Source organism: Dyadobacter sp. CY343 (assembly GCF_021390335.1).
Lineage (GTDB): Bacteria > Bacteroidota > Bacteroidia > Cytophagales > Spirosomataceae > Dyadobacter.
In genome coordinates this window covers 57,672-115,342 of the sequence record NZ_JAJUXK010000003.1, presented here as the reverse complement: position 1 = coordinate 115,342, position 57,671 = coordinate 57,672, and the positions used below count along the sequence as shown (strand labels likewise).

51 protein-coding genes and 1 tRNA gene (2 of these 52 cut by a window edge) are annotated in these 57,671 nt (G+C 46.1%); 26 read left to right on the top strand and 26 right to left on the bottom strand.

The window, feature by feature from the left end; translation table 11 throughout:
* The 9 genes from LZG94_RS08835 to LZG94_RS08795 all read right to left on the bottom strand — a co-directional run.
* Positions 1–387, bottom strand: the beginning of a protein-coding gene (locus LZG94_RS08835; RefSeq protein ID WP_233791549.1) for a sugar phosphate isomerase/epimerase. Its footprint begins 507 nt before the window's first position; the window shows 387 of its 894 coding nt (coding positions 1–387); the start codon lies at positions 385–387; the stop codon falls past the left edge of the window.
* Positions 388–389: 2 nt separating this feature from the next.
* The gene (locus LZG94_RS08830; RefSeq protein WP_233791548.1) at positions 390–1,475 is read right to left on the bottom strand and encodes an exo-alpha-sialidase; all 1,086 of its coding nucleotides are present in this window, start codon (positions 1,473–1,475) and stop codon (positions 390–392) included.
* Between the two features lie 5 nt (positions 1,476–1,480).
* The gene (locus tag LZG94_RS08825) at positions 1,481–3,049 is read right to left on the bottom strand and encodes an MGH1-like glycoside hydrolase domain-containing protein (RefSeq protein WP_233791547.1); all 1,569 of its coding nucleotides are present in this window, start codon (positions 3,047–3,049) and stop codon (positions 1,481–1,483) included.
* Between the two features lie 10 nt (positions 3,050–3,059).
* The gene (locus LZG94_RS08820; protein WP_233791546.1) at positions 3,060–6,080 is read right to left on the bottom strand and encodes a DUF6298 domain-containing protein; all 3,021 of its coding nucleotides are present in this window, start codon (positions 6,078–6,080) and stop codon (positions 3,060–3,062) included.
* 174 nt (positions 6,081–6,254) lie between these two features.
* Positions 6,255–7,967, bottom strand: a complete 1,713-nt coding sequence (locus LZG94_RS08815) for a polysaccharide lyase family 1 protein (RefSeq protein WP_233791545.1) — start codon at positions 7,965–7,967, stop codon at positions 6,255–6,257.
* Between the two features lie 241 nt (positions 7,968–8,208).
* Positions 8,209–9,957 (bottom strand): RagB/SusD family nutrient uptake outer membrane protein, encoded by a 1,749-nt coding sequence (locus LZG94_RS08810; protein WP_233791544.1) that lies wholly within the window; start codon positions 9,955–9,957, stop codon positions 8,209–8,211.
* 16 nt (positions 9,958–9,973) lie between these two features.
* Entirely contained in the window at positions 9,974–13,102 is a 3,129-nt protein-coding gene (locus tag LZG94_RS08805; protein ID WP_233791543.1) for a TonB-dependent receptor, read from the bottom strand.
* Between the two features lie 284 nt (positions 13,103–13,386).
* Positions 13,387–14,604: an RNA polymerase sigma factor gene (locus tag LZG94_RS08800; protein WP_233791542.1), complete on the bottom strand. Its 1,218-nt coding sequence runs from the start codon at positions 14,602–14,604 to the stop codon at positions 13,387–13,389.
* Positions 14,594–14,953, bottom strand: coding sequence for a YciI family protein (locus tag LZG94_RS08795; protein ID WP_233791541.1), 360 nt, complete (start codon positions 14,951–14,953; stop codon positions 14,594–14,596). Before LZG94_RS08795 ends, LZG94_RS08800 begins: the two co-directional genes overlap by 11 nt.
* Positions 14,954–15,175: 222 nt before the next feature.
* Between LZG94_RS08795 and LZG94_RS08790 the strand changes: the two genes are divergently transcribed.
* The 3 genes from LZG94_RS08790 (at position 15,176) to LZG94_RS08780 (ending at position 17,272) form a co-directional block, all read left to right on the top strand.
* Positions 15,176–16,477 (top strand): amidohydrolase/deacetylase family metallohydrolase, encoded by a 1,302-nt coding sequence (locus LZG94_RS08790; RefSeq protein WP_233791540.1) that lies wholly within the window; start codon positions 15,176–15,178, stop codon positions 16,475–16,477.
* Between the two features lie 72 nt (positions 16,478–16,549).
* Positions 16,550–16,633, top strand: a tRNA-Leu gene (locus LZG94_RS08785).
* Positions 16,634–16,789: 156 nt separating this feature from the next.
* Entirely contained in the window at positions 16,790–17,272 is a 483-nt protein-coding gene (locus LZG94_RS08780) for a hypothetical protein (protein WP_233791539.1), read from the top strand.
* A gap of 2 nt (positions 17,273–17,274) precedes the next feature.
* Here the strand turns inward: LZG94_RS08780 and LZG94_RS08775 are convergent, their stop codons facing one another.
* Complete coding sequence (locus LZG94_RS08775) at positions 17,275–17,889, bottom strand: deoxynucleoside kinase (protein WP_233791538.1); 615 nt, start codon at positions 17,887–17,889, stop codon at positions 17,275–17,277.
* Between the two features lie 153 nt (positions 17,890–18,042).
* Here LZG94_RS08775 and LZG94_RS08770 point away from each other — a divergent pair, with 153 nt between their 5' ends.
* Positions 18,043–19,029 carry a rhodanese-related sulfurtransferase gene (locus tag LZG94_RS08770; RefSeq protein ID WP_233791537.1) on the top strand — a complete coding sequence of 329 codons (987 nt, stop codon included), beginning with the start codon at positions 18,043–18,045 and terminating at the stop codon, positions 19,027–19,029.
* Here the strand turns inward: LZG94_RS08770 and LZG94_RS08765 are convergent.
* A complete protein-coding gene (locus LZG94_RS08765) occupies positions 19,026–19,517 on the bottom strand; it encodes a GNAT family N-acetyltransferase (RefSeq protein ID WP_215233058.1) in 492 nt (163 codons plus the stop codon). The two genes, LZG94_RS08770 and LZG94_RS08765, sit on opposite strands and share 4 nt — an antisense overlap.
* Positions 19,518–19,633: 116 nt before the next feature.
* Here LZG94_RS08765 and surE point away from each other — a divergent pair, with 116 nt between their 5' ends.
* Complete coding sequence (surE, locus tag LZG94_RS08760) at positions 19,634–20,401, top strand: 5'/3'-nucleotidase SurE (protein ID WP_215233057.1); 768 nt, start codon at positions 19,634–19,636, stop codon at positions 20,399–20,401.
* Between the two features lie 13 nt (positions 20,402–20,414).
* On the top strand, positions 20,415–21,980 hold the full coding sequence (locus LZG94_RS08755) for a GH3 auxin-responsive promoter family protein (protein ID WP_233791536.1): 1,566 nt from the start codon (positions 20,415–20,417) through the stop codon (positions 21,978–21,980).
* Here the strand turns inward: LZG94_RS08755 and LZG94_RS08750 are convergent, their stop codons facing one another.
* The gene (locus LZG94_RS08750) at positions 21,981–22,595 is read right to left on the bottom strand and encodes a LysE family translocator (protein ID WP_233791535.1); all 615 of its coding nucleotides are present in this window, start codon (positions 22,593–22,595) and stop codon (positions 21,981–21,983) included.
* A 1-nt stretch (position 22,596) separates the two neighbouring features.
* Entirely contained in the window at positions 22,597–23,142 is a 546-nt protein-coding gene (locus LZG94_RS08745) for an NUDIX hydrolase (protein WP_233791534.1), read from the bottom strand.
* Between the two features lie 47 nt (positions 23,143–23,189).
* Between LZG94_RS08745 and LZG94_RS08740 the strand changes: the two genes are divergently transcribed.
* Both LZG94_RS08740 and LZG94_RS08735 read left to right on the top strand, forming a co-directional pair.
* Positions 23,190–24,203, top strand: coding sequence for a cation diffusion facilitator family transporter (locus tag LZG94_RS08740; RefSeq protein WP_215233053.1), 1,014 nt, complete (start codon positions 23,190–23,192; stop codon positions 24,201–24,203).
* A 25-nt stretch (positions 24,204–24,228) separates the two neighbouring features.
* Positions 24,229–25,152: a sugar phosphate isomerase/epimerase gene (locus LZG94_RS08735; RefSeq protein ID WP_215233052.1), complete on the top strand. Its 924-nt coding sequence runs from the start codon at positions 24,229–24,231 to the stop codon at positions 25,150–25,152.
* A gap of 304 nt (positions 25,153–25,456) precedes the next feature.
* On the opposite strand, the gene folE is transcribed toward LZG94_RS08735, so the two are convergent.
* Both folE and LZG94_RS08725 read right to left on the bottom strand, forming a co-directional pair.
* Positions 25,457–26,146: a GTP cyclohydrolase I FolE gene (gene folE / locus LZG94_RS08730; RefSeq protein WP_233791533.1), complete on the bottom strand. Its 690-nt coding sequence runs from the start codon at positions 26,144–26,146 to the stop codon at positions 25,457–25,459.
* Complete coding sequence (locus LZG94_RS08725; protein ID WP_233791532.1) at positions 26,106–26,522, bottom strand: 6-carboxytetrahydropterin synthase; 417 nt, start codon at positions 26,520–26,522, stop codon at positions 26,106–26,108. The genes folE and LZG94_RS08725 overlap by 41 nt, the downstream gene beginning before the upstream one ends.
* 344 nt (positions 26,523–26,866) lie before the next feature.
* On the opposite strand from LZG94_RS08725, the gene LZG94_RS08720 reads away from it, so the two are divergent.
* The 5 genes from LZG94_RS08720 to LZG94_RS08700 all read left to right on the top strand — a co-directional run bounded on the left by LZG94_RS08720 (position 26,867) and on the right by LZG94_RS08700 (position 31,824).
* Positions 26,867–28,093, top strand: a complete 1,227-nt coding sequence (locus LZG94_RS08720; protein WP_215233049.1) for a sugar MFS transporter — start codon at positions 26,867–26,869, stop codon at positions 28,091–28,093.
* Between the two features lie 3 nt (positions 28,094–28,096).
* Positions 28,097–29,188, top strand: a complete 1,092-nt coding sequence (locus LZG94_RS08715; protein WP_233791531.1) for a galactokinase family protein — start codon at positions 28,097–28,099, stop codon at positions 29,186–29,188.
* Between the two features lie 74 nt (positions 29,189–29,262).
* Complete coding sequence (ispG, locus tag LZG94_RS08710; protein WP_233791530.1) at positions 29,263–31,269, top strand: (E)-4-hydroxy-3-methylbut-2-enyl-diphosphate synthase; 2,007 nt, start codon at positions 29,263–29,265, stop codon at positions 31,267–31,269.
* 25 nt (positions 31,270–31,294) lie between these two features.
* Positions 31,295–31,474, top strand: coding sequence for a DUF6728 family protein (locus tag LZG94_RS08705; protein WP_215233046.1), 180 nt, complete (start codon positions 31,295–31,297; stop codon positions 31,472–31,474).
* Entirely contained in the window at positions 31,471–31,824 is a 354-nt protein-coding gene (locus LZG94_RS08700; RefSeq protein WP_215233045.1) for an MmcQ/YjbR family DNA-binding protein, read from the top strand. Before LZG94_RS08705 ends, LZG94_RS08700 begins: the two co-directional genes overlap by 4 nt.
* Here LZG94_RS08700 and gldC read toward each other — a convergent pair whose 3' ends face one another.
* Both gldC and LZG94_RS08690 read right to left on the bottom strand, forming a co-directional pair.
* Entirely contained in the window at positions 31,825–32,166 is a 342-nt protein-coding gene (gene gldC / locus LZG94_RS08695) for a gliding motility protein GldC (RefSeq protein ID WP_215233044.1), read from the bottom strand. It abuts the gene before it with no gap.
* A gap of 57 nt (positions 32,167–32,223) precedes the next feature.
* Positions 32,224–32,949 carry a DUF4197 domain-containing protein gene (locus LZG94_RS08690; RefSeq protein WP_233791529.1) on the bottom strand — a complete coding sequence of 242 codons (726 nt, stop codon included), beginning with the start codon at positions 32,947–32,949 and terminating at the stop codon, positions 32,224–32,226.
* Positions 32,950–33,055: 106 nt separating this feature from the next.
* On the opposite strand from LZG94_RS08690, the gene LZG94_RS08685 reads away from it, so the two are divergent.
* Genes LZG94_RS08685 through LZG94_RS08665 form a run of 5 tightly spaced genes read left to right on the top strand, consistent with a single transcriptional unit; the run spans position 33,056 to position 38,250 of the window.
* Entirely contained in the window at positions 33,056–34,327 is a 1,272-nt protein-coding gene (locus tag LZG94_RS08685; protein ID WP_233791528.1) for a competence/damage-inducible protein A, read from the top strand.
* 43 nt (positions 34,328–34,370) lie between these two features.
* A complete protein-coding gene (locus tag LZG94_RS08680; protein ID WP_233791527.1) occupies positions 34,371–35,663 on the top strand; it encodes a dihydrolipoamide acetyltransferase family protein in 1,293 nt (430 codons plus the stop codon).
* Entirely contained in the window at positions 35,663–36,196 is a 534-nt protein-coding gene (locus LZG94_RS08675) for a 5' nucleotidase, NT5C type (RefSeq protein ID WP_233791526.1), read from the top strand. Before LZG94_RS08680 ends, LZG94_RS08675 begins: the two co-directional genes overlap by 1 nt.
* On the top strand, positions 36,193–36,870 hold the full coding sequence (locus tag LZG94_RS08670; protein WP_233791525.1) for a response regulator transcription factor: 678 nt from the start codon (positions 36,193–36,195) through the stop codon (positions 36,868–36,870). Before LZG94_RS08675 ends, LZG94_RS08670 begins: the two co-directional genes overlap by 4 nt.
* Before the next feature lie 3 nt (positions 36,871–36,873).
* The gene (locus LZG94_RS08665) at positions 36,874–38,250 is read left to right on the top strand and encodes a HAMP domain-containing sensor histidine kinase (RefSeq protein ID WP_233791524.1); all 1,377 of its coding nucleotides are present in this window, start codon (positions 36,874–36,876) and stop codon (positions 38,248–38,250) included.
* Positions 38,251–38,426: 176 nt separating this feature from the next.
* Here LZG94_RS08665 and LZG94_RS08660 read toward each other — a convergent pair whose 3' ends face one another.
* From LZG94_RS08660 to LZG94_RS08650, 3 genes are all read right to left on the bottom strand, one after another.
* Positions 38,427–39,173, bottom strand: coding sequence for an acyl-CoA desaturase (locus LZG94_RS08660; RefSeq protein WP_215233037.1), 747 nt, complete (start codon positions 39,171–39,173; stop codon positions 38,427–38,429).
* Positions 39,174–39,311: 138 nt separating this feature from the next.
* Positions 39,312–39,983 (bottom strand): DUF4159 domain-containing protein, encoded by a 672-nt coding sequence (locus tag LZG94_RS08655; RefSeq protein ID WP_233791523.1) that lies wholly within the window; start codon positions 39,981–39,983, stop codon positions 39,312–39,314.
* 22 nt (positions 39,984–40,005) lie between these two features.
* The gene (locus LZG94_RS08650; protein ID WP_233791522.1) at positions 40,006–40,713 is read right to left on the bottom strand and encodes a 16S rRNA (uracil(1498)-N(3))-methyltransferase; all 708 of its coding nucleotides are present in this window, start codon (positions 40,711–40,713) and stop codon (positions 40,006–40,008) included.
* Between the two features lie 389 nt (positions 40,714–41,102).
* Here LZG94_RS08650 and LZG94_RS08645 point away from each other — a divergent pair, with 389 nt between their 5' ends.
* Complete coding sequence (locus LZG94_RS08645; protein ID WP_215233034.1) at positions 41,103–42,113, top strand: glutamine synthetase beta-grasp domain-containing protein; 1,011 nt, start codon at positions 41,103–41,105, stop codon at positions 42,111–42,113.
* A gap of 74 nt (positions 42,114–42,187) precedes the next feature.
* Here LZG94_RS08645 and LZG94_RS08640 read toward each other — a convergent pair whose 3' ends face one another.
* Both LZG94_RS08640 and LZG94_RS08635 read right to left on the bottom strand, forming a co-directional pair.
* Positions 42,188–42,739 (bottom strand): hypothetical protein, encoded by a 552-nt coding sequence (locus tag LZG94_RS08640; protein ID WP_233791521.1) that lies wholly within the window; start codon positions 42,737–42,739, stop codon positions 42,188–42,190.
* Between the two features lie 32 nt (positions 42,740–42,771).
* Positions 42,772–44,958: a glutamine synthetase III gene (locus LZG94_RS08635; RefSeq protein ID WP_215233032.1), complete on the bottom strand. Its 2,187-nt coding sequence runs from the start codon at positions 44,956–44,958 to the stop codon at positions 42,772–42,774.
* A gap of 153 nt (positions 44,959–45,111) precedes the next feature.
* Between LZG94_RS08635 and LZG94_RS08630 the strand changes: the two genes are divergently transcribed.
* Both LZG94_RS08630 and mtaB read left to right on the top strand, forming a co-directional pair.
* Positions 45,112–46,947 carry an LTA synthase family protein gene (locus LZG94_RS08630; RefSeq protein WP_233791520.1) on the top strand — a complete coding sequence of 612 codons (1,836 nt, stop codon included), beginning with the start codon at positions 45,112–45,114 and terminating at the stop codon, positions 46,945–46,947.
* Between the two features lie 37 nt (positions 46,948–46,984).
* Positions 46,985–48,313 carry a tRNA (N(6)-L-threonylcarbamoyladenosine(37)-C(2))-methylthiotransferase MtaB gene (gene mtaB, locus LZG94_RS08625; RefSeq protein WP_233791519.1) on the top strand — a complete coding sequence of 443 codons (1,329 nt, stop codon included), beginning with the start codon at positions 46,985–46,987 and terminating at the stop codon, positions 48,311–48,313.
* Between the two features lie 194 nt (positions 48,314–48,507).
* On the opposite strand, the gene LZG94_RS08620 is transcribed toward mtaB, so the two are convergent.
* The 3 genes from LZG94_RS08620 to LZG94_RS08610 all read right to left on the bottom strand — a co-directional run bounded on the left by LZG94_RS08620 (position 48,508) and on the right by LZG94_RS08610 (position 51,765).
* A complete protein-coding gene (locus tag LZG94_RS08620; protein ID WP_233791518.1) occupies positions 48,508–49,827 on the bottom strand; it encodes an ammonium transporter in 1,320 nt (439 codons plus the stop codon).
* Positions 49,828–49,874: 47 nt separating this feature from the next.
* Positions 49,875–51,074 carry a porin gene (locus LZG94_RS08615; protein ID WP_233791517.1) on the bottom strand — a complete coding sequence of 400 codons (1,200 nt, stop codon included), beginning with the start codon at positions 51,072–51,074 and terminating at the stop codon, positions 49,875–49,877.
* A 343-nt stretch (positions 51,075–51,417) separates the two neighbouring features.
* Complete coding sequence (locus tag LZG94_RS08610) at positions 51,418–51,765, bottom strand: 4Fe-4S binding protein (protein ID WP_215233028.1); 348 nt, start codon at positions 51,763–51,765, stop codon at positions 51,418–51,420.
* A gap of 129 nt (positions 51,766–51,894) precedes the next feature.
* Between LZG94_RS08610 and LZG94_RS08605 the strand changes: the two genes are divergently transcribed.
* Positions 51,895–52,911, top strand: coding sequence for an acyl-CoA reductase (locus LZG94_RS08605; RefSeq protein WP_233791516.1), 1,017 nt, complete (start codon positions 51,895–51,897; stop codon positions 52,909–52,911).
* A 3-nt stretch (positions 52,912–52,914) separates the two neighbouring features.
* On the opposite strand, the gene LZG94_RS08600 is transcribed toward LZG94_RS08605, so the two are convergent.
* Positions 52,915–53,712, bottom strand: a complete 798-nt coding sequence (locus LZG94_RS08600) for an esterase family protein (protein WP_233791515.1) — start codon at positions 53,710–53,712, stop codon at positions 52,915–52,917.
* 104 nt (positions 53,713–53,816) lie between these two features.
* Between LZG94_RS08600 and LZG94_RS08595 the strand changes: the two genes are divergently transcribed.
* The 4 genes from LZG94_RS08595 to LZG94_RS08580 form a co-directional block, all read left to right on the top strand.
* A complete protein-coding gene (locus LZG94_RS08595; RefSeq protein WP_233791514.1) occupies positions 53,817–54,524 on the top strand; it encodes an esterase family protein in 708 nt (235 codons plus the stop codon).
* Between the two features lie 35 nt (positions 54,525–54,559).
* Positions 54,560–55,720 (top strand): glutathione synthase, encoded by a 1,161-nt coding sequence (locus tag LZG94_RS08590; RefSeq protein WP_233791513.1) that lies wholly within the window; start codon positions 54,560–54,562, stop codon positions 55,718–55,720.
* 21 nt (positions 55,721–55,741) lie between these two features.
* Positions 55,742–56,842, top strand: a complete 1,101-nt coding sequence (locus tag LZG94_RS08585; RefSeq protein ID WP_233791512.1) for a carboxylate-amine ligase — start codon at positions 55,742–55,744, stop codon at positions 56,840–56,842.
* 138 nt (positions 56,843–56,980) lie between these two features.
* Positions 56,981–57,671 carry the 5' portion of a type 1 glutamine amidotransferase gene (locus tag LZG94_RS08580; RefSeq protein WP_233791511.1) on the top strand. Its footprint extends 152 nt past the window's final position, so 691 of the gene's 843 nt are visible here — the first part of the coding sequence; its start codon is at positions 56,981–56,983; its stop codon lies off the right edge, out of view.

Sequence of the window (57,671 nt, the reverse complement as noted above, 5' to 3'; positions counted from 1 at the left end):
TTGAATACAGTCGCCAACCATCTTTTCGACACCTTCGCGTTTCGCAAAGGACTGCGCATAAAAGCCCGTCATCGCCAGCGAGCAAAAAGTCAGGTTTAGTTCTTTCGCTTTATCGAGATATTGCTGCCTGACCTGCGGGTCTGCAAGTTTGTTATCGAACGTTTCCCGATTTCCCAGGCCGCCCATATCAATCTCCAAACCATCGGCGCCGATCTCCCGGGCAAGCGGCAATGCACTGATTTTCTGCCTTTTGAGGATCATTAGGTCAATTACTGCGATTTGATATCGATGAGTTTTTAGAGGCAGGGCAAATGCGTTGCCCAGCTTTACATAAGCCGCCGAGACAGTCCCGGCGGCCATGATGCTGATGAAATGTCTTCTTTTCATGATCAAATTCCAGCCGGCCAATTACCGTTTTCGATTGACTTACCCTTCAATTTCGAAGGATCAATTTTTACATATTTAATCTTTTCCCGCCGCCACGTGTACACAATATGCACCATGCCGTCCGCAGACTGGATCACAGAAGGATACGAGTATTGACTGATCGGCGAATCTTCCAAAACGAGCACCGCATCCCAGTTTTTACCGTCTTTCGAAACCGAAACATTTAAAGGTGTCCGAGGCCCCTTCACCTCAGTGCCCGGAGGCAGCACGTGGTTATAAACCAGCAGTTGCCGACCATCCTGTAAAGTCACTGCATCTGTCCCGGAATTATTATTCGGTAAGTTGGAAGCCTTCATTTCAGACCAGGTTTTGCCATTGTCCTTTGACCAGGATTCCATGATCGCGCGGTTTTTACTGCGGGCCAGAATCTGCAAATCGCCATTTGGGTGCGTCAGAATGCTGGGCTGTATTGCATTGATCGTTTTGCCGTCGTTGATCGGACCCACTTTCCGCCAGGTTTTTCCGAGATCGGGCGTTACCTCGAAATGCACACGCCAACCATTTTTGCCTTCGGTACTTGTCGGGCACCATAGTTCCCCGTTTTTTAGCATTACCGGCTTGTTCTTAACCGGCCCGAGATAATCCTCTTTCAGCGCCTGCGGCTTCGACCAGCTTTTTCCATTGTCTTTCGAAGTGATCAGATACCCTTTCCACGCAGCCACATTCGGCCCGACTTTGTAAAAAAGCATCAGCTCGCCATTTGGTACCTGGTATAAAACCGGGTTCCAGCAAGCATACCGCAGTTTTTCATCCTGAATTCCATTCGCTACGGAAACCGGCGCACTCCATTTGTCCTTTTCAAGGCGCGTCACCCAGATTTCCACATCCGGATTTCGTTCTTTTGTGCCGCCAAAGAATGCTGCAACCAATCCGTCGGGTGTTTCTGCAATCGTGGAAGCGTGGCATTCGGGAAAAGGCGCTTTTTCGTAGATGAACTCATCGACGACAATCCCGTCTTTCCAGCTTTGCGCATTGGCTGCCGAAAGCACAGTAAGTGTCAGAAATGCAGTTCCGAGCCAGTTTTTCATATTTTTCATAGTTTATTCTCCGGGTTATGATTGGAATTTTGAATGAGTAATCTTTCTAAATTTGGAGAAGAACCGATCTTCTTTCCATTTGAGAAAAGGGTCAGACCTTTTCCTTTCTTATAATGTTCGCCGGTTTTGTCCCAGATGATCGTCAGAATATTTCCGTGATACAGCACATTATCGAGGCAAAACCAGTCCCATTTCTCTTGGGGGATCAGCGGATTCACTTCAATTATATTATCTGTCCGGGGCCGCAAACCGACCAGGCCGGTGATGATCAGGTCGTTGAAAGTCGAGTGATTGTAGTACCGGCTTCGCTCCTGGTCTCCTTTCAGCCAGTAGCCCGTCGTTTCGTCCAGGTACTCGCCAATATAGGGCTTGCCCCGGTAATATTGCGACTCCACATACAGCTCCATCAACCTGAAATAGGTGGTATCCGCCAGGTTTTCGTGGTCAGGCTGGTTCATTCGGTTGGCCATTCCGGTGAGCGTTTGTGAAGTTGCAAAAGGCCACACCGCGCCGTCCCATTCACATTTGCAGCAGCCGTGGGTACGAAATTCAGGATGCCGCCGCTCGGCTGTCGTGAGGCCGAACGGCGCCAGAAAACCTTTTGGATCGGATACCTGTTTCCAGGCTTCATCGTATTTTTTTTCGGGTAAATTGAAGTACCAGGGAATGTAGCCAATCGCCTCTCTTACTCCCGCGAAATCTCCTGTCCCTTGCTTTTTAACTGTTTCAAAAAACTGCCTTTCCGCGTTCCAGAGCTTATTTTCAATCAATCCTTTTAATGTATCTGCCTTCCCTCTATAAAGATTTGCAACTTCCGGCTTTCCATCAAGCGTAGCGATTTCGGCGAGGGCTTTTGCATTGCCATACATATAGCTATTGATCGTCGGCCGCGCATTTTGCTCGCGCCTGCCCCCGCTGAGCGACTCTTCCATTCCATCTTTCACGTCTGTCTGCCAGAATAGCCCGCTCGGTGTGCGGCGGTCTTTTTCCCACGTTTTGTATTCGTCCTGCAAATCGGGCAGCAGGTTTGTCAGGTATTTTTGGTCGAGATTTACCTTGTACCGGTTCAATAATGCATCGGCCGTCCAGCTGCTGAACGTGAGCAGTTTCTTCATTCTTCCACCCTCATTTCCCCGAAACCAAACGTGTACATAATCGTTGAGATACTGAGGATTATGCAGCCAGCGGCCTTCGTAAATATGGTGTCCGAGCGCGCAACTGATCATATTATACTTATCGGCGTAATTGCGGTCGACCAGGAATTCGGTGATAATATAGCCTTGCGGCGTTTGGTGTAAATGCTTGCGAAATGTCCACCAGCGATAATAGTAGATCTCCTGAAAATTGTACTGCGGACATTCGAAAAGGGGAATATTCGCCTTCATCCAGTCCCACGACTGCGCGTTGGAGATCGCATTCACCTTATTTTCATCCTCCATCGAATTAAAGCGCTCGACGTGGTGCCTGAAATTTTCCGCATTCAAAACAGCATTTGACTGCGTCCGTTTTGAGCAGGAAGTGGTAAATGCGATAAAAATCAGCAGTAAAACAAAAGTATACTTCATGCCTGAAAATCTATTTTTTTGAAATCCACAAAACTACCGACGCGTTGCCTGATAATGCAACCGTAACAATCTTTCCACCTTTGATAACTTCCTCCTTCCCAACATATTGACAGGAAACAGGATCGATTTTCCTTAGTTTGAAATTGCCTTTGAAGTCGGACAGATCAATTTGCAACGGCGTAGGTTTTTCAGTGTAAATGACCTTACTATCTCCTTTTATTTCCAGTTCAAATATCATTTCTCCCGAATGCTCGACGGGTTGCATATCAGCTATTTTAGAAAGTATGTTCCCGTCAGTCATCTTAGGTAATGCACTAATTGAACCTCCGGCCAGCATTACCGCCCAGCCAAAACGATCCGCTCCGTCCGCATTGTAGAGCACAGGTTTTTCCGGGAATTTTTTCCGGTATTCCAAAACGCTTTTATAAACTGATTCAAACGAAACTTTACCTACTTTCTGAATTCTTGCGTGCTGCCTCGGAGCCAGATTTTTGCCGCCCTCCGGAGCATAAAAAGTGCCGTCTTCCCGCATTTGCCAATAGCGGATATCAATGATATCGACGATATCCCGGTATTTGTTTTGGGCTAAAATTGCATCCTGCACATCTTTGGTAGCACTCAAAGCAACCAATGCATTCCGCCCTTTTTCGCGCTCCCACTCAGCGATCACGTCCAGCCAAAATTTTACAAAATCCAGAGGACCAGTATATTCCGCGCTCACAAACTGAATTACACTGTTGTTTTCGGAGAAGTTATCCAGGCATTTTCGGATGTACGCGCGGTGTAATTCCCGGCGCGCCGGATCGGAAATATCGTAGAATTGATCAGCCATAAAAATACGCTTATCTCCGGCATAAGGCGGCGGCTCGGGGAAACCGGTATTGTTGATATTATTGGCAGACCGCCATGGAAAATCGGCATAGTGTGCGCCAGCTTCGAGGATATTGTGCTGGAAATAATTCTGGTGAAACAGTATCAAACCTTTCTGATCGGCAAGGGTTGCAAATTGTTGCAGGCGGTCCCAATACCAGGCATTGTACTTCGTCAGGTCATATTTGCTCAAATTATCCCACGCACTTCCCTGTCCACTTCTTGCAAAAGGTTGCTCATAAAAAGGGGCCCAAACTTCGGCGTCCATGCGCCGCGTCCGCTCGTGATCATCGCGCCTCCGATCGTACCAGAGTCCATAATTGTGGTCTAGTACCGTCGCATTCTTTGCCACCAGCGAGTTCGTCATTTCATCCAGAATATCAGTTAACCCGGCCCCATATCGGCCCGGTACAAATCTGGTAATGTGAGGTTTTGCTGATTTAACATCATACGCACGCGTACTTCCGCGCCACCACGGTACTTCCTGCCGAGCACCAGTAACCAGCGTCCCGCCCCGAACGAGAAGGCCGTGTTTTATTGTGAGGGGGGAAGTAAGGGGAGGAAAGGGAGTAAGGGGACGAAGGGGACCATTTTTCCTCCCTTTCCTCCCTTCCTCCCTTTCCTCCCTTTCCTCCTTCCTCCCTTCCTCCCTTTTTCCCAAGAAATCAATCCAATTTTTCAGCTGCAATGCGGGTTTAAATGATTTCGCGGCCAGTTTTGCTGCCTGTTCGATTGTCGGGCTGCTCGATGCTTCTGATTCTTTTGGGATTAAAAATGCGCGTGTAAGTACTTCTTTGCCAATTCGTTCCGATAATTGTGCATAGTATAAACTGCGCGGCTGAATGTGCTCATTGTTGTTCTCCCAATATCCGTCGCCGGCAAATTGCGACCAAATTCCGAAAGCGTAGTTAACAGCTCCCGGCGGACTGAAATTCTCCACCCGGGATGCGCTGCATTGCCACAAAACGCTGTTCGCTGCTGTCCAGCCTGCCCCCTGTCCGTCTTGGCCGCGGTTGCTGAAACGCAATGCATTTCCGTCGATATTGACATTATCAAACAATACCCCGGAGGCCCAGCTGTCGATTGCACCGCTGAAACTGTGCGGCAAATGCGACTCGCATTGTACGAATGCATTGGGCCCAGGCGAAACAAAACCTACGGAAAAATCGTGATAACCAAATTCTGCATAACACCGCTGGAAAAGTGTTTGCTGCCCCTGGGTAAAAAAGGTGTAGCGCCGCTGCCCGCCGATTTCCGAAACCGGTTCGGTAGACTGGCAATCCTCAACGGTGATTTTTGATGTTGTTTCGAACAATGCAACTGCCGAACCTGCCAGGTGCATGAAATTCACCTGCCTTACCCATGCATTTTCAGCATTTTCAAAAGTAATCCCCATCCAGCGATGGTCCTCACCCTTAGGGTTTTGCGAGTCAAATTCTGAGTCAATCGTCAGGTTTTCAATGCCTATTTGACTGATCCTCCCATTCCATTTGTAAGTTTCTACGCTCGCAATCCCAAGTTTTGCATCCAGCGCAGTTGTTATTGGCGCGTCGATTGTAATTTCATTTCCGGAAACCGATTTCACGATCCTGTCCCAGACAATATCCCGCTGCCCCGGCTTCCAACCCAGCCAGCCGGTTTCACCTCCAAACTCCTCCATTTTCAGCAACTTAATCCACTCTTTTGTAGACGGTCGCCGAATTCGAATCCTGTCTCCCGTCTTTATTCCGCTTGCATTTTTAATACGAAAAACGGTCGCATTGACAGGCACATATTCGTCGGCCACTTCACTTTTCACACCCGGCTGCGCATCGTTTTTACCAAAAACGCGGATCACTGTTTCGCGCGTGGTGCCCGTTCCCAGCAGAACAGTGCCTTCTTTTCCAGCACCGCTCCCACGCAAAACCACACCAGACTGACGTATCGTCAAACTTCCATTTATCTGATATACACCCTTTTCCAGCAAAACAGCTCCCCGAAAACCTTCCTTATCCACAGGCAGATTACCCACAAAATCGATCGCTTCCTGAATGCGCAGCGTCGCGTCGCCGGGTTCATTTTTTACAAAAACCTTGGCACCAACCTCTGGAATAGCCGAGTTGCCGCCCTGATAACCGCAATGCGAGAAATCGACGATCCGGTTTCCGAGCGAGTCGGGCATGTAAATGAGGCGGTTATCCTGCCCTAGACTGAGCGGGGATATAGGTTTTTCCTTTTTTTGACCCAAACAACAGGTTGCCAAAAGGAAATACAACCCCGTTATAAACAGGGCTGTATTCAATCCAATCACCTTTGATATGTAAGTTTGCTGATTCAAGTTGCGCGTTTGAGTTACCTATCGGCCTTGCTTGCTTTCTTTTTTAGAAGAATTTGCGGGTGCAGCAGCCAAGGTATCATGGTTATTTTTTGGGTCAGACCAGTCTACTTTTTTCTTTGGGTCAATCCCATTGATGAATTTTTCAATGTTTGAATAGCCGTCGCCGCACATATCTTTCTGTGCATCAGCGGGATCTTTCGGATTCAGGCTGTATCTCAACTCCCATTCGTCCGGCATTCCGTCCTTGTCCGAATCCTTGTAGGGCGTTCCTTTGTATTCCGGGTAGCCTCCCACCTGGGATATGTCCGTAATGATACCGTTTTTATAAGAATCGATCGGCAACCGGCGGTGCTCAAATTGCGTTTCAGGCAGCTTCACATTGGGCAGCGGATTGATTTTCCCCGTGCGTACCTGCGTGGTTACGCGCGTATCAACCGGGTCACGGCGGGGTAATGTGGCTCCGGCATTGGCCAGCACATAATCGAAAGATTCCCTGGCCGACATGATCGGAAATTCGGGCATTGGAAGCGGCTTGTTCCACTTCATTGCATCCGTGTACTTGTCTGTATCGGGCCGATCTTCTACCTGTACGCCACCTGCCCAGTTGTTTTTTGTCACTTTTTCATTGCCTTCCATGATATTTCCCTCTACATAGGCACGACCGAAAACGAGATGGTCGAGCTTGCTCCTGCCCGCTTCCGGTTTCAGGATCCGGTGGCCGATCGGCGAGTTTTTGGGCGTTTCTGGGCCGGGCTTAAAATAGTTGTTGATGATGTTGTACATCGCCCGGTAATCGCCGCCGTCGATCGAGCGGTGAACCCAGTTGAATACGACGTTATTGGCAAAATTGAATATACCGAACCAGCCGATCGAAGGATTCCGACCTGCATTATTAGCCCATAAATTGCGCATAAAAGTACAATTCTCACCACCCAGCGTACTGCCGAAAGAGTGGTTCCAGGTATCAAGTGTTTCTGAAAAAATGGAATTCTGGATCGTGATATTGACGGTCGGCAGTTTCTGCTCCTGCGCGCCGGTGCTGTCGTTATACATGTGCCGGTACATCGACATATTTTCATCCAGTCCCCAACTCGCCGACACGTGGTCGATCATGATATTTCCGATCGGGTTACCGCCAATCGAATCGTCGCGGCGGCCGACAAATGTTTCGCCCCGGCGGAAACGCATGTGACGGATCACGACATCGTGCGTATTGATCCAAACCGTCTCGCCCGCTACACAAACACCGTCGCCCGGAGCAGTCTGACCTGCGATGGTAATATAAGGCGCCCGGATAATAAGCGGCGTTTTGATGCGGATAATGCCGGCCACATTAAAAACAATAATACGCGCCCCGCCCTGCTCGCAGGCATCGCGCAAAGTCCCGGGGCCGCTGTCTTCCAGACTGGTAACAACGTAAACTTTGCCTCCACGACCACCGAAACTAAATGCCCCACCGCCCTGCGCGCCAGGAAATGCAGGAATATCGGACTGCGGCAAATCCACCGGCCGGGCAGCCCAGGGAATATAAGGTTTCCCAGCTTTCGCCTCCGCCTCAATGATCGGCAATGCTTTCTGCCACGCAATTTCCGACCTCCTGCCCGCCTCCGCCAGCAAAGAATCGCTGGTTTGCTGCGCCGCCGCCGGGATTTTAGGATACTGCGCAAAACCCGGTGAAGCGATTCCTGCAAGTAGTACGATGAGTGGAATATGTTTTTTGCTGAATATCATGTTTGAGCGATGTTAATGAGTTAGTAATTATTTCTAGTTTGCCTTTATCGTTCTAAATTTGTCCTCCTGTCATTTGCGCCCTTTCTCTTTGTCATCCTGAGCGCAGTCGAAGGACATGCACGATGCTCCTTACCGCCTGCGTTGTGCCCGCACTTCGACTACGCTCAGTGTGACAAAGGCAACATCAGTGTAGCCTTTCCTCCTTCCTCCTTCCTCCCTTCCTCCCTTTCCTCCCTTCCTCCTACCTCAAAGGATCAAACGTTCCCGAGGGCCAGCCGGCTGTTTGTTCCAGTTTCGGATTATTAGCCAGTGCTGCGGGCGGTATTGGGAAATAGTAGTATTCGGGCAGCCAGTTGATTTTGTATTTGGTGTCTAAAACTCTTGGTACGATCTCGAAATAGCGCAGATAGGCTGAATCCAGGGGCATTGCGTCGCGGCGGGTGGCGAAGTCGGGGGCTGTAATGGCGTTGGTTTTTAGTTTTATATCAATGCCCGTTCTTGTTTTGCCATTTAAAACAGTTTCGAATTTCTTCCATCTTCTCAAATCCCAGAAACGTTTTCCTTCGAATGCAAATTCTATTTGTCTTTCGTACAAAATCGCGTCGAACATTTCCTGGCGGGTCATTTTCGGTTTCAGACCGTACATTCCGTCTGCCCCTGCGTCAATACCTGCCCTTTTCCTGACTGCAATCAGCTGATCGTAAGCTTCCTGCAACTTATTGATCCCGCATGCAGCTTCTGCGAAATTGAGCAACACTTCTGCGTATCTCAGTTCAATCCAGTCGCCGCCGCTATTTACTACTGCTCCGGTTGCCAGGTTTGGGTCAATAGCCTTTCTGGCGTAAAATCCGGTGTTAGTCGCTTTTTGTTCAACCGTTTTATTATCAACCAGATAAGTCCACAAACGGTAGTTTGCATTTCCGTTAATATGCCAGGTCGCGCCGTTGAATGCGATGGTCTGGTCGAATCTTGGATCGCGGTTCTTGTAAAAAAGCTGTGGATTGTAACCGGAGCCTGCTTCCGTAATCTTCTTTCCGTTTTTCATCGGAAAAGCCTGCACGATCTCCCAGGTCGGCTGATTGGAACCACCCGCCGTGCCGAGGTAAGAGGGTCGGGTACTGTTATCGTAACCCTGATTTTTGCTCACCTGATCGCCGACCAGATTGTTATAGCTGGTAACCCACACTGCTTCCGGGTTATTCGCCTCTTCAAACCACAACTTTTGGAAATTATCATGCAACCTGAACCCATTTGCGGAAAGCAGGTCAATCGCCTGTTTGTTAGCATCATAAGCGGCCTGCCAGCGTTCCGGCAGATCTTGCGGATTAAACTGCGGACTTGCCCAGTTAAGCAATATCCTCCCTTTGTAAGCAGCCGCCGCACCACTTGTAATGCGGCCCCAGTCGTTTGAATTGGCCCACCTCCCGGGCAGACCGGCAATACTGAAATCGAGGTCTTTCACAATCTGAGCAACGCTTTCGGAGGTCGAACTTCTGGGGATAGCGGCTTCATCTTTTGCTTCCTGACCTACCCCTTCCAGCGGTTCCAGTATCAGCGGAACGCCTCCATACAGTCTCACCAATTCATAATAACGATGCGCGCGGAAGAACGTCACCTGCGCCATGAGCTCATTTTTATAAGCCTGACTCAATGTGCCTTCGGGCGTTTTCAGCAAAAACTGGTTGATAGAACGGATCTTGCCATAATTGTTGGTCGCGTTCACCGCAGTACCAAAATCGGCAACTGTGTTTAACTGAACAGTACCTTCAAAAAAGCGCGTTTCCCCGGCAATTTCATCCGAGCATTTCAGGAAATCACCGGTCGGCCAAACGGGCAGATTCTGGTCGTACACATAGTCGACGTAAGCCCGGGCAAGGAGCGAATCGTTGAATACCTGCTGCTCGTTGAAGGCCGACAAGTCTGTTTTTTCGAGCACATCCTGGCAGGAGGAGAGTGCTAATGTGATCAATAGGATTGGAATATGACGCATTTTCATAATTTCTCTGTTAAAGTGTGAGGTTTAAGCCAAGTGAAAATGTCCGGAGCACGGGATAGGTATTATAGGCTCCCACCGCATCCTTGTAATCGTAGGGATTGTAAAAGTTCACCGGGTTCATCCCGACAGCGTAGATTTTCAGATTGGAAACACCCAGTCTTTTTGTGATATTCTGTCCCAGCGAGTATGCCAGATTGATACTTCTCATGCGAAAAGAAAATGCATTGCGGAACCAGAATGACGATACAACCGTGTAGGAATCCTCATAAAATGGGTCGGGATAAGCCGCGTCGGTGTTGTTTGGCGTGTAGTGATCGTTCCAGAAAACCGGTCTTGATATCTGCATGGTTGCTCGTTTGCGGGCATCGCCTTCGATGACTGCCTGTCCGCCGAAAGAGCCGGCTGTGACCATATCCAGACTGAATCCGCGGTAATTAAAGCCAAGCGAAAATCCGAAATTGTAGTGATTGCTTTCTTTATGCGTAAGCCAATCCAGGTCTTCCTCCGTGATTTTTCCGTCTGGTCCGCTGTACGTTCCGTCTGCCTGGCGCGGTCCGCGAATATCCTTGTAGTAAAGCATTCCGGGTTTTGGAGCTGTTCCAAAAATGGTATAGTCCGGTGAGGTTTCCAGAAATGCATCCACTTCTTGCTGGGACCGGAACATGCCCAGGTAATGATAACCCTGGACGCCCATGTCACTGGAACGGCCGGTCGGGTCGCGCCAGGTGCCCACGTTCAAAGCTTCTACGTCGACTACTATATTCTTGTTATCGTTCCAGGCAAGGAAACCGCCCACATTGTACGCGAGGTCTTTACCGATCTTATCTTTCCAGCCCAGTGAGATTTCGGTTCCGAATGTGTTAATGGTCGCATAGTTTTCAGCGGGCATTGCCGAGCCGATCGTGAGCGGAACGGAGGCCGAAAGTGTGGTCAATAAGTTGTAACCGTGATCGTGGTAAAAGTCAAAACCGGCTGACAGCCTGCTGTTCAGGAATGAAGCGTCAAGCCCGATATTTTTCTTCGTGACGTCGTCCCAGCGGCCCATGTAGTTGGGCAATTTTTCCAGTTTGATACCGACAGCGCGACCACTGTTTCCACCGAAAACAGCTCCATTTGAAGCCTGTGGGGTATAACGCTGCATCCATTGCCAGGCCGCTGTGCGGTCGCCGCCGAGGAAACCTATCGACGCGCGCAGTTTCAGAAAATCAACAAAAGGCACTTTATTTTTGAAAAAACCCTCTTCCGATATCACCCAGCCTGCTGAGAAACTTGGAAAAGTACCCCAACGATATTCAGGTGCAAACTTGGTGGAAGCGTCGCGGCGGAAGGAGAATTCGAACAGATATTTATCCGCAAAACTATAATTGACCCGACCTACATAAGACTGAACTCCGCCCTCATTGGCCAAATTTGGACCAATATCCTTGACACCCAGGGCCGACATCAGGTAGTCATTTCCCCCATCAAAAATCCCTTCCTTGGAAGCCGCAATACTCTCGGCGTAGGTTTCAGACTGTTCTACCAGCGCCAGAACCCCTATGGAATGGCGGCCAAAGTCCCGGTTGTAATTCAGGTTGAAATTGAATTGGTAAGCGTCGGTATAACCAGGGTTAAAACGAAGTAAATCAGCATTTTTGATCATCGTTGGCAGATTGGGCGTACCGCCATAAATGTGCCTGTTCTCGCCCTGCATCGAAAATCCGTAACCTTTATAAAACGTACCATATTGCTTTCCCCAATCATTACCCAAATTCCGGTTGTAGATCGCCTTCGCTCTCAGTCCGGGTACAAATGGGATGTTCACTTCGAGATATGCATTGATATTCAAAACTACATTTCTGGCCCGTGTGTAGTTATTAAGTCGCTGTGCTTCAAAGAAATGAAAGCCCGTCGTGCCCGACCCGCCCGGCAGCAATACCGGCAGACCGTCGACATAAGGCGGGATAAACTGGGGAGTATTGAGCAAATTGGTAACATCCTTTTCTGCATTCTCGCCACCTTGTTTGAGGTAAAACAGCTTATTATCAGACAGGTTACCACTCACGCCCAGCCCAGCTTTGATGTTCTTGGTCACATTCACATCGGTACTAGCCCGGAAATTCCATTTTTTGTAGTTGATCTTATCAACATTTCCATTCTGATAATAATAGGCTGCGCCGGCGTAGAAAGTGGCTTTTTCGGAACCGCCGCTGATATTGACCGTGTGCCGCATATTGAGCGACGGTTTCCACGCCATATCATACCAGTTGTAGTTGTTTTTACGAAAATGTTCCAGCTCATCGGGCGAATAGAATTCCGCATTATCAGGCTGTAAACCGCGGGTTGTATTATAATCGTTGAGGTAAGTAGCGAGCTGCACGCCGTTCATCATTTTCGATTCGTAAGCCGCATCGGAAGAACCCACCGTACCGCTGTAACTGATCTGCGGCTTCCCGGATTTCCCTCTTTTAGTACGAACGACGATCACACCAAGTGCTGCCCGCGCACCATATACGGCGGCCGCTCCGTCTTTCAAAACCGAAAAGCTCTCGATCTCGGACGCATCGAGCAGCCTGAAATCGGCTTCTGTCCGCACCACATCGTCGATTACATATAACGGAGCGCTTGAACCGCCATCTTTGGAGGCAGCCGGCGGGTTACGGATCACGATAGAAGCCTGATTTCCAGGCCGCGTAGTACCGCCCGTTATATTTACACCTGGCAATTTCCCTACCAGTGCGGAAGAGATATCCCCTACCGGCAGCTCGTCAATTTCCTTCATCCGCACCGTCCCGACAGCGCCGGTCAGGTGTGACCTTTTCTGCTCGCCATAACCGACTACCACCACATCTTCCAGCGCTTTCACGTCTGGTTCCAGGGTAATATTCAGCGCGGTTTGCTTTCCGATTTCGATGGTCTGGCTGGTGAAACCTACATAACTGATCACGACTGAGCCGCCCTCTGCAGGTACATTCAATGTAAATGTCCCTTCGGCGTTCGTAATCGTACCTGTGTTAGAACCAGCTACCAGCACTGACACGCCCGGCAGCGGCTCTTTCGAGCCTCCGTCAGTTACTGTACCGCTGAGCTGTCTTGTCTGCGCTTTCCCGCACAATGCAATGCACAGCAGGAATAAGGTAAGTAAAAATTTCCTTGACATGTAACTGAGCTATTCAAAATATCATTATTTAAATAATATGTCAGTTGTAAATTGATAAAATACAATTTAAACCATGTTCAAGTCTATTCGAGGCGGTGCTGGCAAGCAAGTACTTTCTAATTTTTATTTTTGCAAACGATACCGGGAACGATTGCAGGGTGCAAAAACAAATATTCGAAAAAATAAGAAAGTGTTTATTGGACACAATCGTACGCTATCGCAAACAGAAGAAAGAGACCAGAAGTTTTTAGAAAAATTGCATTATGGCAATATTATGGACCACATTACCGGTGTCGGCCGATCGCCCGCTTTTCTGCCTCGGTTCTTGCCAGAGAAAGTGCGTTTTCCAGATGTTGAGAGGATTTGGCCGGATCGGCTTCTTTATGTAGTTCTGCCAATAACAGATAATAGAAATGGTTACTGGTCAAATTAAGCTTTTCGGCCTCCCCGATAGCCGTTTCGGCGCCCCGGGCTTTGTAAAGTGCGTACGTGCGGTTGAGGGCGGCAGCAGGGGAATATTGGATTTGCAGCAGCAGGTTATAGTATTGCAGAACCTGTTCCCATTTTTCCTGCGTATCTCCTTTTTGTGTGTGCAAGAAAGCGATACCGGCTTCTAGGTGATAGCGCGACAAATGGTTTCCGCCCTTTGCCTGGTTTAAGAAATAGGCTCCTTTACTAATTAAGTCACTGTTCCAGAGTTGAGTATCCTGTTCATCATACAAAATAAGCTCTCCGGTTTCATCGGTGCGCGCATCAAACCGGGAAGCGTGAAAACACATCAATGCTAGTAGCGCGTTTACTTTGGGCGTATTGGTCAGCGCACTTTCGATCAGCATCGTGCAAAGCCGCATAGCTTCCAGACAAAGCTCCTTCCGCAATATTTTGTTCTGACTTTGAGAATAATACCCTTCATTAAAAACCAGATAAATCGTCAGTAAAACCGAATCGAGCCTGCCTTCGATCAATTCTGGTTCGGGCATTTCGATCTGAATATTGTGCTCCCTGAGCTTCTCTTTGGCGCGCGTCAGACGTTTGTTGATCACCTCTTTACTCGTATTGAACGCATCGGCGATCTCCCCTATTCCGAAACCGCATAATATTCGCAGCGACAATCCGATCTGCGCTTCGGAAGAAATGACAGGATTACAAATCGCAAAAATCATTTGCAACTGGCTGTCGTTGATATTGTTGGGCGATAAATCGATCTCGGTTTGAGAATCGTCCTGGATGTTAATGTCAAGAACTGACGCAACTTTCGTGTCGAAAGTTGCGTCTCGTTGCAGGTAGTTCTTTGCTTTATTTTTAGCGACCTGATAAAGCCAGCCCACAGGATTCGGTGGTACTCCCTCAATGCCCCAGGCCTGCGCTGCTACCAGAAAAGTTTCGCTTGCAATATCCTCCGCAATTTCAATTTGTCGAAACCCGAACCGCCGGTAAAGTACCGAGACAATTTTGCGGTATTCGGTTCGGAATAAGTGCGGGATCAGGTTGCTACTTTTCATGCACGGACGTGATCTTTCTTACTTCCACACTGTTTCCTTCTCCAAATAAGATAGGACAAGCGGCAGCCATTTTTGTTGCTTCTTCCAAACTTTCTGCTTTGACCATAATGAAGCCGGCCAGCGATTCCTTGATCTCCACGAAGGGTCCGTCGGTTTCTATACCGCCGGATTTGAGCACTTTACCTTCGGTCGAAAGTCCCTTCCCGCCGATAAATTTGTCCTGCGCGGCGATTCCGCCGACCCAGTCATTGTACATTTTCATAAATTCCTGCAATTGTTCCGGTGAAGGTTGTGCTTCCTTGGTCAACAGGTCGAGGCGCATTAAAATCAGGTATTCTTCCATGTTCATTTTGTTAGAGATGAAATTGTAATGTTTTGTAGACCAGCACTAACCGCACTGGTTAAACCTAATACAAACGAGATTTACAAAACAGGACACGAGTTGAAAAAAGAAATTAAAGATTCAGCATTTCAGCAGTAAAATATTTCTCTCAATTTAATCTTCACATCCATTAAATTGCGCATTCAGCGCTAATGCCGCATTTTTATATTCCTAAATCTATTAAAAACTATGAATCTGAATTGTCTACAATATTTCATTTTACTTTTCTTTTTCTGCGAACCCTTGCAGGCGCAGCAGCAACCGAAATACAGCATTATTATCAAAGGCGGCCACGTGATCGATCCTAAAAATAATATTGACGGTATTTTGGATATCGCTGTGGAAGGCACTCCCGGCGGAACTGACGGGAAGATTGCGCTGGTTGCAAAAGATATTGACCCGAAACTGGCTGTCCAGGTAGTCGATGCGAAAGGAATGTATGTGACGCCTGGCCTGATCGATATTCACGTCCATTATTTCTGGGGAACGGATTTGAAAGGTACCTACCGAAATGGCCCGGCCGGGTTGCAGCCTGACGGATTTACATTTAGGTCGGGCGTTACTACCGTGGTGGATGCGGGCAGCTCGGGGTGGAAAACTTTCGAAACCTTCAAGGCGCAAACTATCGACTTATCGAAAACGCGCGTGCTGGCTATGCTTAATATAGTTGGCGAAGGAATGGCGGGCGGGAAATTTGAAAATAGCCTGGAAGAAATGGACGCTGCGAAAACAGCGGAAATGGCCAAAAAGTATCCCGAGCAGATCGTGGGCGTAAAACTGGCACATTTCAGCGGGCACGACTGGACCCCAACCGATCGCGCGATTGAGGCTGCATCGCTGGCAAACATTCCGGTTATGGTCGATTTCGGCAGTTCTGATCCCTATCTGCCGTTGGAAGAATTGTTCCTGAAAAAATTCCGTAAAGGAGATATTTACACGCATTGTTTTGGTGGAAACAGCAGTAATATTCCGAAGGGAAGGGAATCAATTGTTGACATTTCAACTAACAAAGTAAAGCCTTACGTGATTGAGGCGCAGAAAAAAGGCGTGATTTTCGACGTTGGTTTCGGCGGCGCCAGCTTTCTGCTGGCTCAGGGACAGCCTGCGATCAAGCAGGGATTTTACCCCAATTCCATCAGCAGCGATCACCATATTACCAGCATGAACGGTCCGATGAAAGATATGAACAATATCATGTCGTTTTTCATGGCGATGGGAATGGATCTGAAAAGTGTGATCGGCGCGAGTACCTGGAACCCGGCGAAGGAGATCAAACGGGAGGATCTCGGGCATTTGTCGGTCGGAGCTGTTGCTGATATTGCTGTGCTGAACTTGCGGAAGGGAAAATTTGGATTTTATGCGCGCGATGGAAAGATAGAAGGGAAGCAACGGTTTGAAACTGAGGCGACAATCAAAGGCGGCAATATTGTTTATACGCTGAATGCATTGGTGGAGCCGATTAATTTGCCGCGGCCGGCCGTGAGGAATTAAGATCTTTCCCAAAAAACCTCGAAATCGTGCTTGCGAGGTATTATTTAAATATTACTTTTGCAACCAAATAGCGGCCAGGTGGTGGAATTGGTAGACACGCTACTTTGAGGGGGTAGTGCCCGTTTGGGTATAGGAGTTCGACTCTCCTTCTGGTCACAGTCGATAAAGTGCGTTTGAGCGATCAACGCACTTTTTTTTATTTCCTTTCTTGTAGAAATTCCCTGCCGTAAAAAGCTTAGCATTAGTTGCTTGGGTCGAGTTTAGGGTCTATATTTAAATCCTGTTTGCAAATTCTACTCAACACTGAATCGTTTGAAAAGACAATTTTACCTCAACAAGATCCTACCCTTTTTCACTGCCTTTCTGCTGATTTTTGTCTGTTTTTCTGCTTCCGGACAGTGCAAAGAGAAAATCAGTGAGTCCAACGACCAGAAAGTGCATTACCACGAAATTCCTTTGAAGGGAAAAAGTGAATACCTGACACTTTCGCGCACCGGCGAAGAACGGCTTTTTAGTTACCATAACACGGATCTTGATCTGGTATTTCACGCCAGAATGTTCACAGAAATACGCTTTATTTCCAATACCGGCAATTTTTCACTTTTCACCACTTCCTCCGATCGCAGTCGCTGGTTTACTGCATTCACACTCACTTCGCCACTCACACCGAAGGAAATACTGAAAATGCGGGGAACGGAAAAAATAGAGATCATTCTACCGGAGGAAAAGCGCATTTTTATTGTCAGCGCATCCAGCAACAATTTGATCCGTAAAGCATTAGGCTGTCTGAAATAGCATCAAATATAAAAAAGCTCCTTATTCAGCAACCCGACTATTGTACTGAAATCTTCCGGATTGGCGGCAAAATCCATTTGGTTTACATCAATTTCTATGATCTTCCCGTGGTCGTAATGCTTCGCAAAATCTTCGTAGTAATGGTTGAGGTTGGAGAGGTATTCTGTTGAAATATCTTCTTCAAACTTCCTTCCGCGTTTCTTAATTTGCGAAACAAGTTTTGGAATACCTGCTTTGAGATAAATCAGCAGGTCTGGCTGGGAAACGGTGTTGATAATAGACTTAAAAAGCAGCTGGTAAGTCTGATAATCGCGCTCGGTCATCACACCCGATTCGTATAAATTTCTTGCAAAAATGTACGCGTCCTCGTAAATAGTGCGGTCCTGGATGATCGTGGCGTAAGTGGTAGCGCGGATCTGCTGCACCTGGGCGAAACGGCTGTTCAGGAAAAATATCTGCAAATTGAATGCCCAGCGATCCATATCCTGGTAAAAATCAGCGAGATAGGGATTACCTTCCACGGCCTCGTACATCACATCCCACTTGTAATATTCGCCCAGCATCTGGGTCAGCGTGGTTTTTCCGGCACCGATATTCCCGATGATTGCAATGTGCATAACTGTTTATGTTGAGATTTAAGATTGAGTGCGATTTGCAAAAGTATGTATTTCGGTCAGAGTTCGAACTGCCGCTTTTTGATTTTCGTTGAAGTTGTGGGATTCGTATATTTGCGCTCGAATTCCGCTTATAATTTTACCAATACCATTGAAATGAAGCCGTACAGGGTAATCCTATATTATTGCTACTCTCCTATTGCAGACACCGAAACTTACCGGGACGAACATCACGTATTTTGCGTGCAACACAACCTGCTGGGCCGCATTATCGTGGCGCCTGAGGGATTGAACGGGACAGTTTCCGGTACGCCTGAGGATTGTGAAACATATATGAATTACGTGCGCTCCGACGAGCGTTTCAGTCACGTTCAGTTTAAGGTTGAGGAGCATGATAAAGTGGCTTTTCAAAAGCTGCACGTACGCGTGAAAGACGAAATCGTCAACTCCGACCTGCCTGTTAATCCGCTGGAAAAAACCGGAAAACACCTCGAACCGGCTGAATTCAAGAAGCTGATCAATGATCCTGATGTAGTATTGGTGGATATGCGTTCTGATTACGAGCATGAAGTCGGCAAGTTCAAGGGTGCGATCACATTTGATATGCATAACCTGCGCGAGCTGCCCGATCATATTCATGAAATTGAGCATTTGAAGGATAAAAAAATCGTCACTTATTGCACGGGCGGGATCAAATGCGAGAAAGCGAGCGCCTACCTGCTAGACCAGGGATTTACGGATGTGTACCAGCTCCACGGCGGTATTATCCGCTACGGGCTGGAAGAAGGCGGAGAGAATTTCGACGGGAAATGCTACGTTTTCGACAATAGGATCACGGTGGATGTAAACAGCATTAACCCGACTGTGATCTCCAAATGCCACATTTGCAACGAACCCTGCGACCGGATGATCAACTGCGCAAATGCGGAATGCAACACGCACGTGCCGGTTTGCGAGAAGTGCGGGGAGGAAATGGAAGGCGCCTGTTCAGCCGAATGCAAGGCGCATCCGGGCAAGCGTATTTATGACGGGACTGGCTATTATGTGAGCCAGAGCAACCATTATCATCCTTTGCAGGGATTGAAAAGTCAGAAGAAGAACATTAAGAAAATGAAGCTGGCGCAGCAGACACAGCCACTTTAAAGAGTTTTTTCCAGAATAAAATCATTCATCCAGTACGGGCCGATCGGAATATCTTTTTCGCCGGTGACGGTATAGCCCTGCTTTTCGTAAAAGTGCCTGGCTTTATTGAATCGGTTGACATTCAATGCTAAAACTTTTCCGCCGGCGCCTCTCACGAAGTTTTCGGCTTCCTGTAACAGGAATTTGCCCGCGCCTGTCCCCTGCGTGGAAGGAAGTACGTATATTTTATGTAACTTAAACTTTTCAGGTTCTTCTTCGGCTACGGATGCAAAGCCTTCCGGCCGGGTTTCATTCAGCAATAGCAGGAAATGCTGGCCTCCCAGCATCTGTTCTTTAAGTGCCCCCGGAGAATATATTTTATCAAACATATAGTCGATCTGTTCCTTCGTAAGGATTTCACCATAAGTAGGTTCCCAGGTTTTTTCCTGGATGGAAATGATCTCCGGTATATCGGCTACGTTAGCGTGCTTTATTGAGAATGCAGGCATATTGCTTAAATTTAGCGCTTAAAACTGCAAATAAATATTTATTAACCTTAAAAACCAGCATTACTTCATCGCAGCAACGGCGCTTCAATATGCCCGTTTTCGATAAGTAGAAATATATGAAACCCCTCATTTTAGTTACTAATGACGACGGGATTACTTCCAAAGGGATCCGGACACTGGTAGAGATCATGCAGGAGCTTGGCGAAGTAGTAGTTGTCGCGCCGAATAGCCCTCAGTCAGGAATGGGACACGCCATTACGATCGGTGAACCTTTGAGATTATACTCCACGCATATTTTTGAGAATGTAGATGAATATGAATGCTCCGGCACACCGGCCGACTGCGTGAAGATCGCAAAGCACCATATTCTCCTCAACCGGAAACCGGACCTGGTCGTAAGCGGGATCAACCACGGAAGCAACAATTCGATCAATGTGCTTTATTCGGGGACGATGTCGGCGGCAATCGAGGCGGCGATTGAAGGTATCCCGGCGATTGGATTTTCATTGTGTGATTTTCGGGAAGATGCCGATTTCAGTCACGCGGTACCGTTTGTGAAATCTATTACAGAAGAGGCTATTAAAAACGGGATCCCGAATGGGATCGCATTGAATGTAAATATCCCGGCAAAAAGCGACCTGCCTTTGAAAGGAGTCAAAGTATGCAGACAGGCGCACGCAAAATGGCAGGAAAAATTCGACTACCGCGTCGACCCGAATGGACGGGGTTATTTCTGGATGGCGGGCGAGTTCGTGAATTTTGACACAGAAAAAGAAGATACGGATGTTTGGGCGCTCGATAACAATTATGTTTCGGTTGTCCCTTGTCAATATGATCTCACAGGCTACGAAGCGCTGAATCAGCTTTCGTCCTGGGATCTGTAATCATCAATCAACTATGGCATTAGTAGGGAGCATATTAAAGAGAGGCATTCATTACAGCAACATATTCGCCAACAGAAGAAAGGCTACGCTGCAGCAACAGCAAAAAAAGACACTGGCCAAGTTGCTGGCGAAGGCGCGCTACACTGAATTTGGTGAGAAATACAATTTCGACGAGCTGCTATCTTCTATCTTATTTGGTGAAAAAGGGGCTTTTTACGAACTATACAAACGTTCGGTGCCTGTGTACGACTACAATAAGATATTCAACGAATGGTGGCATAAGTCTATCGAGGGAGAAAAGGACGTTTGCTGGCCGGGCCAGATCAAGTATTACGCATTAAGCTCGGGCACTTCCGAGGCTTCTACCAAGCATATTCCGGTGACGAAAGCAATGTCCCGGGCGATGCAAAAAACGAGTATCCGCCAGATCCTGTCACTCGGCAATTACAAAGACCTTCCCGACGATCTGTACGAAAAAGGATTCTTAATGCTCGGCGGAAGCACAAATCTCAACGATCAGGACAAGCATTTTGAAGGAGATTTGAGCGGAATCCAGGCCAAACAGATCCCATATTGGTTTCGTCCCTATTACAAGCCCGGAGAAAAAATCGCTGCGCAGAAAGACTGGGCGTTGAAGCTTGAAGAAATTACCAAGCAGGCGCACGAATGGGATATCGGCTTTATAGTGGGCGTTCCCGCGTGGATCCAGCTTTTAATGGAAAAGATCATTGACCATTATAAGGTGAAAACCATTCACGATATCTGGCCGAACCTGCGCGTTTTCGGTCACGGCGGCGTCTCTTTTGAACCCTACCGAAAAGGATTTGAAAAGCTACTCGCCCGCCCGCTGATCTACATTAACACTTACCTCGCTTCCGAAGGATTTATAGCTTACCAAACCCGGCCCAATGCGCAGGGAATGGAGCTGGTGTGCGATAACGGGCTATTTTTTGAATTTATCCCATTCACGCAGGAAAACTTCGACTCCGAAGGTACAATGCAAGCGAATCCTGAAACGCTGATGATCGATCAGGTGGAGGAAGGGAAAGAATATGCATTGCTGCTCTCAACCTGTGCTGGTGCATGGAGGTACCTGATCGGCGATACCATCAAGTTTATTGATAAAACAAAGGGTGAAATCGTCATTACAGGGCGAACCAAGCATTACCTGAGCCTTTGTGGGGAACACCTTTCGGTGGATAATATGAACAAGGCGATCGATCTGGTTTCTGATGAAATGGGACTGACTGTCAAGGAGTTTACGGTAAGCGGCGTGGAGCACGGCACTATGTTCGCGCACCAATGGTATATTGGTGTCGAAGAAAAAGATGTGGACACTGAGGTTTTGAAGAAAAAACTGGACGCAAAATTATCTGAGCTAAACGACGATTACGCGGTGGAGCGGCGGCATGCATTGCAGGAAATATTTGTCACTGTGCTGCCGAATCAGGTTTTTTACGATTGGATGAAATCAAAAGGTAAAATGGGCGGCCAGCACAAGTTTCCGCGCGTATTCAAAAACTTCCTGATCGACGATTGGAAAAGCTTCCTGAAAAGTCAGGGATATTTAGCTGAATAGCTATTTAATAAAATTGGTATAAGCGATCTGACAGGCGATGAGAATAAAAACCACGCCTGTCACTTTGTTAAATACGGTCACCACCCGCGGCGTAAATAGTCTTTTGAGCCGCTGCGCCGAAAATGCAATCCCGCATTCTACCAGAAATACTGCCACTACACTCGCCCCGAAAAAAAGTAACACCTGGTTCATATCGTAATGCAGGTTGGTCCTGATATAGGATGCGATCGTAACCCAGCTGATGAAGTTCACGGGATTTAATCCATTTAACAAAAACCCGGTTGTAAAATAATAGACCAGATTTCCGAGACTTGTTTGCGGATAAGCGATCCTGGGCTGCCCTTTAATGAGATTGCTCAATCCGAGAACAATCAGGAAAACCACACCGGCGCCCGCCATATACTGTTTAAAATTGGGTATATCAGGTAAAAGTGCGGTGCCGAAAATGGCAAAAAAAACGAAAATAATATCGCAGACAAAAACGCCGAATGAAATCTTTACACCTGCCCAGAATCCATTGTCTACGCTATTTTGAACGAGCGAAAAAAATACAGTCCCGAAAGTAAGACACAATGCAATGCCGGTGAGCGTGCCGTAAAATAGCGATTCCAGCATATCAGATCCCCTTCAACCTGGCTGTCATCAGAATCGCGCAGACAGACAGTGAATCTGTGATTTCGGAACGCATTACCATTTCCACAGCCTCAGCCAGAGGTACTTTTCTTACCTGTAAAACTTCCGTTTCTTCCGGCTCGGCTTCCTGCTGGGATAATTCCTCTGCTATATAAAGGAAACCTTCTTCGTTCGTGGCAGAATTGGAAGTGTGAATGCGGGCCAGCTTGGTCCACTTAGCGGCCACCAAACCGGTTTCTTCTTTGAGCTCTCGCTTGGCAGCATCGAGTCCGTCGGCACCTAAAACGCCGCCGCCTTCGGGAATTTCCCAGGAATATTCATCGATCGCGTAACGGTATTGTCCTACCAGGTAAATGTTATCTTCCGCGTCTACAGGTATGACTCCAATCGCCTGATTCTTAAATTTTACCAGTCCGTAAATGCCTTTGTTGCCAGATGGATTGATCACATCCCGGTGACTCAATTCCAGCCAGGCGTTTTCATATACAGTTTGGGACGAAAGTGTTTTCCAGTTATTTTCTGTGGACATAACCCGCAATTTCTTAGTAATTTTAGGACCGGAATTTCAGATCCCAGATGCAAATAAACCAAAATAAGCGAAAACAACGTCTCATACTGCTGTCTTTTGTAGCCAGCATTCTGCTGACAGGACTGAAATTTTTCGCCTATTATCTGACCTCTTCGAATGCGATTTTAAGCGACGCGCTGGAATCAATTATCAATGTAATTGCCAGTGGTTTTGCTTTTTACAGCATATACCTTTCAGCCCAGCCCAAAGATCGCAACCACCCTTACGGACACGGAAAAATCGAGTTTTTCTCCGCCGGTTTCGAAGGCGCGCTAATCGTAATAGCCTCGCTCTTCATTATTATTGAAGCAGTGCAGCGGCTGATGAACCCCGCTCCTATTCAAAATCTGCTGCAAGGTTCGGGATTTATATTGTTTACGATTCTGGTCAATACGGTAATCGGCTACAAGCTGCTGACCGAGGGCAAAAAGGCTAACTCGCTGGCACTGATCGCCGATGGAAGGCATTTGATGTCGGACAGTGTGAGTAGCGCGATACTTATTGTGAGTGTTGGTCTGATCATTCTGACAGGCTACGACTGGATCGACAGCGTTGCATCGCTCTTCTTCGGTGCTTTTCTGGCTTACAACGGTTTTCAGCTGGCGAGTAAGTCGGTGGCCGGTTTAATGGATGCCACGGATGAAATTTTGCTTGAAAAAGTGGTGCAAACCTTAAAGAAGAACAAGAAGAAGGATTGGATTGACGTTCATAACCTGCGCGTGCAGCAATACGGTTCCGACCTGCATATTGACTGCCATTTGACGCTTCCCTATTATTGGGAACTTCAAAAAGTCCACGAAACAATTCATAACTTTGAAAACACCCTGAAAGACAACCACACCGGCGAAACGGAGATTTTCGTTCACGCGGATCCTTGTCTTTTCCAATGCTGCTATTTTTGCAGGATCGACGATTGCCCGGTACGTCAACACGCTTTTGTGCAGGATATCGAGTGGGATTCGGCGAAGCTGGTGAAGAATGAAAAGCTCTATACGGAGGCCAAGATCAATATCCAAGAATAAACTTTTAATCTAAATTCTACCTAAAATGTACGTTTCACGACGCGATTTTCTTAAACAGGCAGGAGCAACTGCGCTTGCTGCAACCGCTTTTACCGATCTTTTTGCAGCTGAGCCTGCAAAAAAGCTTTGGTTTGACATTTCCCTCGCTGAATGGTCGCTCCATAAAGAACTGTTTGCCAAAAAACTGACAAACATGGACTTCCCTGAACTGGCCAAAAAAGAGTTCGGAATATCGATTGTCGAGTACGTAAACCAGTTTTTCAAAGACAAAGCGGAAGACAAAACTTACCTGAACGACCTGATCAAAAGACAAAAAGACAATGGCGTTACTGCGCATTTGATCATGATCGACGGCGAAGGCGGATTGGGCGAACTGGATGCGGCAGTGCGTAACAAAGCTGTTGAAAACCACTACAAATGGGTTGAAGCTGCGAAATACCTTGGTTGCAAAACGATCCGCGTCAATGCATTCGGAAAAGGTTCAAACGAGGAAATCGCCAAAGCAGCGGTTGAAGGTTTGGGTAAATTGGGAGAGTTCGCGAAGAAAACGGGTATCAATGTGATCGTTGAAAACCACGGTGGTTCGTCGTCAAACGGCCAGTGGCTTTCGGGCGTGATGAAGCAGGTGAATTTGAAAAACGTAGGTACACTGCCTGATTTTGGCAATTTCTGTATCAAAAGAAGCGCCAGCGGCTGTGAAGAATCTTACGACAGATATCAGGGTACAAAAGAACTAATGCCTTTCGCAAAAGGAGTAAGTGCAAAAACTTATGATTTTGACGAAAAAGGAAACTGTATCGAAACAGACTACACCAAAATCCTGAAAATCGTAAAAGACGCTGGTTTCAAAGGCATTGCCGGTATTGAATACGAAGGAAGCAAGCTTTCAGAACGCGAAGGTATCAAGGCTACGAAAGCATTGTTGGAGAGAGTTGGGCCGATGGTTTAAAATTTTTGTTGCCGACATTCGGCATTTTTACCCCCAACCCCCTGGGAGGGGGCTATTTTATTGTTTGATACCAAAAAGAGGATTCGCATTGATTGCGAATCCTCTTTTTGGTATGACTTCTTTATTACCCTGAGCCTCTATTCTCTGTCACCCTGAGCGTAGTCGAAGGGACATGCTGCACGTCCCCTTCGGCTACGCTCCGGGTGACAGTGGTAGAAATACTGGGAATGAAAAAGGCTAAGCCCCTTCCAGGGGGTTTGGGGGTAAGAGCAAAGCCCCCTCCCAGGGGGTTTGGGGGTAGGAGTCACATCCCCAAATAACTCAAAAACTCTTTCTTAGTCCCCTCATTCTCAAACTTTCCACCATAATAAGCAGTAACTGTAGAACTGCCGGAGTCGCGGATTCCGCGGGATTGGACGCACATGTGCTGCGCGTCGATCACTACGGCGACATCTTCGGTTTGTAATGCTTGTTTCAGCTCGTTCGCGATCTGGACAGTTAATCTTTCCTGAACCTGCGGGCGTTTTGAATAGTATTCAACGATCCGGTTCAGTTTCGATAGTCCGATCACTTTTCCGCTGGAAATGTAGGCTACGTGCGCTTTTCCGTAAATAGGTACGAAGTGGTGCTCGCAGTTGGAGAATACCGCAATATCCTTTTCGACCAGCATCTGATCGTATTTATATTTATTATCAAAAAGCGTAACAGCTGGTTTGTTCTTTGGATCCAGACCGCTGAAAACCTCCTTAATATACATCTTAGCAACCCTTTTTGGAGTTCCTTTCAAACTGTCGTCAGTCAGATCAAGCCCCATTATTTCCATAATGTGCCTGAAATGCTTCTCTATCAGGTCGATTTTCACCTCATCCTCCATAGCGAAAGCATCCTTCCTAAGTGGCGTTTCAATGGAGTTAAATACGTGATCGTCACCAATCTCTTCCAGATCCAAAAGATCAGCTGGCGGGATATTCGACAAAGTTCCGTTCGGTTTCATATAGTCTGATTTTCAGGTCGAGCCCCGAATCAATTTTAGGTCTTAAAATAGAATGTATAACGATCGCTATATTTTCAGCGGAGGGGTTGAGGGAATGGAATTCGGGTACGTCGAGATTGAGGTTCTTATGATCAAACCTGTCCAACACAGATTCTTTCACAATATCGCTAAGGATCTTCATATCAATCACATAGCCGGTGTCGGGATTGACTTCGCCCGTCACCTGAATAATCAGCTCGTAATTGTGCCCGTGAAAATTGGGGTTGTTGCATTTACCGAATACTGCTTCGTTTTTCTCTTCCGACCACTCAGGGTTATGAAGACGATGAGCCGCATTGAAATGCTCCTTTCGGAACACAGCCACCTTTTGAACCATATTGTAAATCACTTAAAATGTTAAATACTTTAAATGTCGTAACAAAGTATGTGTCCAACACATTTAAAGCTTCGAGCCTGCGTGAAATGCTCATCGGAGTCACTTGCTCTGGATAAACGACGTTTCAGGATAAATTGTTCACGTGGTGAGAAAATCTTGAAGTCAGACAGCGGTTGCAGGGAGATTTTTTTAATTCGTAAAAAAAATAAAAAACTGCTTATTGCATGTAAATTGCGGCCAAACGCAGAATAAAGGATACCCTTAATTGCGATTATGCAGTATTGTATACAAAAAGTTAAATTTCCCCACGTATAAACCCGGACAACCCATTAACAAACATTTAAATGAGCAAAAAAAATAGCTACCTGGTTCCCCTCTTAATCATTGGCGTCATTTTCTTCATCATGGGTTTTGTGACCTGGGTAAATGGAACACTGATCAGTTTCTTCAAAAAGGCATTTTCTCTTGATAACACCAGTTCCTATCTGGTCACTTTCGCATTCTTTATTTCCTATACATTAATGGCGATCCCGTCCTCGATCGTTCTCAAAAAGACGGGATTTAAAAACGGTATGTCGCTGGCTCTCCTTGTGATGGCAGCGGGTACTTTGATATTCATTCCGGCTGCCTCGATGGCGTCTTACGGACTTTTTCTGGTAGGTCTTTTTACAATCGGTATCGGTTTAACTGTGCTGCAAACTGCTTCCAATCCGTATGTTACAATCCTTGGTCCGCGCAATAGTGCAGCCCAGCGTATCAGTATCATGGGTATTGCCAACAAAACGGCTGGTGTGATCAGTCAGCTGATATTCGGTCAGTTGCTGCTCGCAGGCGCCTCGTCTGTTGATCCAAAAGACGAACTGGACAAGGTAGTGACTCCGTACATTGTGCTCACGGTAGTTTTGGTTATAACTGCAATTATGATCCGGATGTCGAAAGGCTTAGTGGAAGTAAGTGAAGAGGAAGAGGAGCCGGCAGATATTACTTCGTCCCAAGTGGTCGTAAATAAGACGAGTGTACTTCAATTTCCAAACCTGGTAATGGGCGTAATTGCCTTGTTCTGTTATGTGGGTGTGGAAGTAATTGCGGGTGATACGATCATCAGCTATGGTATTGACCTTGGTTTTGCCGAAGAAGAAGCCCGACTTTTTGGCACCTATACATTATATGGTATGATGTTCGGATATATTCTGGGCGTGGTACTGATCCCGAAATACGTTTCGCAGCAGGCTTATCTTAAATTTTGTGCGATACTCGGTGTGATCGTGACGCTGGTTGCGGTGAACTCAACCGGTTTCACTTCAGTACTTTGTATTGCCGTACTGGGTTTTGCAAATGCGGTGATCTGGCCTGCACTGTGGCCTTTGTCGCTCAGTGGGTTGGGCAAATTTACAAAAACTGCTTCTGCCCTATTGGTAATGGGTATTTCCGGCGGGGCTATTCTTCCGCTGGTTTACGGCGGCATTGCTGACTCTATCGGCAGCACGCAGCAGGCTTACTGGATCATGCTTCCGCTTTATCTGTTTATCCTTTATTTCGGCCTGTTTGGTCACAAAAAGAAAAGCTGGTAATTGATGAGGATATCCACTCCCGGCCGCATTTGTCTTTTTGGTGAACATCAGGATTATCTTGGACTGCCAGTTATAGCAGCGGCGATTTCGCGCAGAATAGGCATTGAAGGCACTTACAGGAACGACGACAAGGTCATTCTCAATTTACCTGATTTAGGTTTGAGGCAGGAATTTTCGCTCCTGACTACATTCCCGTACGTGATGCAGCGGGACTATTTCCGCAGTACGATTAATGTATTGAAGCGTAAAGGTTTAAGGTTTTCGAAAGGATTTGAATGCAACATTTCCGGCAACATCCCGATCAACTCAGGAACTTCCAGCTCTTCTGCACTAATCGTTTCCTGGGCTCATTTTCTGGATAAAATGAGTGACAACCCGGTCAATTTTTCACAAAAAGAACTGGGTGAAATTGCGAATGCAGCCGAAGTGCTCGAATTCGGTGAACCCGGAGGTATGATGGATCATTACTCTACGGCGATCGGAAACGTGATTTATCTGGAATCTACGCCGGAGATTAAGGTTGAAACGCTGACCCCAAAGCTCGGCACATTTGTCCTGGGCGATTCACTTGAACCAAAAGATACACTCGGGATCCTGGCCAGATGCAGGTTTGGAATGGAGGAGGTGATCAGAAAAATAACTTTATCTAATCCGCATTTTTCGATATTCAATGCTCCGTCTGAGGATTTGAAGGACTATCGAAATATTCTTTCGGAAGACGAATTGGGGCTGTTGAAAGCAAATATTGAAGACAGAGATATTCTGCTGCAAGGTAAAAAACTCCTCAGCCAGAGTCCGGATGAAGCAGCTGACCCTGCATTTGACATGACCTTCGGCGACCTTCTATATAAGCATTACAAAAATCTGCGCGATTACAAGCGCACTTCCACGCCCAAAATCGAACGCATGATGGACGCAGCTTTACAGGCTGGCGCATTGGGAGGAAAAATAAACGGCTCTGGCGGAGGCGGCTGTATGTTTGTATATGCGCCTCAAAAAGCAGAAGAAGTTGCGGAAGCAATTGAGCAACAAGGAGGTAAGAGCTACATTATAACCGTAGATTCCGGTACCGTGATCGAAGATGCAAATGTGTAAAAACGCACGATTGTAATTCCGTTTCTGTTATTCTTTTCAGACCTTTGTGGCCGCTGGATCTCATTAAAAATCCCATGATCATCACACCTTCTGAAACGAAAACCAATCTCTACTGTCCATCACTGACAGCCTACGAACGCAGAAAAACAATCACCATTCACATCGGAGACCTGCCAATGGGCTCCGACTACCCTATTCGCGTGCAGTCGATGACAACCGTGGACACAATGGACACGCAAGGCTCTATTGATGAAGTAGTTAGAATGGTTGATTCAGGCTGCGAATACGTGAGGATCACCGCGCCAAGCGTGAAGGAAGCGCAGAATCTGGAAAATATCAGGAACGGTTTACATAAAATGGGCATTCACGTCCCGCTGATCGCTGATATTCACTTTACGCCAAATGCGGCCGAACTAGCTGCCAGGATCGTGGAAAAGGTACGGATCAACCCGGGTAACTACGCCGATAAAAAACGTTTTGAAATTATAGATTACACAGACGCTTCCTATGCAGCGGAGCTGGAAAGGATCAGGGAAAAATTTATTCCGCTGGTGAAAATTTGCAAGGAATATGGCACTGCGATGCGAATTGGCACCAATCATGGTTCTTTGTCCGACAGGATTTTGAGCCGATATGGAGATACGCCGCTTGGAATGGTCGAATCCGCGCTGGAATTTTTGCGGATCTGCGAAGAGCTAGGCTATTTCAATATTGCATTGTCGATGAAATCCAGCAATACCCAGGTCATGGTGGAAGCATATCGCCTGCTGGTGCAGCGCCTCGATCAGGAAGGTTTGAAACCTTATCCGTTGCATTTGGGCGTGACCGAAGCTGGCGAAGCGGAAGACGGCCGCATTAAGTCGGCGGTTGGTATTGGCACTTTGCTGGAAGACGGACTGGGAGATACTGTTAGAGTATCGCTAACCGAAGCGCCTGAAAAAGAAGCACCTGTGGCGCGTGCATTGATAGAAAGATACACAAACCGCGTGCCGCACCAGCCGATCGAGCCCGTAGAAACCTGCCCGATCAACCCATTTCAATACATCAGAAGAGAAACAAGAGAAGTAAATAATATCGGGCATTTGAACGTACCCCGCGTGATCGCCGACTATTCGGCTATTCCGGTTCAGAACCTGGCCGATCTGAAAAGCATTGGCCACTTTTTCCTGCCAGTTCCCGACAAGTGGGCGATGAACGATCTCGGCGCAGATTACATATACACCGGCAAAAACCCCGTTCCGTTCATGTTACCGAATGGACTAAAAGAGATCCTGGATTACGAACAATGGGCGCTACATCCGGAAAAAAACAACAAGTTCCCGCTATTTGAAGCAACAGAATGGACCGCCAATGCAGACGGATTGATTTCAGAACAGCTCAATTTTATAGTAGGTAATATTCATTCTCTTGACCAGAACTTCCTCGAAGGCATTCGCGAGCGCAGTAATGCTGTACTGGTGATTTTGAGTGAAAATAAGCATGCAATGCCAGAATTGCGGCGGTTCTTTTACAAACTCGTTACACTGAAAATTAAGGCGCCGGTGATTATCCAGCGCGGCTATGAAACCGATCTGGGTGACAAGCTTACCTTATATTCAGCTACCGATATCGGCGGCCTGCTCGTCGACGGATTCGGTGACGGCGCGATGGTATCCCCTCGTTTTCCGGCGGAAACACTGCACGATGATAAGCTCGTGGCAGCAGCTGCCTACAATAATATCGCATTCGGTATTTTGCAGGCGGCTCGGACAAGGATGTCGAAAACAGAATATATTTCTTGTCCTTCGTGCGGGAGAACACTTTTTGATTTACAGGAAACAACCGCGATGATCCGCAAGCATACTGAGCATTTAAAAGGCGTAAAAATCGGTATTATGGGCTGCATTGTGAATGGACCAGGCGAAATGGCCGACGCAGATTATGGTTATGTGGGAATGGGAAAGGACAAAATTGCCCTTTACCGAGGCCAAGAAGTGATTAAAAGATCGGTTACAGCTGCGAAAGCGGTGGAGGAACTGATTGAGCTTATTCGGGAGGATGGCCGCTGGATCGAACCCAGCGAGCGTGAAGTTTTGGTTTAATAAAAAGCAACAATCAGAAAAAATTATGAAAAAGTACTTTCAGCTGGGTGACGTATTTTACTATTTCGTACGTGTCTTCAAGAAAAAAGATCCCAACTCGCCAGACTCATTTAACCTGCGCATGATGCACGGGATCAATCGCATTTCAATTGTAATGTTCCTTATCTGCGTAATTGTAATGATTATCAGAGCACTTACAAGATGAATTTAGAAACGCTCCGTGACTACTGCTTACAATTACCGGAAGTGACCGAAGAATTACCCTTCGGACCTGATACACTGGTATTTAAAATAAAGGGAAAGGTATTTCTGCTAACCTCGCTGGACTCACCGACTTTTGGCTTTAATGCAAAGTGTAATCCTGAAAAAGCAGTAGAGTTGAGAGAAGAATATCCGGACGTAGTCCCTGGTTGGCATATGAATAAGAAACACTGGAATACTGTGAATGTTACTGGCAGTATTCCAAGTGAAACTTTGTTTGCTTGGGTAAAAGATTCGTACGATCTCGTAGTGGCGAGTTTGCCTAAGAAAGATCGGGAAGCACTGAAAAGCTAACTATTTCGCAGCCTTCATTTCCTCGTCCAGATTTCTGCTAAGCGTTTCGCACAAGCCTTCAATAGCCTCAGCCATAACGCGGTCGCTGGTTGCTGTCAGCATGGTATCTGCGATCCCGCTCATTAATTCAATATAGAATCTTTTCATTTCGAAAACCTCCATATCCTTTGTCCAAAGGTCGATTTTGAGCGTACCTCTGTGGTAGTGGTCCCAAACTGCTATTGCGATCGCGCGGGTATCGTTGATCCCTTCGTTCGGATTATCGGTAGCCTCCCAGAATATCTTTTCCGGTATATTTTTATCGTCAAGTTCAACGGTGAAATGGATTTCTGATTTTTTCATAACGGTGTTAATTTTCAGCAAAAGTAAGCATTAAGCCTTTACGAAAGCCTGTTGACGCTATTTTCCCGATTTACTGAAAACCTTTTTCAACAGGTCCGTCACGCGCGCTCCCGGGTCTTCACGAATTTTCTTTTCCTCCTGCGCTATCAGTACGTACAGCCCGTCGATCGTTTTTTGGGTTGCATATTCCTTCAAATTCGGGTTTACTTTTTTAACCAAAGGTATTTGGTTGTAGGTATTGACGATATCGGTGTAATATTCAGTCGCTTTATTCAGATTCAATGTACTATCTACAACCGGAAAGAAGGTTTTGAACAACTCATCATTCGTACTTTTTCTAAGGTATTGAGTCGCAGCATCATCCTGACCTTTCAAAATCCCAAGTGCATCGGGTACTGTCATGGAAGTAATTGCTTTCACAAAAATCGGCTTTGATTTCTTTGCGGCATCTTCGGCGGCACGGTTAAGTGAAAGCGTAAATTTATCAACCTGATCGCCCAACCCCATTCTCCGCAAAGTTTCTGCGACTTTCTGAGCCTCGGGCGGCACTGCAATTTTGATCAACTCATTTTTAAAAAACCCATCCACTTTGGAAGCCTCGGCCGACCCATTACTTATACCGACATTCAAAGCCTGTTTCAAACCCTGCACGATCTCGTTCTCACCCAGCCCGGTGTCTTTTCCACTGAGCTTGTCAAGTGCTTTGCCCAGGTTAAACTGCGCCATCGAAACGGGGCCGCAAAGCAGCGAAAGCAACGTTATAACTATAATTTTATGTTTCATTACAAAAGAATTGGTTGACATTGTACTAAGCCTCAAACGTACTCAATAACGATTAATTTTACTTATTTTTGGGAATTAACGGTTCTTAACAATCCATTTCAACAAGATGATTTCTTCTACCAGGGCTGAAATAATTACCATCGGCGACGAAATTCTTTTTGGTCAGATTATCGACACCAATACCCAATGGATTGGCACTCAATTAACTGACATTGGCATTCGCCCGACGCGCAAAACATCGGTCGGCGACAATAAGCAGGATATCCTGAGTGCATTTACCGAAGCGAGCCAGCGGGCCAGCGTGATCATTGTAACCGGCGGCCTCGGCCCTACCCGCGATGATATCACAAAACACACATTCTGCGAATATTTTGGTACCGAACTCGAAATCAATCAGGACGCACTTGCTCTTGTAACTTCCTTCTTTGCAAAGCGCGGCCGCGTGATGACCGAATTAAATATCCAACAGGCGGCACTTCCAAAAAACTGTACCTACATACCAAATCTTTGGGGAACGGCGCCTGGAATGTGGTTCGAAAAAGATAATGTAGTGTATGTTTCGCTTCCGGGGGTTCCTTATGAGATGAAAAATCTGATGGAACACGAAATCCTGCCCAGACTGAAAGCAAAATTTTCGACAACCATCATCCAGCATAAATCAATCCGCACGATTGGTATCGGGGAATCCTTTCTTGCAGAAAAAATTGCAGACTGGGAAACTGCTCTTCCTGAACATATTAAGCTGGCTTACCTGCCGCATTTCGGGCAGGTTCGGCTGCGCCTTACCGGAACGGGGACAGATCAGGCAATGCTTGACAGGGATTTGCAAGCACAGGTTTCCGCAGTCACGCCCCTGATCGAAGAGTTCATATTCGGCTACGATCTCGACGAACTTGAAACGGTGGTAGGGTCTTTATTGAAAGAAAACAATGCAACACTCGGTACCGCCGAAAGCTGCACAGGAGGCTATGTAGCCAGCAGGATCACAAGCGTATCGGGCTCATCTCAGTATTTTGAAGGATCGGTGGTGAGTTATAGTAATGCCGTTAAAATGAATGTGTTGGGAGTGAAACAAGAGACACTTCTCGAATTTGGGGCAGTAAGTGAGCAAACTGCCCGCGAAATGGCCGAAGGTGCACGAAAAGTACTCAATACTACATTTGCAATAGCCACAACGGGAATCGCCGGCCCGGATGGTGGCACTCCTGATAAACCGGTAGGGACAGTTTGGATCGCCTGCGCGACGCCGAATGAAACTTTTACCCAGCTTCTCAGCCTCAGAAACGACAGAAAGATAAATATTGAATTGACATCTTCTTATGCCCTCAACCTTTTGCGGAAAACGATCCTGAAAAGTAATCTGATCGTTCAGGGATAAGATTCATTGCAGGCGGCATTTTTTGCCGGTTAATATAATCAGTATGAAAATATTAGAAATGGTAATGCCTTCAATGGGCGAGAGTATCATGGAATGTACGGTTTTGCACCTGCTCAAAAAAGAGGGTGACAGCGTCGCAATCGATGATTCTATTCTTGAAGTTGCTACGGATAAGGTGGATACCGAAGTACCTTGTCCTTATGTGGGCAAAATTGCAAAATGGCTTGTCAAGGAAAATGACGTAGTGCCGGTTGGAAATCCGGTGGCGCATATTGAAGTAGACGACGATACGCCGGGCGAATCTCGCATTTCGCCGGCTGAGCCAGCTACCGAGCCGAAAAGTGAGCCAGTGGAAGAGGTTGCAATCGCCGAGCAACTTGAAAATGAGTTCGAACAGGTAATCAGTAAAAAACGCGATAATACCCCCAATGCATCAGGCAACAGCCAGTTTTACTCTCCACTGGTATTGAGCATTGCGAAAGAAGAAGATATTAGCGCGGCGGAACTGGCAGAAATACATGGTTCGGGGCTGGAAAGCCGCGTTACCAAAAACGATATTATCGCATTCCTGGAAAACAGGAAGGCTAAACCGCAGCCAGCTCCGGTCGCCACCTCGATGAACGGCAGCAGCGATATCATCGAAATGGACAGGATGCGCAAGATGATCGCGCAGCGGATGGTGGATTCCAAGCGGATTTCAGCTCACGTAACTTCCTTTATAGAAACGGATATGACGCCGGTGGTGCAGTGGCGCGAGCATGTGAAAAATGAGTACCGGAAAAAGTCGGGAGACAGCATTACGTTCACGCCTATTCTCATTGAAGCTGTCGTAAAGGCGATCAAAGATTATCCGCTGATCAATATTTCTGTCGACGGCGATAAGATCGTTAAAAAGAAAGATATCAATATCGGAATGGCGGTTGCATTGCCGGACGGTAACCTGATCGTGCCGGTTATTCACCGAGCCGATCAATACGACTTGCCTGGCCTGGCGCGTAAAGTAAATGAACTGGCCAAAAGAGCACGCGAGAACAAGCTCAAAGCTGACGATCTTGCGGGCGGTACTTATACTGTTTCCAACATCGGAGCATTCGCCAATTTAATGGGAACTCCTATTATTGTCCAGCCTCAGGTGGCGATTATGGCATTTGGCGCGATCAAGAAAAAGCCGGCTGTGATCGAAACGCCGCAGGGTGATCTACTGGGAATCCGAAGCCTAATGTTCATATCTCATTCCTACGATCACCGAGTAGTCGACGGTTCTTTGGGCGGGTTGTTCCTGAAACGCGTTAACGACTATCTTGAAAATTTTGACACACACCGAATCCTGATATAATGCTGCGTCTTACACTGGATATGGACGATGTGCTGGCCAATACCCACGAGAAGCTGGTGAATGTGGTGCTCAACGATTTTGATACCAATTTCACCGAAAAAGATTTGATGCCCAAGGCATTACGGGAAGTACTTCATCCGAAGCAACTCACCAAGCTGCACCGCATTATGGACTCGCCGGGATTTTTCGCTGATATCAAAGTGAAGGAAGGCGCGGGAGAAACTGTATACCAATTGTCTAAGTTTTACGAGCTTTTCGTCGCCACTGCCTGTATGGAATTTCCGAATTCTTTCAGGGATAAATTTGACTGGCTTAAAAAGCACTTTTCTTTCATCCCGTGGACAAATATTGTGTTCTGCGGATATAAGAGCATTATTCAGTCTGACTATCTCATCGACGACCACGTCAGAAACCTGACTGCATTCAAAGGCCAGGGTATACTATTTTCTGCGCCGCATAATTTGAAGGAAACTGCATACAAACGCGTTTCAAACTGGAACGAGGTGTCTGAGCTATTTTTACCGATCTCATGAAGCTATTATTGATTGAAGATGAACCGAAAACACTGCAATCCATTAAGCAGGGATTGGAAGAAAATGGTTACGAAGTAGATATTGCTTATGACGGTCTGATCGGAAAACAATTGGCTAAAAGCAACTCCTACCAGCTGATTATCAGCGACATTATCATTCCGGGAATCAACGGGATCGAGCTTTGCCGGGAAATCCGCAGCTGGGGCGATGAGACGCCGATTTTAATGCTGACCGCTCTTGGAAGTACCGACGATAAAGTGACGGGGCTGGATGCGGGAGCTGACGATTACCTCGTTAAACCATTCGAATTCAAAGAGTTGCTAGCCAGGGTTCGTGCGCTGACCAAGCGAGGCGGCAATGTGGGCCACACGGCGCAGGTATTGCGTTTCGCAGATCTAGAAATCTCTATTGATGCCAAAACGGTGCATCGCGCCGGCAATAAGATCAACCTTACCGCTCGTGAATTTAACCTGCTCGTATATTTAATACGGAATCAGGGAAGGGTGATCTCAAAAGTCGAAATTGCGGAGCAGGTTTGGGATATTGGTTTTGATACCGGCACAAATGTGATCGAAGTTTACGTCAACTATCTTCGCAAAAAAATCGACAAGGATTACCCGGTGAAACTCATTCACACCCTGTTCGGAATGGGTTATGTGCTTAAATTAGAATAAGTTATGCAGATCCGCACCCGACTTACGGTTCAGTTCTCGCTGCTGGTAAGCGGTATCCTGCTGATCACTTTTCTGGCAATCTATTTCTTCTCGTATTATAACGTTACCGAAGATTTCTACGACCGCCTTCGCTCCAAAGCCAAGTCGCAAGCGGAATTATTACTGAAAGTGCCACAAGTAAATACCGAAGTTTTAAAGGCGCTGGACGAAACCAATCGCGACCTGATCTATGACGAGAATACCTTTATTTTCGATGAAAAAAATCGCCTGATTTACAGCAATCCCACCATTCCGCAATCCAAATCGCTGCACGTTTCCAACTATTGGCTGGACGAAATACGGAAGGCCGGCCAGATCCGGTATACCGATGGAGATTTCAAGGTGGTGGGTTTGTATTACAATTATCCCTTCGGTCGCGCGGTGGTTATGCTGGGTGCGAAGGATTTGTACGGACAGGCTAACTTATCCAATCTCAGCACTTTACTGACAGTTCTTTTCTTCATCGTCACTTTTATTGTAACAATTGTCGGGTGGATTTTCTCGAAACGCGCTTTGCGACCGATCTCAAAAGTAATGAACTCAGTGGAAGGAATCCTGCCTCAAAAGCTGGATATGCGGCTGGAAGTGCCAAACCAAAAAGACGAGATCGGGCGGCTTACGACTACATTTAATAAGTTACTTGATCGCATTGAAACGGCATTTCAAATGCAGAAGATCTTTGTCGCAAACGTGTCGCACGAACTGAAAAATCCGCTGACCAAGATTCGGTCACAGCTGGAAGTGAGTATGCTGAAAGAGCGGAACCCGCAGGAATACAGGCTCACGATCGCATCTGTATTAGAAGATATTGAAGAACTCGCACAGCTGTCCAATACATTACTTGAACTAGCGAAAGTGAGCGAACACCAGCGGGAACTTTTAACTGAAGTAGTGCGGGTGGACGAGTTGTTACTAGATTGTCGCCTCAATCTCGCGGAAGCAAATCCAATTTACAATATCCTACTCAACTTCGACGAGTTACCCGAAGACGATACCTGGCTGGAAGTAACGGGAAATTCGACTTTACTTAAAACTGCATTCCTGAATTTAATGGACAATGCATGTAAATTTTCGGATAATCACGCAGTCAATGTATATCTGCAACCGTCGCGCAGAAATCTAACGATCGGATTTTCAGATCAGGGAAAGGGAATTCCGGCAGTAGATCAGGGATTGGTGTTTCAGCCGTTTTTCAGGAGTGACAATACGGCGAATATTAAAGGTTATGGAATAGGCTTGTCTCTGGTAGATCGGATCGTGAAGTTGCATAACGGGACTATATCTATTCAGCCCAACCAACCGAAGGGAACCACGTTCCGCTTAACTTTCTCGCACCTCTAAGCAAATTCTAACGCGCTATTAACGCCATCTTAAGTATTAGGTGATTAATTTGTATTGTCGGAAGAAACAAAGGCGGAAAGTAAGTTAATCCTTTGACCGACATTCAATCGAATTTCATTTTTTGTGGTGTTAATAAGCAAACTTGGCAGGCGTATCTCACGTCTGCCAAAGTTTTTTTAGTGCTTCTTGCGAATTTCGATGATCTTCAATCGGTTGAGCAACTTAATAACCGGATAGGTAGGATCCACTTCAAACCATTTGCTTCCGAAGTTGATCGAATTTGGTCTTTTGTGGTGATTGTTCTGGAAAAGCTCGCCCATCATTAAAAAGTCAAATACAAGCGAGTTTTTAGATTTGTCTTCGTTATCAAAATTCTGATAGCCGTATTTGTGGCCACTCCAGTTTACGATTGCGCCGTGAATTGGTCCCATTAAAAAGTGGATCGGCAGGAGGAAGAAAAACGCCCAGTGCATATCCAGATACAGATAAGCCAGCACGTAAAATGCGACGTAAATCAGTACCCAGCCAATGCGCGAGAACCAGGAATCACCCAATTTTTCGACAATTCTCCATTCCGGATAATTTCTTTCAAAACGGTTTTCAATCGCTCTCTTACGGTGCAGTACTGCATTGTAAATGTGCTTCGTCTCCCACATCATCGTAAATACGTTTTTGGTATGATGCGGTGAATGCGGATCTTTTTCGGTGTCACTGAAAGCGTGGTGCATTCTGTGCAGGATCGCGTATGCGCGGGGACTTAGATATGAAGAGCCTTGTGAAAGATAGGTCAGCAGATAGAAAAAACGCTCCCACGGCTTGCTCATAATGAACATTTTATGCGCGGAATAACGGTGTAAAAAGAAGGTTTGACAGAAGAGAGATAAGTACCAGTGTAAAACAAATACTATAAGAACAATATACATGGAAAGCTTGCGGGATTAAGAACTTAAATGTTGTACAAAAGTAAGGGTCAAACGTTAGAAAAACGAAATTCACGTGATGAAATTTGGAATATAACGTTAATTTCGATTTGACGGATTTTTATTTAAAAAGGCAAAAAACTACTGGATCATGAATGCGTAACTCAACAAATTAGCGCCCATCTGCAAAGCTTTTCGCCGCATTTCTTCGGGATCATTATAAACGCTCTGATCTTCCCAGCCATTTCCTAAATCAGTTTCATAACTATAATAACAGATCAGCCGGCCCTGCCAGATCAGCCCGAATCCTTGGGGTTGCTTTCCGTCGTGCTCGTGTACTTTCGGCAAGCCTTCGGGAAATACATACTTGACCCGGTAGATCTGATGATCGAAAGGTAATTCCACAAAACTCAGTTCAGGAAACACCTTTTTCATTTCGCGGCGGATAAACTGGTCCAACCCGTAGTTATCATCAATATGCAGGAAACCGCCTGAAAGCAGATAATTCCTCAGATTCTGCGCCTCAGCATCCGAAAAAACGACGTTTCCATGACCGGTCATGTGTACAAAAGGGTACGTAAAAATGTCCGGGCTACCTACCTCTACTACGTCTTCAGCCGGATTAATGTTCATTTTCAGTTCCGAATTGCAAAACTTGATCAGGTTTGGGAGCGACGTTTTGTTTGCATACCAATCACCTCCGCCGCCATATTTGAGCTTCGCGATTTTGAGCGACGATTGTGCAAATAAGGCTCCACTATAAGCCAGTAAACTGACCAGCAAACCAACAGTGACTATTTTTGAATATCTCATATATCGGATCACACTGCTATTTTTAAAGGATCTGGGCCAGGTTAATCGCGTGGCAGGCGGCTACTGCTGCGGTTTCGGTTCTCAGTCGCGTAGGTCCAAGCGATACTGTTGTAAATCCATTTTCAATCGCCAGCGCCACTTCCCTCTCACTGAAATCACCTTCCGGACCTATTAACAAAGTTGTACCAGTGCCTTTTTTAATCCTGGTAAAAACGTGGTCGACCCGGTTTTGGTCAGGAACGTAAGCGATCAGTTTAATATCGGACGACGCATTTTTAATAAACGATTCATACTTATTGTTTACTGTAATGATAGGCTTATAAAATTGCTGCGACTGTTTCATCGCGCTGGCGGCAATGCGATTGAGCCGGCCCAGGTTCACAACCCGGTTCAACGTTTCGGGATTCGTATGTTCAGTAGTAATAAAGTCAATACGCTCCACTCCTATCTCCGTCATTTTTTCAACCATCCACTCATTTCGCTCCGCTTTCCTCGTCGGCGCAACGGCGATACTTACGGAAAATGCCCGGGGTTCGATCAATTGAGATTCCACAACTTCGTATCCCACCCTGCGCCCCTGAACATTGAGCCTGCACGTTTGCAACAAACCCCTGCCATTGGTAACGTATATCATATCTCCTGAGCCTAGACGAAGTACTTTGGAGCTGTGTCGGGCCTCCTCTTCTTCCAGTTCAAAAACGTTGTCTTCGGGTTGGTAAAAAATGTGCATTTCTAATATTGGCTATTCTAAAAAAGTGTCCAGATAAGATCAAAAATAGGGAATTAATTGACAAAACCACATTGAAAGAAGACAAAGCCAACGGGTTCTGGTACAGTTCAGGAAAAATTGTTTTTGAGCAAGTTTCATACAATTCGCGCATGCAAATCGCAGTTTAGAAACCAATTTTTCAAAGTTTTACATATTTTCCTGCCAATACCCTTGAAATAGAAACTTCTCCCTATTATAGGAAAAGTGCATTTTTTACTGACAATACTACCATCAACACAATAATATTCTGTCTAAGTTTAATTTTTCTTATTTTTTATTTTTTGGAAATACATTTTTGCATTAATATTGTGTCGTTATAATAATTCGTCACCACTTTATCTAGTACTATTATGTCAAAATCCAAGCTGGAATATATTTGGTTGGATGGCTACAAGCCGACCCAAAGTCTACGCAGCAAAACCAAAATTGAAAACGATTTTAGTGGAAAATTGGAAGATTGCAGCAACTGGTCATTTGATGGTTCATCTACTGAACAAGCGCTTGGCGGTTCTTCTGACTGTTTACTGAAACCCGTTTACATCATTCCAGATCCATTGCGCAGAGATGCATATCTTGTTATGTGCGAAGTTCTTAATGCAGACGGTACAGCTCACGTATCTAACGGTCGTGCAACAATTGAAGATGATGACAATGATTTCTGGTTCGGTTTCGAGCAGGAATATTTCCTTTGGGATATTGATACTAACAAACCATTGGGCTTCCCGGCAAACGGATACCCTGCACCGCAAGGACCTTACTATTGCTCAGTAGGTGCACAAAACGCATACGGTCGCGAAATTATCGAGGAGCATTTGGATGCTTGTCTTGATGCGGGACTGAATGTAGAAGGTATCAATGCAGAGGTTGCGGCGGGACAATGGGAATTCCAGATTTTTGCGAAAGGCGCGAAAGAAGCTGGCGACCAGATCTGGTTGGGCCGTTACTTGTTGGAAAGAATTGGTGAAAAATATGGTGTTGCTATCAACTGGCACTGCAAGCCTTTGGGCGCGCTTGACTGGAACGGAAGCGGAATGCACGCTAACTTCTCAAACTCAGCTTTGAGAAATGCAGGCAGCAAAGAAGTATTCGACAAGGTTTGCGAATCTTTCCGCCCGGTTGTGAAAGAACACATTGATGTTTACGGTGCTGATAACCACCTTCGTTTGACTGGAAAGCACGAAACTGCTTCTATCCACGATTTCAGCTACGGTGTATCTGACCGCGGTGCGTCTATCCGTATCCCTGTTTTGGTTCCTCAAAAAGGATGGAGCGGATATCTGGAAGATCGTCGTCCTAACTCGGCTGCTGATCCTTACAAAGTTGCTGCACGTATCATCAAAACAGTTAAATCTGCTCTTTGATTTTAATAGAAATACAAGAAAGCGAAAAAGCCACCGATCGGTGGCTTTTTCGCTTATAAGCTGATTTTGTCAGATCAATCCTCCTCTTCACTTCCTGTGAACGAATACAAAGTAGGATCCAGTTCAACGCGGCCTGCATTGAATTTCGCAATGAATTCGTCGATCACTTTGTCTGTAATCTCGGTTTTATTCAAGCCCACTTCCAGTCCGACGCCATACTCGAATGAATCGTCAACTTCGACGTGCTCGCGTACCGTGATCTCTTCATTTTCCTCTATCTCCTCGATAAATTCGGTCAGCAGCATTTCTGCATCCTCCTCTTCTTCGGCGGAGATCTTATAGTTTTCAGGGCGCTCATCCTGAGAGATATAGTTCGGCATTTCTTTCTTCAACCGTTCCAAAGCTTCGTCGTAAACGAGGGTGGAATGATGCAGGCGAAGCGTATAGATCAGGGCGTCATAAATCACCTCAGCGTCTTTATACATTCCCACAAACTGAACATGCGCGTGTTCGTTGTTCTCCTCCTCATCTTCAAATTCATCGTCTACATGTATGAAGTTTGAGCTTTCCGCCTTGCACTCATTTCTAAGTTGGGCAATTTCTTCTGGATCGAATCCCGGATTCATAGTTTCAGTTTATTAGTTTATTTGATTCTAATTTATTCCAAAAATAGCATTTCGCGGTATTTTGCCAAAGGCCAATCTTCATCATCGATCAGTAATTCAAGCTTATCTGCGTGATAACGGATCTCCTCAAAAAAGCCTTTTACCTCTGATCCGTAGCATTTGGCTCTTTCATAAAGGTCTTCAATATTGTTCGCTTTTTTTCTACCCTCGGTCATTTCGTGCACCAGACGTTTGATAATCACAATATGCGTGGAAATATCCCTTATGATCTCTTTAATCGGGGCCGCCTCTTCGAGCATTTCCAGGTCGGTCAGCGAGCGGGCAGTTTGAGCAAGCTTGAACTGGTATTTTACAACCGTAGAAACAATGTGATTCAGTGCCAGATCGCCTATTACGCGCGATTCTATCTGTAATTTCTTGACATAATTTTCAAGCTCTATCTCATAGCGCGCGTGCAATTCTCTCGAACTTAAAACGCCGGTCCTTTCAAAAACACCGATCGTTTTGTCAGTTTTGTACGCAAAAAGCGCATCGTATGTTTCTTTAATATTGCTAAGTCCGCGTTCCTTGGCCATTTGGATCCATTCGTCGGAATAACCGTTTCCTTCGAACAGAATGTCTTTGGATTCCGTAAAATACCTTTTCAGGATTTCAACGGTCGCTACTTTCTTCTCTTCCCCACCCGCAAGTCGCTCGTCCATCTCCTTTTTGAAATCCAGCAACTGGTTCGCAACGATTGTATTTAAGACGATCATCGGCGAAGCGCTATTTTGCGCGCTTCCTACTGCGCGGTATTCAAATTTATTTCCTGTAAAACAAAAAGGCGAAGTCCGGTTTCTGTCCGTATTATCCCTTTGGAGGTTTGGAATGCGGGTTATGCCCAATTTATAGTAGAAGTTCTCACCTTTTTCGAGCGTTATCTCTCCTTTGCTCACCAGCTCTTCGAGCATATTGGTCAGTTCATTTCCCAAAAATACCGACACGATTGACGGCGGCGCTTCGTTTGCGCCCAGCCTGTGCTCGTTACCCGCAGAAGAAATAGAAGCCCGGAGCAAATCGGCATGGTCGTGAACTGCTTTAACTACGTTCATCAAAAACGTCAGGAAGCGCAGGTTTTCTTTCGGTTTGGAAGTCGGCGCAAGCAGATTAATGCCAGTATCTGTGGACAAAGACCAGTTATTGTGCTTTCCGCTTCCATTAATACCTGCAAAAGGCTTTTCATGAAAAAGCACCTGGAAATTATGCTTGTCGCCGATTTTCTGCATCAAATCCATCAGCAATGCATTATGGTCAATCGCGAGATTTACTTCCTCAAAAGTCGGCGCGCATTCAAATTGGCCCGGCGCAACTTCATTATGTCGCGTGCGAACCGGAATACCCAGTTTCAAAGCTTCAAACTCAAAGTCCACCATAAATGCATTTACACGCGGAGAAATCGACCCGAAGTAGTGATCGTCGAGCTGCTGCCCGCGTGCGGGACTGTGCCCGAAAACGGTCCTTCCCGCCATCAACAGGTCAGGACGTGCATAGTACAGTGCTTTATCTACCAAAAAGTATTCCTGTTCAATACCCAGCGTAGGCGTCACTTTATCTACGTCCCTGTTAAAAAATTGGCAAACCGAAGTAGCCGCTTTATCCAGCATAACCAGCGATTTGAGCAAAGGAGCCTTATAATCAAGCGCCTCGCCGGTGTAGGAAATAAAAACAGAAGGAATACACAAAGTCTTCCCTCCTGCCCCATTGTCCATCAAAAAAGCTGGCGAGCTTGGGTCCCAGCCTGTGTAGCCTCGCGCCTCGAATGTAGCCCGCAAGCCACCGCTGGGAAAAGAAGAAGCGTCAGGCTCCTGCTGCACCAATGCACTCCCTTTGAACTTTTCGACTGCTTTCCCATCGATAGTAAGGTCAAAAAAAGAGTCGTGCTTTTCGGCAGTAGTACCTGTCAGAGGCTGAAACCAGTGGGTATAATGGGTTGCGCCTTTTGATATTGCCCAGGATTTCATGGCAGCGGAAACCTCGTCAGCCACCTCCCTGTCAATCGTTGATCCTGAACGGATTGCGTTCGAAACTTTCGCGTACGCCTCAGCTGAGAGCAGCGTTTTCATTACGTCATCACTAAAAGTATTTATGCCATACAGGTCGGCAACTCTTTCTGCCGGAGGGGTCAATATCGGAGCAACGCGGCCCTGTGCAATTTCAAATGCCTTGGAACGAAAAGTCATCTTTATTCAATCAGTTATACAAAATCTCCTCAAAATAAAATATTTAAGGATAGCGATGACAATATACGTTTACATTTTCGCATTTAAGTTTTGCGCCACAGGATACTTCTCCGCCATTTTTCGGAACTTTGCGACAGTTTTTGACCGACACCAATGCGTAAGAGATTAGAATTTTTTGCCCTTTACGGGCTTAGCTGGATCCTACTTTTCCAGTTTTTCCGTGTCATATTTTTCATTTACCATCATCAGAAAGCTGCTGAGCTGCCGCCATTTCTTTGGGTGCAGAGCGCAATGCATGGTTTGCAAATGGATATTTCCTTTGCCGGATACATTCTTCTGATACCTACGCTGCTATTGGTATTTACAGCGACTACAACTGGCTGGTACCAAAAGTCAGTAACTGTTTATAGTTATATCCTAGGCATAATAATTTCGATTCTGGTGATTATTGACCTGGAATTATTCAAAGCCTGGGGTTTCCGTATCGACACTACTTCGTTACATTATCTCGAAACACCTGCCGAAGCATTCGCCTCGATGGGTGCAGCTCCCGTAGTTCCGCTACTGATATTGCTTGTTGTATTGTTCGCTCTAACACTTGCCGTACTCCGCACAGTTATCCGTCGCACAGTTCCACTTTTCCAAAAAACCAGGTTCGTTTATACCATTCCGGCATTCTTACTTTTGACGGCCGCATTGATCATACCGATCCGTGGCGGATTTCAGCTGGCGCCGATGAATGAAAGTGCAGTATTTTTTTCTGATAAGAGTTTCGCCAATTACGCCGCCGTGAACGTGCCCTGGAATTATATGAGCTCCATGATCAATGCGGGTTATTCAAAAAAAAATCCTTTTGTCTATTATAATGATAGTGAGGCAGATTCGCTGATTAGGGGCTTGTATACCACGTCGGAAGATCGCCAGCAGATTGTCGATACTACCGGCAAGACGAACGTGATCATCATCATTTGGGAGAGTTTAACAGCGAAGGTAGTATCAGGTTTAGGTGGGCTGGAAAACGTTACGCCGCAGTTCGACTCGCTTTCGAAAGAGGGTATTTTGTTTACAAATTTGTACGCCAGCGGAAATAGGAGCGACAAAGGTATTGTTGCGATTCTCAGCGGCTACCCGGCACAGCCCACGCATTCTATTATCAAAACCCCTAAAAAAACACTTACACTACCTTCCTTACCAAAGGAATTTCGCAAAAACGGCTGGAAAACTTCCTTTTATTATGGAGGTGAAACCGAGTTTGCCAATATGAAATCGTATCTGCTGCAAGAGAATTTTGACAGGATTATCGACAAAGGTGATTTTGCAAAAGAAGATATGAATTCCAAATGGGGAGCCCACGACCACTTGGTACTGAACAAGTTACTTCAAGATTTAGATAAAGAAAAAGAACCTTTCTTGTCGACGATTTTTACATTGAGCAGCCACGAACCGTTTGAAGTACCAGCGAAAACGGTTATACCAGGAAATGATCCTGAAAATTTGTTCCTGAATGCACACCATTATACAGATTCGGCGATTGGCGATTTTATTAAAACAGCCAAAACAAAACCGTGGTGGGATAATACATTAATAGTAATTGTCGCCGATCACGGTCACCCACTTCCATACACTCAAAAAGCTAAGACAGGCGAATTTCATATACCAATGCTCTGGCTGGGCGGCGCGCTTGCTGCGCAAAACATCAAGGTAAATGCGCTCTGCTCGCAAACCGACCTCGCGGCAACTTTATTGGCCCAATTGAATATGAGTCACAACGCATTTCAATGGAGCAGCGATATATTCAACAAAGACCGCAAATCCTTCGCCTATTTCGCATTTAATAATGGACTGGGGTGGGTGCGGCCGGGTGGGTTTCTAGTCAGGGACAACCTGGGCGGCAATATTACGGAACGGGAAGGTTCATTGAATGCAGCGGAAGAGAAACTTGCCAAGGCTTATTTACAAGCATCTTTTGGGGATTATATCGGGCGTTGAGGATAAAAGCCGTATTTTTGCCCCATATTTTTAGGAAATGAAAAAAGTTGCATTTTATACATTGGGCTGTAAGCTCAACTATTCTGAAAGTTCTTCGATAGCGCGTCTATTTGAAGCGAAGGGACATTCACGGGTGGAATTCAATGAAAATCCAGACGTTTTCATAATCAATACCTGCTCGGTGACTGAAAATGCGGATAAGAAATGCCGCAAGATCGTTCGGGAAGCTCAAAAAATTAATCCGGATGGTTTTGTCGCGATAATTGGTTGCTATGCCCAGCTCAAACCGCAGGAAATTTCAGAGATTCCAGGCGTAGATGCAGTATTGGGAGCAGCTGAAAAATTCCGTCTCGCCGATTTAGTAGATACCTTTGAGAAAACACCGGCCGGACAGCCTGCCAGGGTACTAGCCTCGCACATTGACCAGGCAGTTGAATACCATACTTCCTATTCGCTAAATGACCGGACGCGCACTTTCCTCAAAGTTCAGGACGGTTGCGATTATCCCTGCTCGTATTGCACCATTCCGCTCGCGAGAGGAAAAAGCCGGTCAGATACGATTGAAAATATCATCAATGCAGCCCGGGATATTGCCGCGCGCGATGTGAAAGAGATTGTATTAACCGGCGTGAATATTGGCGATTTTGGTATTCAGAATGGCGTAAAGAAAGAGACTTTCCTGGATTTGGTCAAAGCCCTCGACGAAGTGGAAGGTATCGAGCGTTTCCGGATTTCTTCTATTGAACCCAACCTGCTGACTGACGAGATCATTTCTTTTGTAGCGCAATCGAAACGATTTGTACCGCATTTCCATATTCCGTTACAATCCGGTTCCAACAAGGTTTTGGGGCTGATGAAACGTCGGTACAAAAGAGAACTTTATACCGAGCGCGTCGCTGCGATCAAGGCGCTGATGCCAAATTGCTGCATTGGTGTCGACGTGATTGTTGGTCACCCCGGAGAAACGCAGGAGCTTTTTGAAGAATCATACCGCTTTCTAAACGAACTCGATATCTCCTATCTGCACGTTTTTACTTATTCCGAAAGAGAGAATACAGCTGCGCTGGAAATCAGGCCGATCGTTCCCAAAAACATCCGAGCCGACCGTTCCAAAATGCTGCATATTTTATCCGACAAGAAAAGAAGGGCATTCTACGACAGCCAGATCGGAAAAACGGGTACCGTACTTTTTGAAGATGAGATTCAGAACGGTCAGATGCTCGGCTTCACTGAAAATTACGTAAGGGTTGCGGTGAAATATGACCCGCTGCTTATTAATGAGACCAAGGAAATTCGCCACGATTATGTTAATAGCGAGGGACTTATGGAAGTTACCGAAGTTTCGGAGGAGATATTGGCGCATTAGCATTAATTATTGATCCTTTCCGTCGACTGAAGTCGACGGGTATTGATGGAACGGCCGACTTTGGTCGGCGTTTGTTGTTTTTAGAGGATGTTTCGATATTAACGATCAATTCCCGTTGACTTCAGTCAACGGCTAAGACTAAAAAAGCCCGGCCAAATTGGCCGGGCTTCGTTTTTAATAACCTATTATTAAGATTAAGCTTCTACCAAAAACTCGTCGTGCTGACTAACATCAAGACCAGTTTTTTCATCCTGCTCAGAAACACGTAACGGCAAGATAAGGTCGGTGATTTTCAAAAGAAGGAGCGAACCTGCAAATGCGAATGCGGATACACCAACCAATGCAATCACGTGATTAATAAACAATTTCGTTTCACCGAATGCAAGACCTTGATCAGTAACCAGCGGGTTAATGCCGCTCGTTGCGAAAATCCCGGTCATTAACATACCAACCATACCACCTACACCGTGGCAAGGGAATACATCAAGTGTATCGTCCAAAGTAGAACGGGTACGCAGGTGAGCCACGTAGTTACTGATGATCGAAGCAACGGTACCGATGAAAAGTGCTGCCGGAACAGTTACGAAACCTGCTGCAGGGGTGATCGCAACCAAACCTACAACCGCACCGATACAAAATCCAAGTGCTGAAACTTTCTTGCCTTTTGCAGCATCAAAAAGTACCCATGATAAACCAGCCGCACCAGCAGCAGTATTAGTAGTAGCAAAAGCCGAGACAGCCAGCGGACTTGCTGCAAGCGCAGAACCTGCGTTGAAACCAAACCATCCGAACCAAAGCAAACCAGTTCCCAAAAGAACGAAAGGAATGTTAGCAGGAGGTAATACGTGATCTTCAAGCAGTGATTTACGTCTCTTCAGATAAAGAGCACCTGCCAGAGCAGCCCAGCCAGCAGACATGTGAACCACAGTTCCGCCTGCAAAGTCAAGCACACCCATTTTGAACAGGATACCATCTGCATGCCACGTCATGTGGGCAAGAGGAGAATAGATAAAGATGCAGAAAAGGATAATGAACAATACGTAAGAACGGAAGTTAACACGCTCGGCCATTGAACCAGTTACCAATGCAGGTGTGATCACCGCAAATTTCATCTGGAACATCGCGAACAATGCGAAAGGAATTGTTCCCCAAACCGGTGCATCCAAAACGCCTTTGAACATAAAGTGGGTCATCGGGTTACCGATAAATCCGCCCATATCGTCACCAAATGCAAGACTGAAACCAACTACAACCCAAAGAACACTGATTACGCCCATTGCTATGAAGCTTTGCAGCATGGTCGAGATCACGTTTTTGTTATTCACCATCCCGCCGTAGAAATAAGCAAGACCCGGCGTCATTAATAATACAAGTGCAGCAGAAACAAGCAACCAGGCTGTATCACCGCCGTTTACACCCTCGGTGACAATTTGGGTTGGAACGTTTGGCACAAAAACACCTAAGATGCTGATCGCCAGAAGGATGATTAATGGGACGAAATTACGTTTTTCCATTTTAGTAAATTGTTATGATATTGATTAAGAAGGTATGTTGTAGAATATTAGAATTTGTAAATGAAAGCTAGACCGAATGTTGTCTGGCTGTTTTTTGTGAAGTTGCCGTCAGAATCTTCAAACTGCTGCTCTTCGCCTGACCCTGCCACTTTTGGATAAGCATCCAGGCGGAACTCAGGTTTCACTAGAATGTGTCCGTCAGCCAGGCTGATATTACCTGTCAAAGTCACTGAATTAACACTTGTTCCCATTCCGGCTCTCGTCAGCAGGCCGCGTACGCCGCTGTCATTTGTGAAATACTCGTAGCGAGCGCCGATACCGAAGTTATCCGTGATAGCAGAGTTGGCATAAACGGCTACACCACCCCAGCTTTTCGCAGCCTCAGGACCGCCAAAACCCTGGTAATCGCCCTTCTGGCTTCCGTATGCGGCATTTAGACCAAGGAGAAAATTGTCACTTACCTGGAAGCTGGTTGCGAGGTCAAGTACCTGGTAAAAAGCTTTCGGTTCTTCAAATGTGACGCTGTCAGGATTTGCTTCGTTGCTTCCGATGTAGTTGATGTAAACGTTCCAGTTATCGACCGGCTTGAAGTACAGCTGGCTGATAAATCCTTTTTTGCGGTTATTATCCCCAAGTCCATCCACATTATTAACAACTCCAACCATTAATGAAGCCCTGTCAGAAAAAGCATAGGTTGCTTTCAAACCGGCGTGGTAGAACGGGCCGTTGTTGAATAGGTTCGAGAGTGAGTAGTTGAAGTTGGCCGGTGCGTCGATCACTTCATACCCGATGTGCGTTCCGAACTGCCCCGCGGTCATCGAAAATTTGTCTGTGAATTTGTAGGTGAAATAAGCTTGTTTGATAGCGAGTGCGGTGCTGAACAAGGCATTTCCGTAGTTACCCATATTCGCATTAGGTCCGAACGACAGATCGACTACCGCCTCAGACTTCGAATTCGTGTAAGCTACTTTCGCCTGCACGAGTCCCAGAGAGAATTGTCCTGATCTCTGATCAAAAACCCTTGCATTGGTTGCGCCCATGTTGGACCGTGACGCAGGCTTGTTGAAGTTGGCCATATAATAGGAATCCAGATATCCGGAAAAGGCAAATGCTCCTTTTCCTTCTTCCTCGTCCACTTCAACGGCAACAATTGTATCAGCTTTCATAATCGTCTTGTCTTCTCCCGACTTCGCAAAACCCAAAAACGAGATCATTAAAGATAATACTGTACAATAGACTTTTTTCATAATTATATTCTGTTTAAGTGAGGACTACTTTCCGGCTGTAATTATAGATCAAATATTATCCATTAATTATATTTTTCAAATAAAGACACAAGAATTTATCTGGAAAAATACAATTATCATGTTTTTTTCCAGTTTTTTACAGCTTTTGAAACATAATAATGGCATTTCTATCTATTTTCATGTCAGAATTAATATTCTGTATTACTGGTAATACACAGAATATTATTCATAGCCAGCGAAAGTATTTATTAAGAAATTTATTATTATAATGCCATTTAGGAACACAACGGGCACAAAAAAAGCCCCGCAGTGAGCGGGGCTTGCAAATATCAATATGGGAAGCTTATTCGCCGTGCATCCAGGCTTTCTTAGCCAGCAGCGTATCTTCCTCTTCTTCATTCTCAGGATCGGGCACGCAGCAGTCAACCGGGCAAACAGCAGCACATTGCGGCTCTTCATGAAATCCGACACACTCGGTACACTTATCTGTTACTATATAATAGAATTCGTCAGAAACTGGTGACTGTTTTTCTTTTCCGCTTACCACGGTACCATCGCCAAAATCCACTTCATCTAAATTGGTACCATCGCCCCAGGTCCATTCTACACCGCCTTCATAAATCGCTGTATTGGGGCACTCTGGCTCGCACGCCCCACAATTTATGCATTCATCGGTTATCATTATAGCCATAGTCGCCGGATTGTTTATATTTGTTGCTATTTCTACTGTTTAGAATAACAAATATAACTATTTATAGTTTCCCAACAATCGGAAAAAATAAAACGGTAGGTGAATAAAACTTTTTATAATCCAGTCAGAATGCTATCGAGAGTCCAGAGAATAAATGCTTTTGTAAATCTTGGAAAATTCATTACTAGCCCGGAGAACCAGGAAATCGTTGAAGATTGGGTAGCTTATGCCAAGAGCAGGAACAACTGGTTTACTCCTGAAAACGTTACCCGGTCACTCGAAGCGATTGCCCGGGAATATTTATCCCGCGAGCACCTTGAAAAATGGGCAGCACAATATCCCGAGCCCGTTTTGCCTAAAAAAGTTGGTGTTGTAATGGCCGGCAATATTCCTGCGGTCGGTTTTCACGATGCGCTAAGTGTGCTCATCAGCGGACATATTCTATTGGTAAAACCAAGTTCAGACGATACCATTCTGATCACTGCCCTTTTGAATAAGCTGGTGGAAATTGAGCCGGAACTGACAGAATCCATCGTATTTGTAGACAGACTCAATGATTCCGACGCTTATATTGCCACGGGCAGCGACAATACAGCGCGCTACTTTCATTATTATTTTGCCAAAAAACCTAATATAATCCGCAGAAACCGGACGTCGGTCGCGATACTTACCGGTGACGAAACTTCGCAGGAACTGGAAGCTCTGGGCAAAGATATACTTCAATATTTCGGGTTGGGCTGCCGCAATGTGTCGAAAGTGTTTGTTCCCTCAGGATATGATTTTACCAAGTTTTATGAATCTATTCAGCACATGGATTCCCTGTTTTTGCATAATCACAAATACTTCAATAATTACGAATACAATAAGTCGATTTTCCTGATTAACAGAGTCCCGCACGTAGATAACGGGTTTTTGATGATCACAGAAAACAAGGCGCTCGTTTCACCGATCAGCGTTTTGCATTTTGAAACATACGACGATTTGGAAGCTGTCAAATCAGCACTGAAAGAAGCAGAAGAAAAAGTTCAGTGCGTGATCGGGCCGGCAGATTTGCAAGGTATCCTTCCATTTGGAAAGTCTCAGGAGCCCGGTCTTTTCGATTATGCCGACGGGGTTGACACTATGGCATTTCTAAGCAAGCTGTGATATTTATTCCAAAACCTGAGAAACCCACTGCAAAAACCGCGGCATAACCTGTCCCCAGGTGGCAGGATTATGTTGACCGCCGACCACCTCAGTATAAAACACATCACGGTTCCAGGCCAACCCTTTACGCTCCATTTCCCCGATGCATTCCAGCGTATCCTGCACAGAATCGATCACACCATCGCCGTCGCGGTCGTCATTTTCGTCATTTGAGCCGCATTGAAACCAGCATTTGAGTTTGGGCGGCGTGGCGGTTTCCCTGATTTGAGCATGCATAATGCGATCAAAATCCTCGTATCCGTCACTAATTGCCTTTTGTCGCCACCAAAGTGAACCGGATAATATGCCCGCGATGGAAAACTGTTCAGAGTGGTTCCAGGCAATATCCAGCGCCATAAGTCCGCCGAGCGAAAAACCTGCGTATGCATTTCCGGACGAACGGACCTGGTATTGCTCCCGGAGAAATGGCAAAAGTTCGCTGATCACAAAATCTGTCGTCGCCCCCGCCTCTGCGCCCCGGCCTGCATAGTCGGCGCGTATTGCGGTTCCATATTCATCGATCCGCCTGTGATTCGCGTGGATCCCCGCAATGATCATCGGCCGCATTTCCTGTTCATGCTGCATACGAGCCGTCGTTTCAGACAAGTTCAATGCAGGAAAATCCTGTCCATCGTTAAATAGTAGCAAAGGGTAAACGGAAGATTTATTGAAATCAAGCGGAAGCAGAATAGTAACATCCACCTCCCGCTTCAAAAAGTTGGAATAAATGTGGGTGTGGATGAAAGAAAGGGAAGAACTCAAACCTGTGGAACTGTTGACTGAGACAAAAAGAACGCGCAAGTTATTAATTTGCTTCCTATGATTTGTTTTGTATATTTCATTTATCAATAATCCGACCTAACCAATTGGAAGAGCAGCACATAAAATACTATTCCCACCACCTCGAAAGGGATATTGACCTGCTCATTTACGGAAATTGGGGCTACCCTATCATCGTCTTTCCGACTACCCTGGGTCGCTACTACCAGGCCAAGGATATGGGGCTGATCGAGTCAATCCGGCCGCTGGTCGAGTCGGGAAAATACAAGGTATATTGTGTGGATTCTATTGATGCGGATTCGTGGTACGCCAAGCATATCAATCCACAATACCGCGTTTTGAATCACAATCAGTATGACAAATTCCTAAATAACGAGCTGGTCCCGCATATACGGACTGCATGCAATGTAGAAAAGGTAGGTGTCGCGGGATGCAGTTTTGGCGGATTTCACGCGGCTAATTTCGCATTCAGGCACCCGGAGCAGGTCGCGTATCTGATCAGTATGAGCGGCGCATTCGATATCCGCAGCTTTACAGACGGATTTTATGATGATACCGTGTATTTCAACAATCCGGTAGATTTCATGCCAAACGAGCAGGGCTGGCGTTTCGGCCACATGAAAATTGTGCTCGGTACCTCTGAGTGGGACATTTGCCTGGAAAGCAATGTGAAGATGTCCGGTATATTGAATGCGAACGGAATCGATCACTGGCTCGATATTAGAGGCTGGGAAAAACACGACTGGCCGCTCTGGAACAAAATGTTCCCGGACTATCTTTCCAGGATCATGTAAGCAGACTTATCAATAACAAAACCAGAATTTTGAGTATGAAAAAAATAGGGATACTATTTGGAATGGAAAATACTTTTCCAAACGCATTTATCGAAAGAGTTAACAGTAAAGGTGAACCAGATATCATTGCAGAGGCAGTGAGCATAGACAAAGTAGCTCAGGCAGCGCCAACCGAATATGCAGTAATTATCGACCGGATTTCGCAGGATGTGCCTTTTTACAGGGCTTACCTAAAAAATGCAGCGATTTCTGGTACAGCAGTGATCAATAACCCTTTCTGGTGGAGCGCCGACGAGAAGTTCTTTAATAATGCGCTGGCCGAAAAAATAGGTGTTCCGGTTCCAAAAACAGTACTGCTTCCTTCGAAAGAGCGCCCCGACGGTACTTCCGAAACATCTTTCCGTAACCTTGCATTCCCGATGGCCTGGGAGGAAATATTTGAATATGTGGGCTTCCCGGCCTACATGAAACCCCACGATGGCGGCGGCTGGAAAAGTGTGTATAAAGTTGTAAATCCGCACGATATGTGGTTTAAACACGAAGAAACGGGCCAGCTGGTCATGATGTTGCAGGAGGAAATTGAGTTTACAGACTACGTTCGCTGCTATTGCATTGGCCAGAAAGACGTACTGATCATGCCCTACGAACCGCGCAATCCGCATCATTTAAGGTATGCTTCCGAGTTAAAGGCCACTGGCGAAGAAAGGGAAAAGTTGCTGGAAACGATCAAAGACTATACATTGAGATTAAACCAGGCGCTGGGCTACGACTTCAATACCGTAGAATTTGCAGTGCGCGACGGAATACCTTACGCAATAGATTTCTGTAACCCGGCACCCGACGCCGACATTTATTCCGTAGGCCCCGACAATTTTGAATGGGTAGTGGAAGCCGCCGCGAATATGGCGATCGAACGAGCAAAGCAGCAGGTTCCCGGACAGGTTAACCTTACCTGGGGTACTTTCATGAAAGACGCAATTCAAACTGCTCCGTCTCAAAAAGCTTCCGAGCCGACACCAGAGCCTATTCCATCGGCCAAAGAAGTGAATGTGAAAGCGGTTACACCGAAAAAATCGGTGAAGCCGCCGAAAGCGGGCGGGGACGAGCCAATTGCAGAACCGGATCCGCAAATGCCGACAGAAAGAGCAGCTGCAACAAAAGCGCCGGCTAAAAATTCCAAGTTGAAAAAATCCTGATCCAGCATTTATAGTATCCTTATGCCCAACTTCACACTTGGAATTGAAGAAGAATTTCAGACAATAGATCCCGTGACGCGCAACTTGCGGTCGCACATGTCCAAACTGGTTGAGGACGGAAAAATCACCTTAAAGGAGCGGGTAAAGGCAGAAATGCACCAGGCAGTGGTAGAAGTTGGGACAAATATCTGCCATAATATTCAGGAAGCGCGCGAGGAAGTAACCTACCTGCGCAAGATGATCCTGGACCTGGCCAAAAAACAAGATTTGCAGGTCGCAGCGGCAGGTACACATCCATTTGCCGACTGGGTGGATCAGCTGATCACCGATGATCCGAGATACGATGAGATTATTGACGAAATGCGCGATGTCGCACGCGGCAACCTGATCTTCGGGCTACACGTGCACGTCGGACTGGAAGATCGGAACGAGGGAATTCAGATAATGAATGCTGTCAGATATTTTCTTCCGCATATATATGCATTGTCTACCAACTCACCTTTCTGGTGTGGCCGGAATACCGGTTTCAAATCTTATCGGTCGAAGGTTTTTGATAAATTTCCGAGAACCGGTATTCCGGATTTTTTTTCGAGCGCGTCGGAATATGATGAATATGTAAATCTGCTCGTCAAAACGAAATGCATTGACAATGGAAAGAAGATCTGGTGGGATATTCGTGTGCACCCGTTTTTCAATACTATTGAGTTCCGGATGTGCGATGTGCCGATGCGAACGGACGAAACGATCTGCCTGGCCGCCATTATGCAGGCTTTGGTAGCGAAAATTTACAAGCTGCACCGGATGAACCTGAGTTTCCGTATTTACGACCGCATGTTGATTAATGAAAATAAATGGCGCGCAGCGAGGTACGGTATTTCGGGGAAATTGATTGATTTTGGGAAACAAGAGGAGGTCGAATACAAATTGCTGGCCGGCGAGCTGCTTGAATTTATAGACGATGTAGTCGATGAGCTGGGGAGCCGCAAGGAGATTGAATACATTCACAAGATCATGGAAATGGGAACCGGCGCGGACAGGCAACTCGCTGTTTTTGAGGAAACCGGAAGCATGAATGCAGTAGTAGATTATATCGTAGCAGAGACAAAGATCGGGCTGGACTAACAGGTTTCAGCGCCCATTTAATACCTGAAACCGAACTTATACCGATTGGTTTTGTTTAAATATTTTACAGAAAAAGAAATTAACCAGGTTAAATGCTGCCAGCTGGCAACCTTACGCTAAGCTGCAAGCCTCATAAAAATGAACGACAATACAAGACATTTCCGGATTGCTATCCTGGATATGTACGACGGTTTCGAAAACGAAGGAATGCGTTGCATTAAGAAAATCGTCACCAATTTCGGTGAGCGGGAAACTGTGCCTGTTACCTACACCGTTTTCAACGTGAGACAAAATCTCGAAGTACCGGATATGAGTTTCGACGCTTATATTTCTACGGGTGGCCCAGGGAATCCTTCACCTGTTGGAGACTTATGGGAGAAGAAATTTTTCACATTCCTGGATCAGCTTTTTCAATATAACTTAAGGCGTCAGAACCGGGTCAAAAAGCACCTTTTTCTGATCTGCCACTCATTTCAGATGGCGTGCATCCACTGGCAGCTGGCTGGTGTTAGTAAGAGAAGAAAGACTTCATTCGGGACTTTTCCTGTATATAAAACGAGTTTAGGACGCAAAGATCCAATGCTGAACGCGCTCGCGGATCCCTTCTGGATCGTAGATTCGCGCGATTTCCAGGTGACGCAACCTAATCAACATGCATTTGATAGTATGGGGGCGAAGTTACTTTGTCTGGAAAAAATGCGCCCGCACGTGCCACTGGAACGGGCTATAATGGCAATTCGCTTTTCAAACGAAATCATCGGGACACAATTTCATCCCGAGGCAGACGCTGAGGGAATGCTGAGATACTTTTTAAGAGACGATAAAAAAA

Coding starts and splice junctions, on each gene's coding strand:
- LZG94_RS08825 (WP_233791547.1), bottom strand. CDS start 3,049: ATGAAGTATACTTTTGTTTTACTGCTGATTTTTATCGCATTTACCACT.
- LZG94_RS08810 (WP_233791544.1), bottom strand. CDS start 9,957: ATGCGTCATATTCCAATCCTATTGATCACATTAGCACTCTCCTCCTGC.
- LZG94_RS08740 (WP_215233053.1), top strand. CDS start 23,190: ATGCAAATAAACCAAAATAAGCGAAAACAACGTCTCATACTGCTGTCT.
- LZG94_RS08685 (WP_233791528.1), top strand. CDS start 33,056: ATGATTTCTTCTACCAGGGCTGAAATAATTACCATCGGCGACGAAATT.
- LZG94_RS08755 (WP_233791536.1), top strand. CDS start 20,415: ATGGCATTAGTAGGGAGCATATTAAAGAGAGGCATTCATTACAGCAAC.
- LZG94_RS08675 (WP_233791526.1), top strand. CDS start 35,663: ATGCTGCGTCTTACACTGGATATGGACGATGTGCTGGCCAATACCCAC.
- LZG94_RS08660 (WP_215233037.1), bottom strand. CDS start 39,173: ATGTATATTGTTCTTATAGTATTTGTTTTACACTGGTACTTATCTCTC.
- LZG94_RS08620 (WP_233791518.1), bottom strand. CDS start 49,827: ATGGAAAAACGTAATTTCGTCCCATTAATCATCCTTCTGGCGATCAGC.
- LZG94_RS08790 (WP_233791540.1), top strand. CDS start 15,176: ATGAATCTGAATTGTCTACAATATTTCATTTTACTTTTCTTTTTCTGC.
- LZG94_RS08750 (WP_233791535.1), bottom strand. CDS start 22,595: ATGCTGGAATCGCTATTTTACGGCACGCTCACCGGCATTGCATTGTGT.
- mtaB (WP_233791519.1), top strand. CDS start 46,985: ATGAAAAAAGTTGCATTTTATACATTGGGCTGTAAGCTCAACTATTCT.
- LZG94_RS08830 (WP_233791548.1), bottom strand. CDS start 1,475: ATGAAAAACTGGCTCGGAACTGCATTTCTGACACTTACTGTGCTTTCG.
- LZG94_RS08745 (WP_233791534.1), bottom strand. CDS start 23,142: ATGTCCACAGAAAATAACTGGAAAACACTTTCGTCCCAAACTGTATAT.
- LZG94_RS08820 (WP_233791546.1), bottom strand. CDS start 6,080: ATGCCCGACTCGCTCGGAAACCGGATCGTCGATTTCTCGCATTGCGGT.
- LZG94_RS08645 (WP_215233034.1), top strand. CDS start 41,103: ATGTCAAAATCCAAGCTGGAATATATTTGGTTGGATGGCTACAAGCCG.
- LZG94_RS08610 (WP_215233028.1), bottom strand. CDS start 51,765: ATGGCTATAATGATAACCGATGAATGCATAAATTGTGGGGCGTGCGAG.
- LZG94_RS08680 (WP_233791527.1), top strand. CDS start 34,371: ATGAAAATATTAGAAATGGTAATGCCTTCAATGGGCGAGAGTATCATG.
- LZG94_RS08725 (WP_233791532.1), bottom strand. CDS start 26,522: ATGGTTCAAAAGGTGGCTGTGTTCCGAAAGGAGCATTTCAATGCGGCT.
- LZG94_RS08690 (WP_233791529.1), bottom strand. CDS start 32,949: ATGAAACATAAAATTATAGTTATAACGTTGCTTTCGCTGCTTTGCGGC.
- LZG94_RS08605 (WP_233791516.1), top strand. CDS start 51,895: ATGCTATCGAGAGTCCAGAGAATAAATGCTTTTGTAAATCTTGGAAAA.
- LZG94_RS08585 (WP_233791512.1), top strand. CDS start 55,742: ATGCCCAACTTCACACTTGGAATTGAAGAAGAATTTCAGACAATAGAT.
- LZG94_RS08615 (WP_233791517.1), bottom strand. CDS start 51,074: ATGAAAAAAGTCTATTGTACAGTATTATCTTTAATGATCTCGTTTTTG.
- LZG94_RS08795 (WP_233791541.1), bottom strand. CDS start 14,953: ATGAACATGGAAGAATACCTGATTTTAATGCGCCTCGACCTGTTGACC.
- LZG94_RS08650 (WP_233791522.1), bottom strand. CDS start 40,713: ATGCACATTTTTTACCAACCCGAAGACAACGTTTTTGAACTGGAAGAA.
- LZG94_RS08670 (WP_233791525.1), top strand. CDS start 36,193: ATGAAGCTATTATTGATTGAAGATGAACCGAAAACACTGCAATCCATT.
- LZG94_RS08590 (WP_233791513.1), top strand. CDS start 54,560: ATGAAAAAAATAGGGATACTATTTGGAATGGAAAATACTTTTCCAAAC.
- LZG94_RS08640 (WP_233791521.1), bottom strand. CDS start 42,739: ATGAATCCGGGATTCGATCCAGAAGAAATTGCCCAACTTAGAAATGAG.
- LZG94_RS08700 (WP_215233045.1), top strand. CDS start 31,471: ATGAATTTAGAAACGCTCCGTGACTACTGCTTACAATTACCGGAAGTG.
- LZG94_RS08815 (WP_233791545.1), bottom strand. CDS start 7,967: ATGATATTCAGCAAAAAACATATTCCACTCATCGTACTACTTGCAGGA.
- folE (WP_233791533.1), bottom strand. CDS start 26,146: ATGAAACCGAACGGAACTTTGTCGAATATCCCGCCAGCTGATCTTTTG.
- LZG94_RS08655 (WP_233791523.1), bottom strand. CDS start 39,983: ATGAGATATTCAAAAATAGTCACTGTTGGTTTGCTGGTCAGTTTACTG.
- ispG (WP_233791530.1), top strand. CDS start 29,263: ATGATCATCACACCTTCTGAAACGAAAACCAATCTCTACTGTCCATCA.
- LZG94_RS08720 (WP_215233049.1), top strand. CDS start 26,867: ATGAGCAAAAAAAATAGCTACCTGGTTCCCCTCTTAATCATTGGCGTC.
- LZG94_RS08775 (WP_233791538.1), bottom strand. CDS start 17,889: ATGCACATTGCAATCATCGGGAATATCGGTGCCGGAAAAACCACGCTG.
- LZG94_RS08665 (WP_233791524.1), top strand. CDS start 36,874: ATGCAGATCCGCACCCGACTTACGGTTCAGTTCTCGCTGCTGGTAAGC.
- LZG94_RS08705 (WP_215233046.1), top strand. CDS start 31,295: ATGAAAAAGTACTTTCAGCTGGGTGACGTATTTTACTATTTCGTACGT.
- gldC (WP_215233044.1), bottom strand. CDS start 32,166: ATGAAAAAATCAGAAATCCATTTCACCGTTGAACTTGACGATAAAAAT.
- LZG94_RS08800 (WP_233791542.1), bottom strand. CDS start 14,604: ATGAAAAGTAGCAACCTGATCCCGCACTTATTCCGAACCGAATACCGC.
- LZG94_RS08770 (WP_233791537.1), top strand. CDS start 18,043: ATGAAGCCGTACAGGGTAATCCTATATTATTGCTACTCTCCTATTGCA.
- LZG94_RS08715 (WP_233791531.1), top strand. CDS start 28,097: ATGAGGATATCCACTCCCGGCCGCATTTGTCTTTTTGGTGAACATCAG.
- LZG94_RS08630 (WP_233791520.1), top strand. CDS start 45,112: ATGCGTAAGAGATTAGAATTTTTTGCCCTTTACGGGCTTAGCTGGATC.
- LZG94_RS08805 (WP_233791543.1), bottom strand. CDS start 13,102: ATGTCAAGGAAATTTTTACTTACCTTATTCCTGCTGTGCATTGCATTG.
- surE (WP_215233057.1), top strand. CDS start 19,634: ATGAAACCCCTCATTTTAGTTACTAATGACGACGGGATTACTTCCAAA.
- LZG94_RS08635 (WP_215233032.1), bottom strand. CDS start 44,958: ATGACTTTTCGTTCCAAGGCATTTGAAATTGCACAGGGCCGCGTTGCT.
- LZG94_RS08765 (WP_215233058.1), bottom strand. CDS start 19,517: ATGCCTGCATTCTCAATAAAGCACGCTAACGTAGCCGATATACCGGAG.
- LZG94_RS08735 (WP_215233052.1), top strand. CDS start 24,229: ATGTACGTTTCACGACGCGATTTTCTTAAACAGGCAGGAGCAACTGCG.